This window comes from Streptomyces sp. NPDC002671 (genome assembly GCF_053592475.1).
Map to the genome: position 1 here is coordinate 1 of NZ_JBSFVU010000008.1, position 56,398 is coordinate 56,398.

General features: G+C 71.1%; 51 protein-coding genes. 21 read left to right on the plus strand and 30 right to left on the minus strand.

The window, feature by feature from the left end:
• Positions 1-220 precede the first annotated feature (220 nt).
• On the plus strand, positions 221-1,594 hold the full coding sequence (locus ACWD35_RS13900; protein ID WP_451351433.1) for a helix-turn-helix domain-containing protein: 1,374 nt from the start codon (positions 221-223) through the stop codon (positions 1,592-1,594).
• A gap of 61 nt (positions 1,595-1,655) precedes the next feature.
• Here ACWD35_RS13900 and ACWD35_RS13905 read toward each other — a convergent pair whose 3' ends face one another.
• On the minus strand, positions 1,656-2,237 hold the full coding sequence (locus ACWD35_RS13905; protein WP_451351434.1) for a TIGR03086 family metal-binding protein: 582 nt from the start codon (positions 2,235-2,237) through the stop codon (positions 1,656-1,658).
• A gap of 100 nt (positions 2,238-2,337) precedes the next feature.
• Between ACWD35_RS13905 and ACWD35_RS13910 the strand changes: the two genes are divergently transcribed.
• From ACWD35_RS13910 to ACWD35_RS13925, 4 genes are all read left to right on the plus strand, one after another.
• Positions 2,338-2,736, plus strand: a complete 399-nt coding sequence (locus ACWD35_RS13910; RefSeq protein WP_451351435.1) for a DUF4440 domain-containing protein — start codon at positions 2,338-2,340, stop codon at positions 2,734-2,736.
• 77 nt (positions 2,737-2,813) lie between these two features.
• Positions 2,814-4,073, plus strand: coding sequence for an MFS transporter (locus tag ACWD35_RS13915; protein WP_451351436.1), 1,260 nt, complete (start codon positions 2,814-2,816; stop codon positions 4,071-4,073).
• A 194-nt stretch (positions 4,074-4,267) separates the two neighbouring features.
• Positions 4,268-5,077 (plus strand): NAD-dependent epimerase/dehydratase family protein, encoded by an 810-nt coding sequence (locus ACWD35_RS13920; RefSeq protein ID WP_451351437.1) that lies wholly within the window; start codon positions 4,268-4,270, stop codon positions 5,075-5,077.
• Positions 5,078-5,160: 83 nt separating this feature from the next.
• Positions 5,161-6,327 (plus strand): TerD family protein, encoded by a 1,167-nt coding sequence (locus tag ACWD35_RS13925; RefSeq protein WP_451351728.1) that lies wholly within the window; start codon positions 5,161-5,163, stop codon positions 6,325-6,327.
• Positions 6,328-6,395: 68 nt separating this feature from the next.
• Here ACWD35_RS13925 and ACWD35_RS13930 read toward each other — a convergent pair whose 3' ends face one another.
• Positions 6,396-6,962: a TetR/AcrR family transcriptional regulator gene (locus ACWD35_RS13930; protein WP_451351438.1), complete on the minus strand. Its 567-nt coding sequence runs from the start codon at positions 6,960-6,962 to the stop codon at positions 6,396-6,398.
• A 156-nt stretch (positions 6,963-7,118) separates the two neighbouring features.
• Here ACWD35_RS13930 and ACWD35_RS13935 point away from each other — a divergent pair, with 156 nt between their 5' ends.
• Positions 7,119-8,555 (plus strand): MFS transporter, encoded by a 1,437-nt coding sequence (locus ACWD35_RS13935; RefSeq protein ID WP_451351439.1) that lies wholly within the window; start codon positions 7,119-7,121, stop codon positions 8,553-8,555.
• 83 nt (positions 8,556-8,638) lie between these two features.
• On the opposite strand, the gene ACWD35_RS13940 is transcribed toward ACWD35_RS13935, so the two are convergent.
• From ACWD35_RS13940 to ACWD35_RS13950, 3 genes are all read right to left on the minus strand, one after another.
• Positions 8,639-10,219, minus strand: coding sequence for a TROVE domain-containing protein (locus tag ACWD35_RS13940; RefSeq protein WP_451351440.1), 1,581 nt, complete (start codon positions 10,217-10,219; stop codon positions 8,639-8,641).
• Between the two features lie 499 nt (positions 10,220-10,718).
• On the minus strand, positions 10,719-12,164 hold the full coding sequence (locus ACWD35_RS13945; protein ID WP_451351441.1) for an alkaline phosphatase PhoX: 1,446 nt from the start codon (positions 12,162-12,164) through the stop codon (positions 10,719-10,721).
• Positions 12,165-12,353: 189 nt separating this feature from the next.
• On the minus strand, positions 12,354-13,790 hold the full coding sequence (locus ACWD35_RS13950) for a hypothetical protein (protein ID WP_451351442.1): 1,437 nt from the start codon (positions 13,788-13,790) through the stop codon (positions 12,354-12,356).
• 267 nt (positions 13,791-14,057) lie between these two features.
• Between ACWD35_RS13950 and ACWD35_RS13955 the strand changes: the two genes are divergently transcribed.
• On the plus strand, positions 14,058-15,884 hold the full coding sequence (locus tag ACWD35_RS13955; RefSeq protein ID WP_451351443.1) for an endonuclease/exonuclease/phosphatase family protein: 1,827 nt from the start codon (positions 14,058-14,060) through the stop codon (positions 15,882-15,884).
• A gap of 21 nt (positions 15,885-15,905) precedes the next feature.
• On the opposite strand, the gene ACWD35_RS13960 is transcribed toward ACWD35_RS13955, so the two are convergent.
• From ACWD35_RS13960 to ACWD35_RS13970, 3 genes are read right to left on the minus strand one after another with little or no spacing between them, the layout of a single operon-like run.
• On the minus strand, positions 15,906-16,118 hold the full coding sequence (locus ACWD35_RS13960) for a hypothetical protein (RefSeq protein WP_451351444.1): 213 nt from the start codon (positions 16,116-16,118) through the stop codon (positions 15,906-15,908).
• Positions 16,115-16,810 (minus strand): hypothetical protein, encoded by a 696-nt coding sequence (locus ACWD35_RS13965; RefSeq protein ID WP_451351445.1) that lies wholly within the window; start codon positions 16,808-16,810, stop codon positions 16,115-16,117. Before ACWD35_RS13965 ends, ACWD35_RS13960 begins: the two co-directional genes overlap by 4 nt.
• The gene (locus tag ACWD35_RS13970; protein WP_451351446.1) at positions 16,807-16,956 is read right to left on the minus strand and encodes a hypothetical protein; all 150 of its coding nucleotides are present in this window, start codon (positions 16,954-16,956) and stop codon (positions 16,807-16,809) included. Before ACWD35_RS13970 ends, ACWD35_RS13965 begins: the two co-directional genes overlap by 4 nt.
• A gap of 168 nt (positions 16,957-17,124) precedes the next feature.
• Between ACWD35_RS13970 and dapA the strand changes: the two genes are divergently transcribed.
• Together dapA and ACWD35_RS13980 are read left to right on the plus strand one after the other, a co-directional pair.
• Entirely contained in the window at positions 17,125-18,027 is a 903-nt protein-coding gene (gene dapA, locus ACWD35_RS13975; protein ID WP_451351447.1) for a 4-hydroxy-tetrahydrodipicolinate synthase, read from the plus strand.
• 63 nt (positions 18,028-18,090) lie between these two features.
• Complete coding sequence (locus ACWD35_RS13980; RefSeq protein WP_451351448.1) at positions 18,091-18,597, plus strand: hypothetical protein; 507 nt, start codon at positions 18,091-18,093, stop codon at positions 18,595-18,597.
• Positions 18,598-18,645: 48 nt separating this feature from the next.
• Here the strand turns inward: ACWD35_RS13980 and dapD are convergent, their stop codons facing one another.
• From dapD to ACWD35_RS14040, 12 genes are all read right to left on the minus strand, one after another.
• Entirely contained in the window at positions 18,646-19,632 is a 987-nt protein-coding gene (gene dapD, locus ACWD35_RS13985; RefSeq protein ID WP_451351449.1) for a 2,3,4,5-tetrahydropyridine-2,6-dicarboxylate N-succinyltransferase, read from the minus strand.
• Positions 19,633-19,705: 73 nt separating this feature from the next.
• Positions 19,706-20,242, minus strand: coding sequence for a TetR/AcrR family transcriptional regulator (locus ACWD35_RS13990; RefSeq protein ID WP_451351450.1), 537 nt, complete (start codon positions 20,240-20,242; stop codon positions 19,706-19,708).
• Complete coding sequence (locus ACWD35_RS13995; protein ID WP_451351451.1) at positions 20,242-20,565, minus strand: DMT family transporter; 324 nt, start codon at positions 20,563-20,565, stop codon at positions 20,242-20,244. The genes ACWD35_RS13990 and ACWD35_RS13995 overlap by 1 nt, the downstream gene beginning before the upstream one ends.
• A 59-nt stretch (positions 20,566-20,624) precedes the next feature.
• Entirely contained in the window at positions 20,625-22,658 is a 2,034-nt protein-coding gene (locus tag ACWD35_RS14000) for an NAD(+) synthase (protein ID WP_451351452.1), read from the minus strand.
• 89 nt (positions 22,659-22,747) lie between these two features.
• Complete coding sequence (locus ACWD35_RS14005; RefSeq protein WP_190018343.1) at positions 22,748-23,080, minus strand: metal-sulfur cluster assembly factor; 333 nt, start codon at positions 23,078-23,080, stop codon at positions 22,748-22,750.
• Positions 23,077-23,544 (minus strand): Fe-S cluster assembly sulfur transfer protein SufU, encoded by a 468-nt coding sequence (gene sufU / locus ACWD35_RS14010; protein WP_451351453.1) that lies wholly within the window; start codon positions 23,542-23,544, stop codon positions 23,077-23,079. Before sufU ends, ACWD35_RS14005 begins: the two co-directional genes overlap by 4 nt.
• Before the next feature lie 12 nt (positions 23,545-23,556).
• A complete protein-coding gene (locus ACWD35_RS14015) occupies positions 23,557-24,813 on the minus strand; it encodes a cysteine desulfurase (RefSeq protein ID WP_451351454.1) in 1,257 nt (418 codons plus the stop codon).
• Positions 24,810-25,574: a Fe-S cluster assembly ATPase SufC gene (sufC, locus tag ACWD35_RS14020; RefSeq protein ID WP_451351455.1), complete on the minus strand. Its 765-nt coding sequence runs from the start codon at positions 25,572-25,574 to the stop codon at positions 24,810-24,812. The genes ACWD35_RS14015 and sufC overlap by 4 nt, the downstream gene beginning before the upstream one ends.
• A 7-nt stretch (positions 25,575-25,581) precedes the next feature.
• On the minus strand, positions 25,582-25,899 hold the full coding sequence (locus ACWD35_RS14025) for a non-heme iron oxygenase ferredoxin subunit (RefSeq protein WP_451351456.1): 318 nt from the start codon (positions 25,897-25,899) through the stop codon (positions 25,582-25,584).
• A complete protein-coding gene (gene sufD, locus ACWD35_RS14030) occupies positions 25,896-27,080 on the minus strand; it encodes a Fe-S cluster assembly protein SufD (protein WP_451351457.1) in 1,185 nt (394 codons plus the stop codon). The genes ACWD35_RS14025 and sufD overlap by 4 nt, the downstream gene beginning before the upstream one ends.
• 61 nt (positions 27,081-27,141) lie before the next feature.
• Positions 27,142-28,563 (minus strand): Fe-S cluster assembly protein SufB, encoded by a 1,422-nt coding sequence (gene sufB / locus ACWD35_RS14035; RefSeq protein WP_451351458.1) that lies wholly within the window; start codon positions 28,561-28,563, stop codon positions 27,142-27,144.
• Positions 28,560-29,321, minus strand: coding sequence for a helix-turn-helix transcriptional regulator (locus ACWD35_RS14040; RefSeq protein ID WP_451351459.1), 762 nt, complete (start codon positions 29,319-29,321; stop codon positions 28,560-28,562). Before ACWD35_RS14040 ends, sufB begins: the two co-directional genes overlap by 4 nt.
• Before the next feature lie 195 nt (positions 29,322-29,516).
• Here ACWD35_RS14040 and ACWD35_RS14045 point away from each other — a divergent pair, with 195 nt between their 5' ends.
• Genes ACWD35_RS14045 through ACWD35_RS14060 form a run of 4 tightly spaced genes read left to right on the plus strand, consistent with a single transcriptional unit; the run spans position 29,517 to position 33,212 of the window.
• On the plus strand, positions 29,517-30,365 hold the full coding sequence (locus ACWD35_RS14045; protein WP_451351460.1) for an aminoglycoside N(3)-acetyltransferase: 849 nt from the start codon (positions 29,517-29,519) through the stop codon (positions 30,363-30,365).
• Between the two features lie 31 nt (positions 30,366-30,396).
• Entirely contained in the window at positions 30,397-31,374 is a 978-nt protein-coding gene (locus ACWD35_RS14050; RefSeq protein WP_451351461.1) for an ABC transporter ATP-binding protein, read from the plus strand.
• 53 nt (positions 31,375-31,427) lie between these two features.
• Positions 31,428-32,153, plus strand: coding sequence for an ABC transporter permease (locus ACWD35_RS14055; RefSeq protein ID WP_451351729.1), 726 nt, complete (start codon positions 31,428-31,430; stop codon positions 32,151-32,153).
• A gap of 48 nt (positions 32,154-32,201) precedes the next feature.
• The gene (locus tag ACWD35_RS14060) at positions 32,202-33,212 is read left to right on the plus strand and encodes a COX15/CtaA family protein (protein ID WP_451351462.1); all 1,011 of its coding nucleotides are present in this window, start codon (positions 32,202-32,204) and stop codon (positions 33,210-33,212) included.
• Between the two features lie 4 nt (positions 33,213-33,216).
• On the opposite strand, the gene ACWD35_RS14065 is transcribed toward ACWD35_RS14060, so the two are convergent.
• The 3 genes from ACWD35_RS14065 to ACWD35_RS14075 form a co-directional block, all read right to left on the minus strand.
• Complete coding sequence (locus ACWD35_RS14065) at positions 33,217-34,332, minus strand: amidohydrolase family protein (protein ID WP_451351463.1); 1,116 nt, start codon at positions 34,330-34,332, stop codon at positions 33,217-33,219.
• 87 nt (positions 34,333-34,419) lie between these two features.
• Positions 34,420-34,740: a hypothetical protein gene (locus ACWD35_RS14070; RefSeq protein WP_451351464.1), complete on the minus strand. Its 321-nt coding sequence runs from the start codon at positions 34,738-34,740 to the stop codon at positions 34,420-34,422.
• 125 nt (positions 34,741-34,865) lie between these two features.
• Positions 34,866-35,855, minus strand: a complete 990-nt coding sequence (locus tag ACWD35_RS14075; protein WP_451351730.1) for a heme o synthase — start codon at positions 35,853-35,855, stop codon at positions 34,866-34,868.
• A gap of 379 nt (positions 35,856-36,234) precedes the next feature.
• Here ACWD35_RS14075 and tkt point away from each other — a divergent pair, with 379 nt between their 5' ends.
• The 5 genes from tkt to pgl are packed head-to-tail and all read left to right on the plus strand — an operon-like array spanning position 36,235 to position 42,857.
• Complete coding sequence (gene tkt, locus ACWD35_RS14080) at positions 36,235-38,322, plus strand: transketolase (protein ID WP_451351465.1); 2,088 nt, start codon at positions 36,235-36,237, stop codon at positions 38,320-38,322.
• A 33-nt stretch (positions 38,323-38,355) separates the two neighbouring features.
• Positions 38,356-39,474: a transaldolase gene (tal, locus tag ACWD35_RS14085; RefSeq protein WP_451351466.1), complete on the plus strand. Its 1,119-nt coding sequence runs from the start codon at positions 38,356-38,358 to the stop codon at positions 39,472-39,474.
• A 1-nt stretch (position 39,475) separates the two neighbouring features.
• Positions 39,476-41,014, plus strand: coding sequence for a glucose-6-phosphate dehydrogenase (zwf, locus tag ACWD35_RS14090; protein WP_451351467.1), 1,539 nt, complete (start codon positions 39,476-39,478; stop codon positions 41,012-41,014).
• Positions 41,011-42,078 carry a glucose-6-phosphate dehydrogenase assembly protein OpcA gene (gene opcA, locus ACWD35_RS14095; RefSeq protein WP_451351468.1) on the plus strand — a complete coding sequence of 356 codons (1,068 nt, stop codon included), beginning with the start codon at positions 41,011-41,013 and terminating at the stop codon, positions 42,076-42,078. Before zwf ends, opcA begins: the two co-directional genes overlap by 4 nt.
• Positions 42,075-42,857: a 6-phosphogluconolactonase gene (gene pgl, locus ACWD35_RS14100; protein ID WP_451351469.1), complete on the plus strand. Its 783-nt coding sequence runs from the start codon at positions 42,075-42,077 to the stop codon at positions 42,855-42,857. The genes opcA and pgl overlap by 4 nt, the downstream gene beginning before the upstream one ends.
• Before the next feature lie 38 nt (positions 42,858-42,895).
• Here pgl and ACWD35_RS14105 read toward each other — a convergent pair whose 3' ends face one another.
• The 5 genes from ACWD35_RS14105 to ACWD35_RS14125 all read right to left on the minus strand — a co-directional run bounded on the left by ACWD35_RS14105 (position 42,896) and on the right by ACWD35_RS14125 (position 49,552).
• Complete coding sequence (locus tag ACWD35_RS14105) at positions 42,896-43,735, minus strand: carbohydrate ABC transporter permease (RefSeq protein ID WP_451351470.1); 840 nt, start codon at positions 43,733-43,735, stop codon at positions 42,896-42,898.
• Positions 43,736-43,745: 10 nt separating this feature from the next.
• Positions 43,746-45,101, minus strand: a complete 1,356-nt coding sequence (locus tag ACWD35_RS14110; protein WP_451351471.1) for an ABC transporter permease subunit — start codon at positions 45,099-45,101, stop codon at positions 43,746-43,748.
• An 11-nt stretch (positions 45,102-45,112) separates the two neighbouring features.
• Positions 45,113-46,438, minus strand: a complete 1,326-nt coding sequence (locus ACWD35_RS14115) for an ABC transporter substrate-binding protein (RefSeq protein ID WP_451351472.1) — start codon at positions 46,436-46,438, stop codon at positions 45,113-45,115.
• Positions 46,439-46,497: 59 nt separating this feature from the next.
• Complete coding sequence (locus tag ACWD35_RS14120; protein WP_451351473.1) at positions 46,498-48,123, minus strand: glycoside hydrolase family 13 protein; 1,626 nt, start codon at positions 48,121-48,123, stop codon at positions 46,498-46,500.
• Positions 48,124-48,280: 157 nt separating this feature from the next.
• The gene (locus ACWD35_RS14125; RefSeq protein ID WP_451351474.1) at positions 48,281-49,552 is read right to left on the minus strand and encodes an ABC transporter substrate-binding protein; all 1,272 of its coding nucleotides are present in this window, start codon (positions 49,550-49,552) and stop codon (positions 48,281-48,283) included.
• 122 nt (positions 49,553-49,674) lie between these two features.
• Between ACWD35_RS14125 and ACWD35_RS14130 the strand changes: the two genes are divergently transcribed.
• The 3 genes from ACWD35_RS14130 to ACWD35_RS14140 are packed head-to-tail and all read left to right on the plus strand — an operon-like array spanning position 49,675 to position 53,263.
• A complete protein-coding gene (locus ACWD35_RS14130) occupies positions 49,675-50,190 on the plus strand; it encodes a PadR family transcriptional regulator (protein ID WP_451351475.1) in 516 nt (171 codons plus the stop codon).
• Positions 50,187-50,978, plus strand: a complete 792-nt coding sequence (locus tag ACWD35_RS14135) for an ABC transporter ATP-binding protein (protein WP_451351476.1) — start codon at positions 50,187-50,189, stop codon at positions 50,976-50,978. Before ACWD35_RS14130 ends, ACWD35_RS14135 begins: the two co-directional genes overlap by 4 nt.
• A gap of 2 nt (positions 50,979-50,980) precedes the next feature.
• Complete coding sequence (locus tag ACWD35_RS14140) at positions 50,981-53,263, plus strand: FtsX-like permease family protein (protein ID WP_451351477.1); 2,283 nt, start codon at positions 50,981-50,983, stop codon at positions 53,261-53,263.
• A gap of 2 nt (positions 53,264-53,265) precedes the next feature.
• On the opposite strand, the gene pgi is transcribed toward ACWD35_RS14140, so the two are convergent.
• On the minus strand, positions 53,266-54,915 hold the full coding sequence (gene pgi / locus ACWD35_RS14145; protein ID WP_451351478.1) for a glucose-6-phosphate isomerase: 1,650 nt from the start codon (positions 54,913-54,915) through the stop codon (positions 53,266-53,268).
• A gap of 83 nt (positions 54,916-54,998) precedes the next feature.
• On the minus strand, positions 54,999-56,267 hold the full coding sequence (locus ACWD35_RS14150; protein WP_451351479.1) for an MFS transporter: 1,269 nt from the start codon (positions 56,265-56,267) through the stop codon (positions 54,999-55,001).
• Between the last annotated feature and the right edge of the window lie 131 nt (positions 56,268-56,398).

Below are 56,398 nucleotides of genomic sequence, written 5' to 3' on the forward strand. Positions count from 1 at the left end.
ACTCCGATGCTCAACCGCCCGGATCACCAACCTCGTCCAAGCGATACTCACTCTGCATCTGACCAGCTCAGGGTGAGGTTGGAAAAGGCTCATTGCGCCGGCGGACAGATCGACGGGACGAGCGGGCGATGTCCTCGCCCTGCACCGTGCGGCCCGCAGAGGCGGGACAGCGCAGGTACTTCGCTGGCTGGCCGGCCGTACCGGGACCGACGCCTTCCTGATGAACCCGTCAGGCGCCATGGCGAGTGCACCGGTGTCCGTGCCCGGTGACACCGCGCGCGCCCTTTCGCTGCGCGGGGCGCGCGAGATCACCAGCCGGGGGCTGAGGTCCGTGGCCATCGACCAGGACGAACTCACCTGCTTCGTCCTGGCCCTCGACGGCGCCCGAGACCTCCGCACGCCCCTTCTCACGGCCGTGGCACCCCGGCCCGCACCGTCCGACCTGCCCCGCCTGCTCGCGGACGCCGCATCCGTCCTCAGCCTGACCTGGCAGGCCGAAGAGGCGCGGCGCAGGCACCGCCGGCTCCGCGTCGCGGACGCCGGGGCCAGGGAAGCGGTCCTGCATCTGCTGATGAGCGGTCAAACGGCCGCCGCCCGGAAGATCGCGGGAGCGTTGCAGCCCGAGTTGCCCGAAGTACTACAGGTGTACGTCGTCGAAGGGCTGCCCGAGGCGCGTGACGAAGTGGCGTACCGGGTGGCCGAGGCGGCCGATGACGCATGGATCGTGCCGTGCCCCGTGTACGCCGACCACCTGCTCGTTCTCGCGCCCGTGGCCTCCGAGGCGGCCTGCACCCGCCCGGCCTGGGCCTGTCACCCCGCGGTGGCCGACTCCTGCTGGATCGGGGTGAGCGACGCCATACCCCTGCGGGACACCGCCACGGGCTACGCTCAGGCGTTCCACGCCCTGGCCGTCGCGCGGCAGCGCACCGACCGCCTGTCCGCCTTCGCCGGAGACCCGGATCTGGCGCTCACCCTCGGACCGGCCGCGACGGCGTGGGCCGAGTCCTTCCTCGCGCCCCTGCGATCCCGCCGCCCCAAGCGTCCGCAGGATCCGGACTGCACGGAACTGCTGGCCACCGCCACCTCGTGGCTCAGCTTCTCCTCCGGCGCGACAGCGCACCTGAAGATCCACCGCAACACTCTGGCCGCGCGCCTGGCCTGCGTACAGGACGTGCTGTGCCTGGACCTGACCCGGCTCGCCGACCAGTCCGCCCTGGCGCTCGCCCTGCGCACGTCCGCGGCAGGCATTCCACCGCTTCGCGACGACGACGCCGCGAGGGGAGGTGCCGTGGCTCCCACCCTGGACCAGCTCCTGCTCCTGCCCCATGTCGTGTCATGGGCACACCAGCAGTTCCATTCTCTGCAAGCATGCGCCACCGCAGCCGTGGTGACGCAGACGCTCACCACCTGGCTGCGCCTGGACGCGCGCATCGGCCCCACGGCCGACGCGCTGTCCCTCTCCGCGTCCGCTGTGCGCAAGCGCCTGGCGCGTGCCGAGGAACTGCTGCAACGCTCCCTGACCCGCTCCCCCAGCGCCGTGCACGACCTATGGCTCGCTCAGCGAGCCCTGGAGCTGGCGGAACGAGCCGTGTGACGCCCTGCGGGGTGCAGTGCCCCGCAGGGCGTCACAGCCCGGTTGTTCCCGTCGCGTCCGCTTACCCCCGCCACCCCGGATCCCGGCCACTCAGGCCGACCGCGCGGTCCAGCAGCGGGGCCTCCGTCGGGACCGGGACGACAGGACCGAAGGGGCCCTTGCCGCCGTTCGGGGCTTCGGCCGCGGCGAGGAGGAAGCCGTGGGCCGCCTGCAGGGCGGCCGGGTCGGGCTCGTAGGGCAGGCCGGTCGCGCGGGCCAGGTCCCAGCCGTGGATCACCAGCTCGTCGGCCGCGACGGCACCGGCGACCGCGCCGGGCAGGTTCACGCCGCCCGCGCGGGTGTCGCCGGTCCAGGCGTCCGGGTCGCGCCAGGCGTCGGCCAGCTCGTCCAGCGCCTTGGGCAGTTCCTCGCGCCAGCCGGGCCCCAGGTCCGGGACGCCCACGTTCGGGCTGGTGTCGGTCGTCGGCCCGAAGTTCTTGCGGGCGGCGTCGCGGAAGGCGACGGACAGTCCGTGGATGTGGGCCAGCAGGTTGCGCACGGCGTAGTCCGGACACGGCGTCGCGGCCGACAGCTGCTCGTCCGTCACCGCGTCGGCCAGCAGCGCCACGATCCGGGCCTGCGGGCCCAGGTCGACGATGGTCATCCCTCGCTCCTTATGAGTTGCCATACCAGTACGCAGGAGAGACCGGCCGGAGCGCGGAAACTCATCGGCACCGGCCCCCGGCCATGGTTACCGTGACGCCATGTCCAAGATCGAGATCGACGCGCTGACCGCCGAGTTCTTCGGCGCCTTCGACAACCGGGGCGGCAAGGCCCCCGACGTGGACCGGATACGCCGGCTGTTCCTCCCCCAGGGTGTGATCACCTGTACGGGCCCCGGGTTCGCGGTCTACACGGTCGACGAGTTCATCGAACCCCGGCGCGCGCTGCTGACCGACGGCCGGCTGACCGAGTTCTCCGAGTGGGAGACCACCGAGCGGACCGAGATCGTCGGCGGCATCGCCTCGCGGACCGGGGAGTACCGCAAGTCCGGGATCATGAACGGCGAGCCGTTCGAGGGCGGGGGCACCAAGAACCTCCAGTTCGTCCGCACCCCCGAGGGCTGGCGGATCCAGTCCCTCGCCTGGTACGACCAGCCCTGACCCCTCGGACGGCCGGTCCCGGCCTAGGGCAGCTTCCCGATCCGTAGGCACCCCCCTTAGGCCCACGATCATCAGGCATGACGACTTCCTGGACCATGACCCGCGTGCTGCGGGACCGCAACGCGGGGCTCTATCTGGCGAGCGTGGTGGTGTCCGGCTTCGGCACCTCCTCGCTCTGGCTGGCGTCGGGGGTGTGGGTCAAGGACCTCACCGGTTCCGACGGCCTGGCCGCGCTCTGCATGCTCGCCATGTGGGCACCCACCCTGGCCGGGCCGGCGCTCGGCACGATCGCCGACCGGGTGCGCCGTAAGCCGTTGCTCATCGCCACCGAGCTGAGCCTGGCCGGCCTGCTGCTCACCCTGTGCACGGTGAACTCCCCGGGCCGCCTGTGGCTGCTGTTCGCCGTGCTGTTCGTGTACGGCGTCGCCGGTGTGATCCAGTACGCGGCCTCGTCGGCCCTGGTGGCCGCCGCGGTCGGCCCCGACCTGCTCGGCGACTTCAACGGGCTGCGCATGACCGCCGACGAGGGCATGAAGCTCGTGGCCCCGCTGACGGGCGCCGCCCTGTACTCGGCGTACGGCGGGGCGAGCGTCGCCGTGCTGGACGCGATCAGCTGCGTGTGCGGGGCCGGGCTGTGCGCCCTGCTGCGCGTGCGCGAGGAGCGGCCCGTGCGGTCCGGCTCCGACTGGCGGCAGGAGACCGCCGACGGCGTCCGCCACCTGTGGGGTCACCCCGGGCTGCGGGCGCTGGTCCGGGCCGGCGGTGCGACCATGCTCTTCGGCGCCCTGAGCAGCACGATGACCTACGCCGTCGTGGACCGCCTCGGCCACTCCCCCGCCTACGTGGGCGTGCTGTACGCCGTCCAGGGCATCGGCTCGGTGACGGTCGGGCTGGTGTCCGGGCCGGCGCTGCGGCGGCTCGGCGCGCGCCGGTTCGCGGCGGCCGGGATCGCGCTGGTGGGGTTCGCGGTGGCCGCGCGGGCGGTGCCGTCGGACCCGGCGGCCCTGGTGTCCGCCGCGGCGATCGGCCTCGGCCTGCCCTGCGTCCTGATCGCCGCGCTCACCGCGGTGCAGCGCGAGACCCCGGGGCCGCTGCTCGGCAGGGCGACGGCCACCGCCAACACGCTGATGTTCACGCCGAACGTGCTCGGGCTGGCCGTCGGGGCCGGACTGGTCGAACTGGCCGGTCCCGGGCTGCTGTTGCCCTTCTACGGCCTGGGGCTGCTCGCCACGGCCGCCTCGCTGGTCCCGTCGGCCCGGCGCGCCGACCACGCCGACAGCGCCGACAGCGCTTCGCGCACCGCCGCGAGGTCCGGGTCGGACGCCAACCCGGCGTGATACAGGCGCAGTTCCGCACGGCACCACCACCACGTCGGCCACGGACAGGATGTGGCAAGGGGCACTTACGACAGGTCAAGCGGGACTTGCAACACGGGCCCGGATTCACGTACATCACGCGACACTTGACGGTGCACGACGCAACTCCCTAGCGTGTCCACGGATGTGAATTCCGTCCACAAGGAGAGCCGAGGATGCCCGCCCCCCGCACCGTTCTGCTCACCGGCGCCGCCGGCGGACTCGGCACCCTGATGCGGTCCCTGCTGCCGGAGTACGGCTACGCGCTGCGCCTGTTCGACGTGCGCCCCGTCGAGGGCGAGCCGGACGCGATCACCGCGGACCTCGGCGACACAGGGGCGCTGCGCGAGGCGGTACGGGGCGTGGACGCGATCCTGCACCTCGCGGGCATCTCCCTGGAGGCGCCGTTCGAAAAGATCCTGAAGGCGAACATCGAGGGCACGTACAACCTCTATGAGGCCGCCCGTCTGGAGGGCGTGCCGCGCATCGTCTTCGCCTCCTCCAACCACGCCGTCGGCTTCACCCCGGCCCCGCGCGCGGACGAGCCGCTGATCCCGGTCGACACCCCTCGCCGCCCGGACACCTTCTACGGCCTGTCCAAGTCCTTCAGCGAGGACCTGGCCCAGCTCTACTGGGACAAGCACGGCCTGGAGACCGTCTCCGTGCGCATCGGTTCCTGTTTCCCGGAGCCGACCAGCGTGCGCATGCTCTCGGTGTGGATGAGCCCGGCCGACGGCGCCCGTCTCTTCCACGCGGCCCTGACCGCCGAGGGGGTCGGCCATACGGTCGTCCACGGCTCCTCGGCCAACACACGCCTGTGGTGGGACCTGTCGAGTGCCCGGGCGCTCGGCTACGAGCCGCAGGACGACTCCGAGCCGTACGCCGGGAAGCTGATCGCCGAACAGGGCGAGCTGGACCCGCAGAACCCGGCCCACAGCCACCTGGGCGGGCACTTCGTGAACGACCCGCCGATCTGGCCGTACTGAGCCGGGGGCCAGGGCCCTGAGCCGTTCGGGGGCGGGTAAGGGAACGGTAAAGCGGTGTCGTTCGTTCACCCGGCATGACAGCTATGACCCCCGGCTCGAACATCGCCCTCTCCGCCGCCCGCGTGGCGGTGGATGTCGCCGCTCCGGTGCGGCTCGATGTGTCGGGCCTGCTGCTCACCGCCGACGGCAAGGTGCGCTCCGACGACGACTTCATCTTCTACAACCAGCCGACCGGACCGGGCGTGACGTACCGGTCCGGCGGTGGTGCCGCGCCCGACGCGATCACCGTCGACACCGGCGCCGTCCCGCCGGACATCGAGAAGATCGTCGTCACCGCGAGCCCCGACGCGGCCGGGCAGACCTTCCAGGGCATCGAGCCGACGGCCACGATCCGTGACGCGGACGGCGGCTCGGTGCTGGCCACGTTCACCCCGCCGCAGCTCGGCACGGAGACGGCGCTGGTGGTCGTGGAGATCTACCGCAGGGGCGGCGCCTGGAAGGCCCGCGCGGTCGGCCAGGGGTACGCCAACGGGCTCGCCGGCATCGCGACCGACTTCGGAGTGACGGTCGAGGAGCCGGCCCCTGCCGCCTCGGCGCCCGCCGACGCGGCCCCCGCCGCCCCGGCGCAGCAGCCGGTGACCCCGCCGCCGCCCGCCGCGGCGCCGGGCGCGGGGAAGGTCAACCTCGACAAGGGGCGGGTCAGCCTCCAGAAGAACCAGACCGTGTCCCTCGTCAAGGGCGGCCGTCCGCTGCTCTCCCAGGTGCAGATGGGCCTCGGCTGGGAGCCGGCGTTCCATGCCGCGGACATCGACCTGGACGCCTCCGTCATGGCCTACGGCCCGCAGCGCAACCACATCGACAGCTGCTACTTCGGCAAGCTGACGATCCTGGGCGGCGCGGTCAAGCACTCCGGTGACAACCTCACCGGCGAGGGCGCGGGAGACGACGAGGTGATCACGGTCGACCTCGGCCGGCTTCCGCAGGAGGTCACCGGGCTGGTCTTCACCGTCAACTCCTTCTCCGGGCAGAAGTTCACGGACGTCACCAAGGCCTACTGCCGCCTGCTGGACGCGAACACCGGCGAGGAACTGGTCCGCTTCGACCTCACCCACGCCGAGCCGGAGACGGGCGTGATGATGGCCAAGCTGACCCGGCAGTTCTCCGGGGAGTGGGACATGACGGCGCTGGGCGAGTTCGTGAAGGCGCGGACGGTGCGGAACATGGTGGAACCGGGGGCGCGAGCCCTGTAGCAGCCGACGAACACCGCTGCGGGCCGTCGTACGCACGACCGCCCGCAGCCGCGTACCCGCCCGCGGTCCTACGGCCGCAGCCCCTCCGTCAGCAGGGTCAGATACCGGCGGATGTGCCTGCCCTGCCCGTCCGCCAGTTCCGACGCCGAGGCCACGCCGTGCGCCAGCCGCAGGACCTCGACCGGTTCGAGGTCGTCCCGCAGCACGCCCTCCGCCTGCGCCGCCTCCACCAGCCGCGCCGCCGCGCCCTTCACGGCCGTACCGCAAGCGGTCAGCGCCACCGAGCTGCCGTCCGTGACCGCGGCCCCCAGCAGGGTCTTCAGCCCCCGCAACTGGATCGTGGCGACCCCCAGCTCGTACAGCCACTCCGTCAGCGCCTCACCGGGCGGCAGCTCCTCAGCCAGCTCGTCGGCCCGTGCCGCGATCTCCTCGATCCGGTCCACGTACGCGGCCTCCAGCAGCGCCTGCCGGGTCGGGAAGTGCCGGTAGAGCGTGCCCGAGCCGACGCCCGCCCGCTTGGCGATGTCGTCGAGTGACGCGTTCTCCCCATGCTCGGCGAAGGCCTCGAACGCAACCTTCAGCAACCGCTCGTAGTTGCGCCGAGCGTCCGCGCGCATGGGCCTGACCTGCGTCATCCAGTAACTCCTTGCAAAGCGGGGACTGCCTCCGTATCTTATCCGACATTAAACGGAGACAGTCCCCGGTTACGTCGTCATCACGTTCCGCCGGGCAGCTCACCCCTGCCCGCGGCATGCCGTCGCGCCCGGGGACACCCAGACCGGGAGACCCTCATGTCCACCCCGTCCGCACCGTCCACCCTCACCGAGGCGCCCTCCGCGCCCGCGCCTCCCGCGAGGCTCGGCACCACCCTCCTCGTCATCGTCACCGCCTACCTGATGGTCGGTGTCGACTCCACCGTCGTCAACGTGGCACTGCCCGACATCCGGCAGGGCCTGCACTTCAGCCGCACCGGCCTGTCCTGGGTCCTGAACGCCTACACCCTCGCCTTCGGCGGCCTGCTGCTGCTCGGCGGGCGGATCGGCGACGTCGTCGGCCGCCGCCGCGCCCTCGCCGCCGGCGCCCTGCTGTTCGCCCTGTCCTCCCTGCTCGGCGGCATCGCCACCGAGGGCGGCTGGCTGCTCGCGGCCCGCACGCTCCAGGGCCTCGGCGCCGCTCTGATCGCCCCGAGCACCCTCGCCCTGATCACCACCAACTTCCCGGAGGGCCCCCGCCGGCACCACGCCCTGAGCGTCTACTCCTCCATGGCGGGCATCGGCAGCTCGCTCGGCCTGGTCCTCGGCGGCATGCTCACCTCCTGGGCGTCCTGGCGCTGGGCCCTGCTCATCAACGTGCCCATAGGCCTCGCCCTGGTCCTCGCCCTGCCCCGCTTCGTCACCGAGACCCCGCGCCACAGGGGCCGGTTCGACCTGCCGGGCGCCCTGGTCGGCACGGCCGGGACCACCTCCCTGGTGTTCGCGTTCATCCGGGTCTCGGAGGACGGCTGGAGCGACGCCCGGGCGCTGCTCGGCTTCACCGCCGCCGCCGTGCTCCTCGCCGGATTCACGCTGATCGAGGCCAGGGCCGCCCAACCCGTCATGCCGCTGCGGCTGTTCGCCGACCGCAACCGGGCCGGCGGCTACGCGAGCATCCTGCTGCTGCCCGCCGGCATGTTCGGCGCCTTCTACTTCCTCAGCCTGATCGGCCAGCAGGCCCTCCACTACAGCCCGTTGCGCGCGGGCCTCGCCTTCCTGCCGATGACCCTGGTGATGTTCACGACCGTACGGCTGGTGCCCCGGCTGCTGGCCCGGTTCGGCGCCAAGCCGGTGCTGCTGACCGGGATGACGCTGGTCACCGCCGCCACCGGATGGCTGTGGCAGCTGCGGCCCGGCGAGGGGTACGCGGACGGGCTGCTCGGCCCGCTGCTGCTGATGGGTCTCGGCACGGGTCTGAGCTTCATGCCACTCAACGCGACGATCCTGTCCGCCGTCGAGCCGCGGGAGGCGGGCGCGGCCTCCGGTCTGCTCCAGACCCTCCAGTGGCTGGGCGGCACGGTCGGACTGTCCGTCCTGGTCACGGTGTACGGCACGGCGACCCGGCACGCCGGCGGGACACCGGACGCCGTCCTCGTCCACGGGTCGGCCCGCGCGTTCGGCGCAGGTGCGCTGATCTCGCTGGCCGCGCTGCTGGTCGTCGCCACGGTGCTCACCGGCAGGCGCAGGGCCGGCTAGAACGGCGCACGGCAAGGGGTGTGGCCCGCACCCCCCGTAGAAGTGCGGGCCACATCAGGGCCGTCCGGACGGACGGCCCTGGTTCAGGCCTCCCACGGCCAGTCGGCGTCGCTCGCGCGCTCCAGCAGCGGCACCATCCGGAAGGCGGAGTCCGAAAGCCCACCGAATGTATGCCTGTTCCTCGTGCCCGACGGGCCGTGGCCCGCCCGGTAGCCCTCCAGGTTCCACGTGTAGACGGGGACGTCGGCCGGGATCTGGGCGGTCGGGTCGCCGTGCTGGTGCGGGGCGTACTGCTCGTCGGTGACGATCAGCACCCGGTCGTGCTTCCTGTAGTGCCGGCGCACGGCCTCGGTGGTGTCGGTGCCACCGAGGTTGCCGAAGCGGTCCAGGATCTTCAGCACCGACTCGCCCTTGCGGAACTCCACCTTGGCGCTGGTCGAACCGAACTCCACCAGGTCGGCGTCCGCCGCCCGCAGCGCGAGCGCGCTGCCGAAGATCGCCGCCGCGTCGGCCCGGGTGAGCTGGGAGCGCTCCGAGGCCGGCGACCAGAACATGGAGCCCGAACGGTCGACCAGCACCAGCGTCCGGCCCGGCAGCGCGGGCACGTTGGCCAGCGAGTGGCCGAGCGCCTGCTCCAGCGGGTAGGACCAGCGCAGCGAGGGTGCGTGCCGGTAGGCGGCCAGGTAGCGGAAGGGGAACTGCCGCGAACGTGCCACCTGCTGCGGGTCGCTGATCTTCGCCGCGACCCGGGCGGCGACCTCGTCCGAGACGCCGGCCTCGTCGAAGTTCCGCAGGTTGCGGACCAGCGCCATCGCGCCCATGGACGGGATGACGACCTCCCACGCCGCCTTGTCCATCGGACCCTGGAGCCAGCCGGCCAGCGCCTCCCAGGTGATCCCGGCCGCCGCCAGCCGCTCGAAGCCGTCGGGCGCGGCGACGACCGCCCGCCGCCGCTCGACGGGCAGCGCCATCAGCTCGCGGTGCAGACCGAGCACCGGGAGCGAGGCGGGCGGCACGGCGGTGTCCGGGTTGTGCCGCCGGTCGAGCGCGTACCGGAACAGGTCGCCCTGCCACGGCTTGTCAGCGTCCGGCGCCGCGTGCACCAGGTTCAGGATGTCGCCGAAGCGGTAGCCCCTGGACGCGGTGTCGTACTTGAGCAGCGACCGGACGTGGTACAGCCGTCGTACGGCGTCGGCGACACCGCGCTTGACGGGCTTGGGGATCGCCCGGCCGTAGGCCGACGTCCAGTACGCGAGCAACTCGCCGGGCTCGTCCGGGCGCTGGAGCACAGAGTCCACGACCTGCCGGTTGGACGGGCCCTCGGTGGCACCTGCCGCCAGCCGGGCGTGCACGTACTCGGCGGCACCCACGATCGAGGCCGTCCGCATGTTCCCCTCACCGCGCAGCCAGCCGAGCAGACCGGCCGGCCAGGACGGGTCGCTGACGGCGAGATCACGGACGAGCCGGGTGAAGCGGCCGTCGCGCTCCTCGGCGTTCTCGTAGAAGGTGCCCGTGACGAAGTGGGACACCGCCAGCAGAAACAGCTCCGAGCGCGGATCGCGCTCCTGTCCCCGGCCGCCCTCATAGGTCCGCAGGATGCGGCCGGTCGACGTCACCGCCGACTTCGGCTGCGCCTTGGCGGCACGCGTGTTGAATCGCGCCATGATGAATTCCCCCGAATTCATGTTGTTTTCGGAGGGAGGCGCGGCAAATGGAGGGTGTCCGAGATCGGGAGTCGGCGACGGACTTGTTCAGATGCTCTGTCCATTGAGCTACACCGACCCGAAGTCGATGACGGGAGTCGAACCCGCAACCTTCCGATCCCATGAAGTAACCGCTGCCTGCGCACCGGACACCCACCATGCGCCACGCCTCCCGAGATCAAGTCGGCGAGGGCTGTTGTTGCATTCCAGGAAAGGGAAGTAGCCGTTGCCATCGCACCGGGAGGTGCGTGAAGTTTTCGGTGTCCAGAGATCGAGGCGGCGGAACCGACGTTTGGTGCTCTGCCGACTGAGCTACACCGGCCCGAAGAACCGGTGGCGGGACTCGAACCCGCGACCTCCCCATTAGAAGTGGAAGTAGGTCCTGCCTTCGCACCTGGACGTGCATCACTTTAGGGGGATGGCCTCGGGTCGAGCGAGCGAATTAATCGCCCGGCGGAGTTCAGTCGCGCTGCTGCCGCTTCCACGGCCCGGTGACGGCCAGCATGATGCCCGGTTCCTGGATGTTGGCGAACAGGGTCGAGCCGTCGGGCGAGAAGGTGACGCCGGTGAACTCGCTGTACTCGGGCGCCTCTTCGGTGCCGAGGTTGAGTTCGTTGCGGGCGATCGGGTAGGTACGGCCGCTGTCGGTGGTGCCGAACAGGTGCTGGACGCCCTCGCCGTCCTCGGCGATGACCAGGCCGCCGTACGGGGAGACGGTGATGTTGTCGGGGCCGTCGAAGGCGCCGTCGGCGGAGGGGTCCGGGTTCACGCCGAGCAGGACCTTCAGGGTCAGGGTGCGGCGCGAGGGGTCGTAGAACCAGACCTGGCCGTCGTGCTGGACGGGGCTCTCCGCGCGGGCGTAGGAGGAGACGATGTAGGCGCCGCCGTCGCCCCACCACATGCCCTCCAGCTTGCGGGCGCGGGTGACCTCGCCGGCGGCGAACTGCTTGCGCACGGAGACGGTCCTGGCGTCACGGTCGGGGACGTCCACCCAGTCCACTCCGTACACCGTGCCGATCTTCGTGGCCCGGGAGAGGTCGTCGACGAGGTTGCCGCCGGAGTCGAAGCACAGGAAGGCCTGGAGCACGCCGGCGTCGTCGGCGAGGCTGCGCAACTGGCCGCAGCCGTGGCGGAAGCCCTGCGGCGGGGTCCAGCGGTAGAGCAGCCCGTTGGGGTTGGCGGCGTCCTCGGTGAGGTAGAGGTGGCCGCGCCTGGGGTCGACCACGACGGCCTCGTGGGCGTAGCGGCCCAGGGCCTTGACCGGCCCCGGGTCGCGGTTGGCCCGGCGGTCCTCGGGGTCGACCTCGAAGACGTAGCCGTGGTCCTTGGTCATGCCGTTCTGGCCGGCTCTGTCCTCGGTCTCCTCACAGGTCAGCCAGGTGCCCCACGGGGTGTTGCCGCCCGCGCAGTTGGTGGAGGTGCCGGCGATGCCGACCCACTCGGCGACATGGTCGCGGCGGACCTCGACCACCGTGCAGCCGCCGGAGGCGGCGGGGTCGTAGACGAGGCCCTCGGTGAGCGGCACCGGGTACTTCCAGTTGGCGCGCGGGCCCTTCAGCTCGTGGTTGTTGACGAGGAGGGTGGCGCCGCGGGGGCCCTCGAAGGTGGAGGTGCCGTCGTGGTTGGACGGGGTGAACTCGCCCGACTCCAGCGTGGTCCGGCCGCTGTAGGTGATGATCCGGTACTTGAAGCCGGCCGGGAGGGCGAGGATGCCGTCCGGGTCGGGGATCAGCGGGCCATAGCCGACGCCGTGCTGCTCGTACTCCGACTCACCCTCCGTGGCCCGGATGTCGGTGGACGCCAGGGCGCCCGGGGCCGTGGCGAGGGCACCGACGCTGCCCGCCAGCGCGACGCCGGCTCCGGTGACGGCGGACTTCCTGGCGAAGTCCCTGCGGGTGAGCGACATGGAGTCTCCTGTGACGGTGGGCGTGCCGTGGAGGGGGCGGCGGTCCTCGTTCGACACACCAGGCTCTCGCCCACCCTTGAACAGGAGCTGAACACCGGTCTACTTCCGGACCTCCGGTTCCATGAATCCGTATGTCCCGCCCCATGGGCGGCAAAAGGACCCCTTGCCGCCCAAGCTCGCCCGTACCGCTCAACCGCCTTGCTGCGAGCGCGCCTTGAAGGCGGCCTTCCGGGCCTCCTTCGCCACCTTCTTGTCCGGGTGCAGCCGCCCCATCGCCTCCAGCACATCCGCGGTGGCCGGGTGCTCGACCCGCCAGGCGGCGGCGAAGAACCCGCTGTGCTGCGCGGCCAGGCCCTCCACCAGCGCGCGCAGCTCCACGGAGTTGCCCTCGGCGGCCAGTTGCGCGGCGAGCGTGTCGATGGTCAGCCAGAACACCAGCTGCTCCGACGGCGCGGGCACATCGGCGGCGCCCCGCTCGCTCAGCCACACCCGGGCGAGTCCGCCCAGCTCGGGGTCGTCCAGCACCTCGCGGAGCGCGGGCTCGGCCTCCGCGCCGACCAGGGACAGCGCCTGCTGGCAGCGCAGCCTGCGCAGCGGCGCCCCCTCGTCCGAGCCGCGAGCAGCCGCGAGCAACTCCCGTGCCGCGGCCAGCGGTTCGCGGTGCTCCAGCCACTGCTCGGTCTCGGCCTGCGCGGCCGACTGCCCGAAGCGCGCCGTGCCGTCGAGCAGCGCGTCCGCGCCCTGGCCGGCGAGTTCACCCACGGCAGGCGCCTCGAACCCGGCGTCCAGCAGCCGGGCCCGCAGCCCGTAGAGGCCGAGCGGGGTCAGCCGGACCATGCCGTAGCGGGAGACGTCGGTGTCGTCGACCGGCGCGGCAGGCTCCTCGGCAGCGTCCCCCATGTCCGCCATCAGCGCCTCGTCCACCGGCTGGTACTCCACGAGCCCGACCGGCTCCAGCATCCGGAACTGGTCGTCCAGACGCATCATCGCGTCGGAGACCTGCTCCAGGACGTCGTTGCTGGGCTCGCCCATGTCGCCGGGGATGATCATCGAGGCGGCGAGGGCGGGCAGCGGCACCGCACTCTCGCCGGGGCCGTCCTCACTGACGGTCAGCAGATAGAGGTTGCCGAGGACGCCGTCGAGGAACTCCGCCTCGGCCTCCGGGTCCCAGTCGAGTGACGAGAAATCGACCTCGCCGCCCTCGTCCAGGGCGTCGACCAGACCGTCGAGGTCGGGCACGGCCGCGTCCGCGACGACGGTCTCCAGGGCGGCGAGCCAGATGCCGAGCACGTCGTGCGGGGAGCCGCCGGTGAGCAGCGCCAGGTCGGCGGCGGTCCCCACGGCTCCGGTCTCCTCGTCGACGACGTCGACCAGGCCGGTGTCCACGGCGACCCGCCAGGCCTCGCCGGCAGCAGCCGCGGCGTCGTCGCCGCTCAGTCCGAGCACCTCGGCGGCGGCCGGGAGCTGCTCCTCCACCAGTTCGCCGCCGGCGTCCACGCGGGTCTCGGGCCCGGCCCAGCGGGCGAGGCGGGCGGCCCGGGAGAGGACGGGCGTGGACAGCGCGGCACGCGCCAGCTCCGCTTCGGGGTGCAGCCGTACGGGCGGCAGGGGGGAGCTGTCTGACATCGGCTGGTTCTCCTCGGACCGTGAACGGACTCAGCCGCTCAGCCTAGACGGGTTTCCACCCATGCCGCCCGGTTCATCTCCTCGCAAGATCCCGTCCATGGCCGAAACCTTGACAACTCCCGGGCACAGGCAGGAGATTGACGCGCGTAGAAGTTGGGGGGACAACTGTTCACTCGGCTCTACGCGTGTCACGGAGGGCTACGAGCCCCACACGCTTGTGTTCCACCCTCGTCCCGGCGCCCCACATTCGTCCCCGGAGGGATTCCCTTGCCGAGCAGGTCTTCCGCGCGCCTCGCCGCGCTCACCGTCGCCGCCGTCTGTTCCGCCGCGTCGACCATCGTCCTCACCGCGCCCGCCCACGCCGACTCGGTGCGCATCCACGACATCCAGGGCGCGACCCGAATATCGCCGCTGGCGGGCCAGAAGGTCGCGGACGTGCCCGGCATCGTCACGGCCACCCGCGGCTACGGCTCCTCCAAGGGCTTCTGGCTCCAGGACCCGACACCGGACGACAACCCGGCGACCAGCGAGGGCGTGTTCGTCTTCACCGGCTCGGCGCCGAAGGTCGCGGTCGGCGACTCCGTGAAGGTCAGCGGCACGGTCTCCGAGTACGTCCCGGGCGGCACCACGTCCGGCAACCAGTCCCTGACGGAGATCAGCAAGCCGGTCGTCACCACCGTCTCCACCGGCAACGAGGTCCCGGCGCCGGTCGTGATCGACGAGGACTCGGTGCCCGACGAGTACGCCCCGGAGGGCGACACCGCGGCCGGCGGCTCGATCAACGGCCTGGCCCTGGACCCGTCGGCGTACGCCCTGGACTACTACGAGTCCCTGGAGGGCATGAACGTCCAGGTCGAGGACACGCGCGTGGTCACCGCCACCAACCCGTACAGCGAGCTGTGGGTCACGGTGAAGCCGTGGGAGCACCGCAACGTCCGGGGCGGCACGGTCTACGGCTCCTACGAGTCCCAGAACACCGGCCGCCTCCAGATCGAGTCGCTGGGCTCGACCGCCGACTTCCCGAAGGCGAACGTCGGCGACACCCTGGAGGGCGCCACCACCGGCCCGCTGGACTTCAACCAGTTCGGCGGCTACACCCTGGTCGCGAGCAAGCTCGGCACGCTGGAGAGCGGCGGCCTGGAGCGCGAGACGACCCGCAAGCAGTCGGGGCGCGAGCTGGCGGTGGCGACGTACAACGTCGAGAACCTCGACCCGTCGGACAACACGTTCGACCAGCACGCCGCCGCGATCGTGAACAACCTGCAGTCGCCGGACATCGTGTCCCTGGAGGAGATCCAGGACAACAACGGCGTCACGGACGACGGCACGGTCGACGCGAGCGTGACGGTGAACAAGCTGATCGACGCGATCGTCGCGGCGGGCGGCCCGAAGTACGACTGGCGCTCCATCAACCCGGTCAACGACCAGGACGGCGGCCAGCCCGGCGGCAACATCCGCCAGGTGCTCCTCTTCAACCCGGAGCGGGTGTCCTTCGTGGACCGCGCGGGCGGCGACTCCACCACCGCCGTCGGTGTCACCAAGGTCAACGGCAAGGCGCAGCTGACGGCCTCCCCGGGCCGGATCGACCCGGGCAACGCGGCCTGGAACAGCAGCCGCAAGCCGCTGGCCGGCGAGTTCGTCTTCCACGGCAAGACGGTCTTCGTGATCGCCAACCACCTCAACTCCAAGGGCGGCGACCAGGGGCTGGCCTCCCAGTACCAGCCGCCGGTGCGCAGCTCGGAGATCCAGCGCCACGCCCAGGCGACCGAGGTGAACGCCTTCGTCAAGGACATCCTGGCCGTCCAGAAGAACGCGAACGTCATCGCGCTCGGTGACATGAACGACTTCGAGTTCTCCGAGACCGCGCAGATCCTGGAGGGCGACGGCGAACTGTGGTCGGCGATCAAGTCGCTGCCCAGGAGCGAGCGTTACACCTACGACTACCAGGGCAACCAGCAGGTCCTGGACCAGATCCTGATCAGCCCGGCGATCCGGCGCGGCTGCGACTTCGAGTACGACAGCGTGCACGTCAACTCGGAGTTCAACGACCAGATCAGCGACCACGACCCGCAGGTGCTGCGCTTCCGCCCGTAGCGCCAGAAGGACCGGGGCCGGTCAGTGGTGACGGTGGCGCAGCACGCCGCGCACGGCCTGGGCCGCGCTCATGCGCACCTGTACGGCCATGGCCCCGGTCTTGTCCAGCAGGTCGGCGGCGCGGGTGCGCGCCCGCCCCGCCAGGTCCGCCTCGCCCGCCAACCGGCCCAGGGTGTGGCCGAGTCGGGCCCTGGTGTGCCCGGTCCGCCGGGGCGGCTCGTCGTGGTGCCTCACGATGATCCGCCTCCGGCGCCGTGGTCGCCGAGCCGGGCGATCTGGGTCTGGAACCAGTCGAGCCTGGCCTGCAACAGGGCGGCTTCGGCGACGAGTTCGGATACGCCCGGCGCCGGTTCGGCGGACGAGCCCCCCGCACCGGCCCCCGCACCGGCCCCGGCCCCCGCCACCACCCGCAGTCCTTCCCCGGCCAGCCGGGCGAATCCGGCGAGCGAGACGGACGTACGCCCGCGTCCGCAGCCCGCGCAGACGGGGGCCAGGGCCCGCCAGCCGGGCCTGCCCCAGCCCGCGTCCGCGAGCGCGACGGCGGTGGCGCCGCAGACGCACGGGCCGACCGTCGCCGTGCGCACCCGCTGCCGGGCATAGCGGAAGCCGCGCTCGAAGCGGATATAGGCGCCGAGCACGGAGACTTCGAGCAGGACCGCCGCCCGGTTCTCCGCGGTGCACAGCAGCGCCTCGGCCGCCGCGCGGTCGTGCACGCAGTGGAAGCCGCAGTCGCACAGGCGCGCGGGCGGCCGGTGCCTGCGGCCGTAGACGCAGGAGGCGTCGTCGAGCACGGCGTACGGCAGCGCGCCGCCGAGCGACACACCGGTGAACCCGGCCCGGGTGCCGTCCTGGGACAGCATCGGGTGGGCGATCTTGTAGCCGGTCGGCGGCTCCGTCGGGCGTTCCGCCGGGAGCCGCAGTCTCATCGGGCGGCCGGGACCTCTTCGCGGGCCGGCTCGGCCGGTTCGGCCGGTTCGGTGCGGACGATGTCTTCGGGGAGTTCCGTCTCGTCCTTCTGGACGAGCGGCTTCTCCTCGGCGATACCGGTGGCCAGTGCCTTGCCGAGCTTCATGGTGCCTCCCATGACCTGACGTCGGTGACCCTTGGGCCATAGTGACCCATGAAGGGCCGAGTTGGACATAGGCCCTCCGGCCACCCGCCGAACGTCGCAGAAATGCTTAAGAACACCTCTAAGAAGAATTAAGTAGAGCTTCACTGTGACGCTGCCGAGACTACTGTCATGACGACCACTCGCAAGCCCTCTCCGCCCTTCGGCCGCACCCTCTGCGCGATGATCACGCCGTTCACCGAGTCCGGCGCGCTCGACCTGGACGGCGCCCGGCGCCTGGCCCGGCATCTGGTGGGCGAGGGCTGCGACGGCCTGGTCCTGAACGGCACCACGGGCGAGTCGCCCACCACCACGGACGCGGAGAAGGCGGAGCTGATCGCGGCCGTGCGGGAGGCGGTCGGCGACGGGGCCTCGGTGGTCGCGGGCGTGGGCACGTCCGACACCGGGCACACCGTGGAGCTGGCCCGCGCCGCCGCGAAGGCGGGCGCCGACGGCGTGCTGGTGGTGACGCCGTACTACAGCAAGCCGCCGCAGGAGGCGGTCGAGGCGCACTTCCTCCAGGTCGCGGACGCGAGCGAGCTGCCGGTGATGCTCTACGACATCCCGGGCCGCACCGGCACCCGGATCGAGCCGGAGACGATGATCCGTCTCGCCGCGCACCCGCGGATCGTGGCGGTCAAGGACTGCTCCTACGATTTCCTCGGCACCCAGAAGGTGCTCGCGCGCACGGAGTTGGCGTACTACGCGGGCTGCGACGAGCACGTCCTCGCGCTGTACGCGGTCGGCGCGGCCGGCTGTGTCAGCACGGTCGCCAACGCCGTACCGGCCCATGTCGCGGCGATCCTCGACGCGTTCGACGCGGGTGACACCGCCCGCGCGACCGAACTCCAGCTCCGGGCCACGCCGTTCATCGAGGCCATGATGGGCGCGGGCCTGCCCGGCACGGTCACCGCCAAGGCTGTCCTCCCCCGCCTCGGCCTCCCCGCGGGCCCCGTACGCGCCCCTCTGCTGCAGGCCGGCCAGAAGGCCATCGACGGACTGATGGCGGCGTACGAGGATTGCGTACGGGCGTGATCACCTAGCCGCTGCGCCGAAAAATCCGCGGGCCCCGCGAGCCCGCTGCCGTACGGTGTCCCCGTGAGCCGCCCCCTGCTGTTCCTGGACATCGACGGCCCGCTCAACCCGTACGCGGCGAAGGCGCAGCGGCGCCCCGAGGGCTATACGACGATCCGCGCGGGCACGGGCCCCTTCGGCCGTCCCTGGCGGGTCTGGCTGAACCCGGCCCACGGCCCGGCGCTGCTGAACCTCGGCTACGAGCTGTGCTGGGCGTCGACCTGGATGGCCGAGGCCAACATCTGGATCGGCCCGGTCCTCGGCCTGCCCGAGCTGCCGTACGTCGACTTCGGCGGCGCTCTGTTCGCCGAGCGGCCGGACGCGGTCCACTGGAAGACGGAGGCGATCGTCGCCCACGCCGGAGGCCGCCCGTTCGCCTGGGTGGACGACGAACAGAGCCCGGCCGACGCCCATTACGTGACGACCCACCATCCCGCACCCGCCCTGCTGCACCACGTCAACCCGCGGGTGGGCCTGCGCGGGGACGACTTCACGGCCTTGGCGGAGTTCGCGGCGGCCCTGAAGACATGAACGAGCGCCCTCCCGGCACACGGAAGGGCGCCCGGTGTCGTTCCGTGGTCAGTTGTGGCTGTGCAGGATGTCGTTCAGGCCGCCCCACACCGCGTTGTTCGGGCGGGCCTCGACCGTGCCGGTGACCGAGTTGCGGCGGAAGAGGATGTTGGAGGCGCCGCTGAGTTCGCGGGCCTTGACGACCTGGCCGTCGGGCATGGTCACGCGCGTGCCGGCGGTGATGTACAGGCCGGCCTCGACCACGCACTCGTCGCCGAGAGCGATGCCGACGCCCGCCTCGGCGCCGATCAGGCAGCGCTCGCCGATGGAGATGACGACGTTGCCGCCGCCGGACAGCGTGCCCATGGTGGAGGCGCCGCCGCCGATGTCCGAGCCGTTGCCGACGACGACACCGGCGGAGATGCGGCCCTCGACCATGGAGGTGCCGAGGGTGCCGGCGTTGAAGTTGACGAAGCCCTCGTGCATGACCGTGGTGCCCGCGGCGAGGTGCGCGCCGAGGCGGACCCGGTCGGCGTCGGCGATGCGGACGCCCTTGGGGGCGACGTAGTCCGTCATGCGCGGGAACTTGTCGATCGAGGTGACCTGGAGGTGCAGGCCCTCGGCGCGGGCGGCGAGGCGCACCTTCTCGATGTCGTCCACGGCGACCGGGCCGAGCGAGGTCCAGGCGACGTTGGCGAGCAGGCCGAAGATGCCGTCCAGGCTCTGGCCGTGCGGCTTGACCAGGCGGTGGGAGAGCAGGTGCAGGCGCAGGTAGGCGTCGTGGGTGTCGATCGGCTTGTCGTCGAGCGAGGCGATGACCGTACGGACCGCGACGACCTCGACACCCCGGCGGGCGTCCGGGCCGAGGGCCGCGGTCGCGCCGCTGCCGAGCAGCTCCGCGGCCCGCTCGGCGGTGAGCCGCTCGGTGCCGGAGGGGCCCGGCTCCTCCACCAGCTCGGGGGCGGGGAACCAGGTGTCGAGAACGGTGCCGTCGGAGGCGAGGGTGGCGAGGCCGGCGGCGACGGCGCCGGTCGAACGGGAAGCAGTGTCGGTCATGCGGAAAACCTAACGTGGCGGGGGTCGCCGGAGCGAACCCGTCCGGGAGGCGTCTCAGGTGCCGGGCGCGGGTTCAGGGGATCACCCGAGCCAGCACGGCGCGCGCGTACTCCTCGTCGTACGAACCGCCGGTCAGCAGCACCTGCAGACAGATCCCGTCCAGCACCGCGAGCAGCGCGCGTGCCGTGACCGGGTCGACCCGGGCGGCCAGGCGGGCGGCGGTGTCCTCGGTCCACTGGGCGGCCACCGGGCGCAGCGCGGGGCGGCGCAGGGCCGCGAGGTACAGCTCGTACTCCAGCTCGGCACCGGGCCGGTCGCCGCCCAGCCAGTCGCCGAGGACCCGGGCGAGCCCGGCCGCGAGGTCGCTGTCCGGGTCGTCCAGGACCCCGCTCGCGTCGAGCACGCCCCCGAAGCCCTCGCTGGCCTGGCAGAGGGCGGCCACCAGCAGGTCGTCCAGGGTGGCGAAGTGGTACGTCGTGGAGCCGAGCGGGACGTCCGCCTCGGCCGCGACCGTGCGGTGGCTCAGTCCTGCGATGCCCTTCTCGCTCACGACCCGGATCGCCGCGTCGATGATCCGCCGGCGCCGGTCGGGGTCGTAGCGGCGGGGCATCAGTGCGTCGCCCCGCCCATGTTGAGGACCACCACGCCCCCGACGATCAGCAGGATCCCGGCGACCTTCGTCAGGGACAACCCCTCGCCGAACAGCAGCAGGCCGAGGACGGCGATGACCGCGGTGCCGACCCCGGACCAGATCGCGTACGCCGTGCCGATCTGCACGGTCTTCAGGCACTGGGCGAGCAGCGAGAAGGAGACGAGGTAGCCCATGGCCGTCAGCAGCGAGGGCCCGAGCTTGCTGAAGCCCTCGCTGTACTTCATCGCCGTCGTCGCGGCGACCTCGGCGGCTATGGCGCCGGCGAGCAAGAGGTATCCCATGCGTACGAGCGTACACAGCATATGCGTACGCCCGTACACATGAACGGGTCGGACGCGGTTCAGTCCTTCGGGACGCGGTCGAGGTCGCGCAGCCAGGCCCGTGCGTTGCCGTCGGACGGCGCGCGCCAGTCACCGCGCGGCGAGAGCGAGCCGCCCGCCGAGACCTTCGGCCCGTTCGGCATGGCCGACCGCTTGAACTGCGCGAACCCGAAGAAGCGGCGGCAGAAGACCTCCAGCCAGTGCCGGATCACCGGCAGGTCGTAGGCCACCCGCTCGGCCTCCGGGAAACCGGGCGGCCAGGCGCCCGCCTCCCGGTCGTGCCAGGCGTGCCAGGCCAGGAAGGCGATCTTGGACGGCCGGAAGCCGTGCCGCAGCACCTGGTAGAGGGTGAAGTCGTGCAGCGCGTACGGGCCGATCTTGGACTCGGTGGACTGCAGCTCCTCGCCGGGCACCAGCTCCGGGCTGATCTCCGTGTCGAGGATCGCGGCCAGGATCTTGCCGGTCTCGTCGTCGAACTGGCCGCTGCTGATGACCCAGCGAATCAGGTGCTGGATCAGCGTCTTCGGCACGCCGGAGTTGACGTTGTAGTGGCTCATCTGGTCGCCGACGCCGTACGTGGACCAGCCGAGCGCCAGCTCGGACAGGTCGCCGGTGCCGAGCACGATGCCGCCGCGCTGGTTGGCCAGCCGGAACAGGTAGTCGGTGCGCAGGCCGGCCTGCACGTTCTCGAAGGTGACGTCGTACACCGGCTCGCCGGAGGCGAACGGGTGCCCCATCTCCTTCAGCATGAGCCGCGCGGTCGGCGTGATGTCCAGCTCGGCCGCGGTGACGCCGAGGGCGCGCATCAGCTTGTGCGCGTTGTCCTTGGTGTGGTCGCTGGTGGCGAAGCCGGGCAGGGTGAAGGCCAGGATGTCGCTGCGCGGGCGGCCGGCGCGGTCCATCGCGCGGGCGGCGACGATCAGCGCGTGCGTGGAGTCGAGGCCGCCGGACACGCCGATGACGACCTTCGGGCCGCCGATCGCCGCGAGCCGCTGCTGGAGGCCTTCGACCTGGATGTTGTACGCCTCGTAGCAGTCCAGGGCGAGCCGCTCGGGGTCGGCGGGCACGAACGGGAAGCGCTCGAGGCGGCGCCGCAGCCCGAGGTCGCCGGCCGGCGGGTCGAGCGTGAACGGCACGGTCCGGAAGTCACCGGTGCGCGCGGCGTGGGTGCGGCGGTTGTCGTCGAACGTGCCCACCCGCTGCCGCTCCTGGCGCAGCAGGTCGAGGTCGACGTCGGCCACCGCGTAGCCGTCCTCCAGCGGGAACCGGTCGGTCTCGGCGAGCAGGACGCCGTTCTCGTAGATCATGGTCTGGCCGTCCCACGACAGGTCCGTGGTCGACTCGCCAAGTCCGGCCGCCGCGTAGACGTAGGCGGCGATGCAGCGCGTGGAGGCCGAGCGGCACAGCAGCCTGCGGTCTTCGGCGCGGCCGACCGTGATGGGGCTGCCGGAGAGGTTGACGAGCAGGGTCGCGCCGGCCAGGGCCGCCTCCGCGCTCGGGGGCACCGGGACCCACATATCCTCGCAGATCTCCGCGTGCAGCACGAGGCCGGGGACGTCCTCGGCGCCGAAGAGCAGGTCCACGCCGAACGGCGCGGTCTCGCCGGCCACCCGGATGGTGCCGCCGCGCTCGTCCTCGCCCGAGGCGATCTGCCGCCGCTCGTAGAACTCCCGGTAGTTCGGCGGGTACGACTTCGGTACGACGCCGAGGATCCGGCCGCGGTGCACGATCACCGCGCAGTTGTAGACGCGGTGGCGGTGGCGCAGCGGGGCCCCGACGACCAGCACCGGCAGCAGCCCGGCCGATCCGGCGACCACGTCGGCGAGCGCCTCCTCGACCTGGTCGAGCAGCGCGTCCTGCAGCAGCAGGTCCTCGATCGAGTAACCGGTCAGGCCCAGTTCGGGGAAGACCGCGACGGCGACCCCGTCCGCGTCGCACCGGCGGGTCAGGCGCAGGACCGCCTCGGCGTTGGTGTGCGGGTCGGCGATGGCGGTGTGGCCGTTACAGGCGGCGACGCGCGCGAAGCCGTGCTGATAGATCGACCAGAAGTTCAAGGGGACGGCTCCAAGAGATCGAAGAGAGAAACGGCGGCACCCGTCGGGTGCCGCCGTCGCATGCGCATCGCAGGTGTCGATCGCGGGTGTCAGACGTTGAAGCCGAGCGCCCGGAGCTGCTCGCGGCCGTCGTCCGTGATCTTGTCGGGGCCCCACGGGGGCATCCAGACCCAGTTGATGCGAAGTTCGTTGACCAGGCCGTCCGTGGCGGACTTGGCCTGGTCCTCGATGACGTCCGTCAGCGGGCAGGCCGCCGAGGTCAGGGTCATGTCGACGGTCGCGATGTTGGCGTCGTCGACGTGGATGCCGTAGATCAGGCCCAGGTTGACGACGTCGATGCCCAGCTCGGGGTCGACGACGTCCATCAGGGCCTCGCGCAGCTCCTCCTCGGAGGCGGGCTTCATCTCAGCGGTGTCGGTCATGCCGTCTTCCTTTCGGCGTCGGCGCCACCCAGCGTCTGGGCCGTCGCGTCCTTCCACGCCATCCAGCTCAGGAGGGCGCACTTGACCCGGGCCGGGTACTTGGAGACACCGGCGAACGCGACCGCGTCCTCCAGGATCTCCTCCATCGCGTCGTCGGGCTCGATCCTGCCCTTGGACTGCATCAGCTCCAGGAAGGTCTCCTGGATCTTCTGCGCCTCGGCCAGCTCCTTGCCGACCAGCAGGTCGTTGAGGACCGACGCGCTCGCCTGGCTGATGGAGCAGCCCTGGCCCTCGTACGAGACGTCCGTGAGCGTCGTGCCGTCGTACTTCACTCGGAGGGTGATCTCGTCGCCGCACGTCGGGTTCACATGGTGCACCTCGGCGTCGCCATCCCTCAGACCACGCCCGTGCGGGTTCTTGTAGTGGTCCAGGATGACTTCCTGGTACATAGAGTCCAGCTTCACCTGTCAGGCCCCTCAGCCGAAGAAGTTCCGTACGTGCTCCAGCCCCGCGACCAGAGCATCTATCTCGGCCGGCGTGGAGTACAGATAGAACGACGCTCGCGTGGTCGCCGGAATTCCGTAGCGGAGGCAGACGGGGCGCGCGCAGTGGTGGCCGACGCGGACCGCGATGCCCTGCTCGTCGAGGACCTGGCCCACGTCGTGCGGGTGGATGTCGCCCAGCGTGAAGGAGATCGCCGCGCCCCGGTCCTCGGCCGTGGCCGGGCCGATGATGCGCAGGTCGGGGACCTCCGCCAGCCGCTTGACGGCGTACTCCGTCAGCGCGTGCTCATGGGCGAGGATCTTCTCCATGCCGATCGAGTTCAGGTAGTCGATCGCCGCGCCCAGGCCGACGGCCTGCGCGATCGGGGGCGTGCCCGCCTCGAACTTGTGCGGCGCGGGGGCGTACGTCGAGGAGTGCATGGACACCGTCTCGATCATCTCGCCGCCGCCGAGGAACGGAGGCAGGTCCTCCAGGAGCTCCTGGCGGCCCCACAGGACGCCGATGCCCGTCGGGCCGCACATCTTGTGACCGGTGAAGGCCACGAAGTCGGCCTGGAGGGCCTGCACGTCGACCGGCATGTGCGGAGCGGCCTGCGAGGCGTCGATGCACACCAGCGCACCGACCTCCTGCGCGCGGCGCACGATCGTGTCGACCGGGTTGACCGTGCCCAGGATGTTCGACACCAGCACGAAGGAGACGATCTTCGTCTTCTCCGTGATGATCTCGTCGATGTTGGACAGGTCCAGGCGGCCGTCGTCCGTCAGGCCGAACCACTTCAGCTTCGCGCCCGTGCGCTGCGCGAGCAGCTGCCACGGCACGATGTTGGAGTGGTGCTCCATCTCCGTGATGACGATCTCGGTCTCGTGGTCCACCCGGTAGGGCTCGTCGGCCCAGCCCAGCATGTTCGCCACGAGGTTCAGCGACTCGGAGGCGTTCTTGGTGAAGATCACCTCGTCGCGGCTCGGCGCGTTGATGAACTCGGCGACCTTGTCGCGCGAACCCTCGTACAGCGCCGTGGCCTCCTCGGCGAGCACATGCACACCGCGGTGGACGTTGGCGTTGTAGCGCTCGTAGTACTCGCTCAGGGCGTCCAGTACCTGGCGCGGCTTCTGGGAAGTCGCGGCGTTGTCCAGGTACACGAGCTTCTTGCCGTCGTGGACCAGTCGGTCCAGGACGGGGAAGTCCTTGCGGATCGCCTCTGTGTCGAGGAGGCCCGGCAGCTGTGTCACGCGGATGCGCCGCCCTTCGTGTATGCCTCGTAGCCCTCGTCCTCCAGCTTGTCGGCGAGCTCGGCACCGCCGGACTCGACGATGCGACCGCCGGAGAAGACGTGGACGTAGTCGGGCTTGATGTAGCGCAGGATGCGCGTGTAGTGCGTGATCAGCAGGGTGCCGACCTCGCCGGTCTCGCGGACGCGGTTGACGCCCTCGGAGACGATGCGGAGCGCGTCGACGTCCAGGCCGGAGTCGGTCTCGTCCAGGATCGCGACCTTCGGCTTGAGCAGCTCCAGCTGGAGGATCTCGTGGCGCTTCTTCTCACCGCCGGAGAAGCCCTCGTTGACGTTGCGCTCGGCGAAGGACGGGTCCATGGAGAGGCGCTCCATGGCCTCCTTGACCTCCTTCACCCAGGTGCGCAGCTTGGGGGCCTCGCCGCGGACGGCGGTGGCGGAGGTGCGCAGGAAGTTGGAGACCGAGACGCCGGGGACCTCGACCGGGTACTGCATCGCCAGGAACAGGCCCGCGCGGGCGCGCTCGTCGACGGACATCTCCAGGACGTCCTCGCCGTCGAGCAGCACGGTGCCCTCGGTGATCGTGTACTTCGGGTGACCCGCGAGGGAGTAGGCGAGGGTCGACTTGCCGGAGCCGTTGGGGCCCATGATGGCGTGCGTCTCGCCCTGCTTCACGGTGAGGTCGACGCCCTTGAGGATCTCCTTCGTGGCGTTGTCGGCCTCGACGGTGACGTGCAGGTCTCGGATTTCAAGCGTTGCCATGGGTGCCTCAGGACTCCTGGGTGAGGGAGACGAGAACGTCGTCCCCTTCGATCTTTACGGGGTATACGGGGACAGGGCGCGTCGCGGGGAGCCCGGACGGCTTACCGGTGCGGAGGTCGAAGCTGGAGCCGTGCAGCCAGCACTCGATCTGGCAGTCCTCCACTTCGCCCTCGGAGAGGGAGACGTTCGCGTGGGAGCAGATGTCGTAGATCGCGAACACCTCGCCCTCGGTCTTCACGACCGAGACCGGCGTGCCGTCGAGTTCCACCCGGTGCGGGGTGTCCTCCTCCAGCTCGCTCAGCCCACAGGCGCGTACGAAGGTCATGCGACGGACGCCTCCAGCTCCTCCTCGATCTTGGCGAGGAGGCGCTCCTCGATGTCGGCGACACCGATCTGCTGGACCAGCTCGGCGAAGAAGCCGCGGACCACGAGGCGGCGGGCCTCGTGCTCCGGGATGCCGCGGGCCATCAGGTAGAAGAGCTGCTCGTCGTCGAAGCGGCCGGTGGCGGAGGCGTGGCCGGCGCCGACGATCTCGCCGGTCTCGATCTCCAGGTTCGGCACCGAGTCGACGCGCGCGCCGTCCGTGAGGACCAGGTTGCGGTTCATCTCGTAGGTGTCCGTGCCCTCGGCCTTGGCCTCGATGAGCACGTCGCCGATCCACACCGCGTGCGCGTCGTCGCCCTGGAGCGCGCCCTTGTAGACGACGTTCGACTTGCAGTGCGGGGTGTTGTGGTCGACCAGGAGGCGGTGCTCCTGGTGCTGGCCGGCGTCGGTGAAGTACAGGCCGAGCAGCTCGGCCTCGCCGCCGGTGCCCGCGTAGGTGACGCGCGGGTGCAGGCGGACCACGTCACCGCCGAAGGTGACGACGACCGACTTGAAGGAGGCGTCGCGGCCGACCAGCGCGTTGTGCTGGGCGACGTGGACGGCCTTGTCGTCCCAGTCCTGGACGGAGACGACGGTCAGCTTGGCGCCGTCGCCCAGGAGGTAGTCGACGTTGGCGGCGAGCACCGCGTCACCGGTGTGGTCGATGACCACGACGGCCTCGGCGAAGGCGCCCAGCTCGATCACCTGGTGGGCATAGGCGACCCCGCCCTCGCCGTGCGCGGTGATACGGATCGGCTCGGTGAGCACCATCTCCTTGGGGACGGTGACCACGCCGGCCTTCTCGAACGCCGAGTACGCCTGGGCGGCGACGCGGTCCACCGGGGTGCCCGCCTTGCCGAGCCGCGCGTCGTCGCGGCCGACGGTCTCGACGGTGACGCCCTCGGGGGCCTCGACGGCGACCTTCACGCCCCCGCCGTTCACCACGGCGGTGCCGTCGTGCAGACCGCGCAGGCGCTCCAGCGGGGTGAACCGCCACTCCTCCTCGCGGCCGTGCGGGACCGGGAAGTCCGCTACGTCGAAGGACGGGGGCGCGCTCATGCGCGTGGCGACGGTCGACTCGGCGGCCACCGCGATCTGGCCGGCGGTGGTGGATCCCACCGGGATATTCTGAGCCTCAGCCATGGCTGTCGTCTTGCTCGCTTTCCGTTACGTATGTGGCTTGACGGGGACTGCGGACCGGTGGTTAACCGACCGCGCCCTCCATCTGCAGCTCGATCAGCCGGTTCAGCTCCAGCGCGTACTCCATGGGCAGCTCCTTGGCGATCGGCTCGACGAAGCCGCGCACGATCATCGCCATCGCCTCGAACTCGCTCAGACCACGGCTCATCAGGTAGAAGAGCTGGTCCTCGGAGACCTTGGAGACGGTCGCCTCGTGGCCCATGGACACGTCGTCCTCGCGCACGTCGACGTACGGGTACGTGTCCGACCGGGAGATGGTGTCGACGAGCAGCGCGTCGCACAGCACGTTGGACTTCGAGCCGTGGGCACCCTCGCCGATCTCGACCAGACCGCGGTAGGACGTACGGCCGCCACCGCGCGCCACGGACTTCGACACGATGTTGGACGAGGTGTTCGGCGCCATGTGAACCATCTTGGAACCGGCGTCCTGGTGCTGGCCCTCGCCCGCGAAGGCGATGGAGAGGGTCTCGCCCTTGGCGTGCTCGCCCATCAGGTAGACGGCCGGGTACTTCATCGTCACCTTGGAGCCGATGTTGCCGTCGATCCACTCCATGGTCGCGCCCTCGTAGGCCACGGCGCGCTTGGTGACCAGGTTGTAGACGTTGTTCGACCAGTTCTGGATGGTCGTGTAGCGGCAGCGGGCGTTCTTCTTGACGATGATCTCGACGACGGCGGAGTGCAGCGAGTCCGACTTGTAGATCGGGGCGGTGCAGCCCTCGACGTAGTGCACGTAGGCACCCTCGTCGACGATGATCAGGGTCCGCTCGAACTGGCCCATGTTCTCCGTGTTGATGCGGAAGTAGGCCTGGAGCGGGATCTCCACGTGGACGCCCGGCGGGACGTAGATGAAGGAGCCGCCGGACCACACGGCGGTGTTCAGCGACGCGAACTTGTTGTCACCGGCGGGGATGACGGTGCCGAAGTACTCCTTGAAGAGCTCCGGGTGCTCCTTCAGCGCGGTGTCGGTGTCCAGGAAGATGACGCCCTGCTCCTCCAGGTCCTCGCGGATCTGGTGGTAGACGACCTCCGACTCGTACTGGGCGGCGACACCGGCGACCAGGCGCTGCTTCTCGGCCTCCGGGATGCCCAGCTTGTCGTAGGTGTTCTTGATGTCCTCGGGCAGGTCCTCCCAGGACTCCGCCTGCTTCTCCGTGGAGCGCACGAAGTACTTGATGTTGTCGAAGTCGATACCCGACAGGTCAGAGCCCCAGTTCGGCATGGGCTTCTTCTCGAAGAGCTTCAGACCCTTGAGGCGCAGCTTCGTCATCCACTCCGGCTCGGACTTCTTGCCCGAGATGTCGCGGACGACGTCCTCGTTCAGGCCGCGCTTCGCCGCGGCGCCGGCCTCGTCGGAGTCGGCCCAGCCGTATTCGTAGTTGCCCAGACCCTCGAGTTCGGGGTGGGCAGTCTCCGTGGGGAGAGTCATGCGGGGTTCCTCCCGGCCGTGCTTGCAGAAGCGTGGTGGCTCTGGTGATCGGTCTTCGAAATCTTGGGGATGAACGTCGTGCAGACGCCGTCACCGTGGGCGATGGTCGCCAGCCGCTGGACGTGGGTCCCGAGCAGTTCGGCGAAGATCTCCGTCTCGGCCTCGCACAGCTGCGGGAACTGTTCCGCGGCGTGCACGACCGGGCAGTGGTGCTGGCAGAGCTGCTCGCCCTGCTGCGGGAGGGGGGCGCTCCGCGCCGTAGCAGCGTACCCGTCGGCGCTCAAGGCCTTGGCCAGAGCCTCGGCGCGCCCGTCCGGGCCGGCGGCCTCGATCGCCTCACGGTAGGCGCGCGCCTGGGAGGCGATCCGGGCGCGGGCGAAGGCGGCGACCGCCTCGGGGCCGCCTTCCTTTTCGGCGATCCAGCGCAGCGCGTCCGCGGCGAGCTTGTCGTAGGACTGGTCGAAGGCGTCCCGGCCGCAGTCGGTGAGCGCGAAGACCTTCGCGGGGCGGCCACGCGTGCGCGTGCCGTAGACCCGCTGCTCACGCGCCTCCACGACGTCGTCCGCGACGAGCGCGTCCAGGTGGCGCCGCACGGCGGCCTGGGTCAGCCCCAGCCGGCCGGCCAGCTCGGCGACCGTCGAAGGGCCGTGGTCCAGGATGGACCGCGCGACCCGGTTGCGCGTCGAATGCTCACCGGTCGCGAGCTCCTCCTGGGGGGTCCCCACCGGGGTCTCCCGAGCCTCGCCGACGTTTTTCACAACGCCATTGTTGCGTAATTCCTCGGAGACTGACAAGCCGCTTCCGGATCACCGGACGGTGCCCTGCATCACTAAGGCATACCTAATCCGACCTGCGGAAACGATCTTCTGATCGATCATTCACCGCTCGCTCAAGGGCCCCTGACCAGTAAAATCAGTGGCGCCGGACACCCCCCTCGGGAAGACTCGCGAACCATGTCGACACCCCCTCCGGCCGGCCCGCTCGTCACCCGCGACTCCGTGTCGGCGCAGCTACGCCTGCTGGGTGTCGAGACCGGCGAGATCCTCCTGGTGCACTCCTCGCTCCGCTCGCTCGGCTGGGTCAACGGCGGCGCCGTCGCCGTCGTCCAGGGACTCCTCGACGCCCTCGGCCCCTCCGGCACGCTCGTCGTCCCCACCCAGTCCGGCGACCTGTCCGACCCGGCCCTGTGGGGAAACCCGCCGGTGCCCGAGGAGTGGTGGGACAGGATCCGCGTCAGCATGCCCCCGTACGACCCCCGGCTCACGCCCTCGCGCGGGGTCGGTGTGATCCCGGAGACCGTGCGGACCTGGCCCGGCGCCCTGCGCAGCGCGCATCCGCAGGCCTCCTTCGCCGCGCTCGGACCGCAGGCGCGGGAGACCACCGACGGCCACGCCCCCGACTGCCGGCTCGGCGAGCGCAGTCCGCTGGCCCGCCTGGAGCGGCTGGGCGCCCGGGTCCTGCTGCTCGGCGCGGGCTACGACGCCTGCACCAGCTTCCACCTCGCCGAGTACCGGATACCCGCCCCGCTGGTCGAGGTCGGCCGCCCGGCGCCGGGGGGTGGCTGGGAGACGGTGATCGAGGTGTCCATCGACTCCGACCGGTTCGACGAGCTGGGCCACGACTTCGAGCGGGACCGCCCGGTCGTACGCGGCAGGGTCGGCGCGGCGGACGCCCGGCTCTTCCCGGTCGCGGACGCCGTCGCGTACGCCGAGCGCTGGCTGCCGGTGCACCGGCCCCTGGAGGACTTCCCCTACCCTCCCCCACTCTCGAATCCGCTCGAGCGGGGGGACCCCCACGCCTGATCACCCCGTGCGCTCCCTAGACTCTGGACCCATGCGAAGTGAGCCCGCCCGCCCGTCTCCCGACCACCACCCCTCAAGGAGACGCTTCGCGTCGCACCCGCTTGTCGAGGCCCAAGCCCTGGTGAAGCGGTACGGAACCAAGACCGCGGTGGACGGCCTCGACCTGGTGGCCCAGGCGGGTGTGACCGCCGTCCTCGGCCCCAACGGGGCAGGGAAGACGACCACGGTCGAGACCTGCGAGGGGTACCGGAAGCCGGATTCCGGCGCGGTGCGCGTCCTGGGCCTCGACCCGGTCCGGCAGGCCGCCGAGCTGCGGCCCCGCATCGGCGTGATGCTCCAGTCCGGGGGCGTCTACTCCGGCGCCCGGGCCGACGAGATGCTGCGGCACATCGCCAAGCTGCACGCGAACCCGCTGGACGTGGACGCGCTCATGGAACGCCTCGGGCTCGGCTCCTGCGGCCGTACCTCCTACCGGCGCCTGTCCGGCGGCCAGCAGCAGCGGCTGGCCCTCGCCATGGCCGTGGTCGGACGCCCGGAGCTGGTCTTCCTGGACGAGCCCACCGCGGGCCTGGACCCGCAGGCCCGCCGGGCCACCTGGGACCTGGTGCGCGACCTGCGCGCCGACGGCGTCTCGGTGATCCTCACCACCCACTACATGGAAGAGGCCGAACAGCTCTCCGACGACGTCGCGATCATCGACGGCGGCCGGGTCATCGCCCAGGGCTCCCCCGAGGAACTGTGCCAGGGCGGCGCCGAGAACACCCTGCGCTTCACCGGCCGCCCCGGCCTCGACGTGGGCTCCCTGCTCAAGGCGCTCCCGGCCGACTGCACGGCCGCCGAGCTGACCCCGGGCACATACCGCATCGTCGGCAAGGTCGACCCGCAGCTGCTGGCCACCGTGACCTCGTGGTGCGCCCAGAACGGGGTGATGCCGGACCGGATCTCGGTGGAACGGCACACGCTGGAGGACGTTTTTCTGGAGCTCACCGGCAAGGAGCTGCGCTCGTGACGACCGCGACGGGTACGTACACCCCCAAGCCCGGGGCCGCCCCTCTCGCCCGCATGATCGCGGCGCAGGCGGCCCTGGAGACGAAGATGCTGCTGCGCAACGGCGAGCAGCTGCTGCTGACGGTCGTCATCCCGACCCTGCTGCTGGTGCTCTTCAGCTCTGTCGACGTGGTCGACACCGGCAAGGGCAAGGCGGTGGACTTCCTCGCCCCGGGCATCCTGGCCCTCGCGGTGATGTCGACCGCGTTCACCGGGCAGGCCATCGCGACCGGCTTCGAGCGCCGCTACGGCGTGCTCAAGCGGCTCGCCTCCTCCCCGCTGCCGCGCTGGGCCCTGATGACCGCGAAGACGGCGTCCGTCCTGGTCACCGAGGTCCTCCAGGTGATCCTGGTGACGGTCATCGCCTTCGCGCTGGGCTGGTCCCCGCACGGCGGTGCGGCCGGTGTGGCCGCCGTCGTGCTCCTGCTGATCCTCGGTACGGCCGCCTTCTCCGGCCTCGGCCTGCTGATGGCGGGCACGCTCAAGGCGGAGGCGACGCTGGCCGCCGCCAACCTGGTCTTCCTGCTGCTGCTCGTCGGCGGCGGGGTCATCGTCCCGCTGGAGAAGTTCGGTTCGGCCGGGCAGCACGTCCTCGGCCTGCTGCCCATCTCGGCGCTCTCCGACGGCCTGCGGGACGTGCTCCGGCACGGCGCCGGGATGCCGTGGGGCGACCTGGGGATTCTCGCCGTGTGGGCGGTGCTGGGGCTCGCCGCGGCCGGCAGGTTCTTCCGCTGGGAGTGACCCGCACAGGGTGCCCCTCGTGAACGCGTGCACAAGCGGCGGCCTACGATGGTGCGCGTGCCAAAGCTGAACCGTGCCGACGCCGCAGCGGCGCTGCGCAACCCGCTCGCCTTCATCGCCGAACGCTGGACCCCGGAGCCCCGGACGGTCCAGCGGGCGGCCCTCGCCGCGCTCGTCATGGCGGTGGTCATCGTCGTCACCGGCGGCGCCGTCCGACTGACCGGCTCGGGCCTGGGCTGCCCGACCTGGCCGACGTGCACCGACGACTCGCTGACCACGACCAGCGCCATGGGCTTCCACGGCGCCATCGAGTTCGGCAACCGCATGCTGACGTACGTGCTGTGCGCCGCCGTCGGCTGGGCGATCATCGCCGCGCGCTCCGAGAAGCCGTACCGGCGCAGCCTGACCCGGCTGGGCTGGGCCCAGTTCTGGGTCGTCATGGGCAACGCGGTGCTCGGCGGGATCGTCGTCCTGGTCGGCCTCAACCCGTACACGGTCGCCGCTCACTTCCTGCTCTCCACGGCGCTCATCGCCGTCGCCACGGTGATGTGGCAGCGCAGCCGCGAGGGCGACGCGGAGCCGCGTCCGCTGGTCGGCAGGGCCGTGCAGCAGCTGGTGTGGTTCCTGGTGGCCGCGTCCACGCTGCTCATCGCCGTCGGCACGGTGGTGACCGGCGCCGGCCCGCACGCGGGCGACTCCAGCGAGGTGGACCGGATCCACATCAGCTGGGAGACCGTCTCCAAGCTGCACGCGGTGCTGGCCTGGATCGTGGTCACGCTGACCTTCGCGCTGTGGTTCGTGCTGAAGGCGGTGGACGCGCCGAAGGGTCCGCTGGACCGGACTCGGGAGCTGTTCCTGATCCTGCTCGGGCAGGGCGTCATCGGCTACACCCAGTACTTCACGCATCTTCCCGAGGCACTGGTGGGCCTGCACATGTTCGGTTCCACGGTGATGTGGATCTGGGTGCTGCGCGTACTGCTGTCGCTGCGGGAGCGCCCGGAGGTCATGGCGGACGTGCCCGGCCCGGCCACCGAGGTGACCGTCGGCACGCGCGCGTAGCGGCTTACCGGGCGGCTGCCAGCCCGTACACCCGCCGCGCGTTCTCCGCCGCGACCATCCGCGCCACCCGCTGCGCGTCCCCCAGGGACCATGCGCCCTCGGCGACCCAGGTGCCCAGGACGCGGCCCAGGGCCTCGCGGAACAGGCGGGCGCCTACCACGTGCAGTTCGGGCAGGCCGTGGGCGCCGCTGGAGAAGAGGATCTTGCCGAAGGGGGCCAGTTCCAGGATCTCGGCGAGGACCGTGGCCGCGCGGGCGCCGGTGCGCACGAGGGCCGCACCGGAGTCGGCGTACACGTGCGGGAAGACCCCGGCCAGGTGAGCGGCGTGGCGGTGGTACGGGTAGCCGTGCAGCAGGACGAGGTCGGTTCCCAGACCCGCCGTGGCCCGGACGAAGTCCGCCAGCAGCACCGGGTCCGTGCGGTCGATGCGCGAGCCCGGCTCGCCGAGCCCGGTGTGCAGCTGGAGCGGCCGGCCCGAGGCGACCGCGATCCACAGCAGGTGCCGTAGCAGCACCGGGTCGCTCAGCTCGCCGCCCACCCGCCGCCCGGCCAGCCAGCGGCCCGCCGCGCCCCGCACCTCCCCCGGCCCCGGCGGCTCGGGCGCGAGGGCCAGGCCGTGCCGCAGGCCCGCGACAGAGGTGAAGGCGACCGCGTGTACCGCGGCCCCGTGCACCGATTCCGCGAGGTTGGCGAGGAAGGACTCCACGGTGCCGGAGGTATCGGCGACCTGCTCCGCGAGCAGTTCCAGCCGGACGATCTCACGGGCTTCGGCATCGCCCGTGGAGGCCAGCTCGGCGGGGCCGGTGAGGTCGCCGGGCAGTCCCGTGTCGACGAGGTAGGTGGTGATGCCGCTGCCGCGCAGCAGTCTGCGGCCCGACTCAAGGACGCCGAGTTCGCGGCGCCGGGCGAGATAGCGGGCGGGCGGGCAGTGGGGTTCCAGGCCCAGGAGGGGCGGACACCAGCGGCGTACGGCAAAGCCGGTCTGGGTGTCGAAGAGCGTGGTGCCGGGCGCGGGCGGCCCCTCGGTCCGGGCGAGCTGGGCCTCGAAGGTGCCCAGACCCAGCTCCGTGCGCAGTACGCCGTGGCAGTACTGGTCCACGAGGGACGGCGTTTCGATCATTCCGGCTCCCCGTAGGACGCGGTCTTACACGTCCTAACGGGTGAACGGGGTTCGAGGTCGCGGTCGGCCGCCCTCGGGGTCGGCTGTTCAGCCGCCGATCTGCATGCCCGCCATGCGCTTCCACTCGTACGGGCCCGTCTTGACCTTCGCCGCGAACTCGCCGTCGAAGGACTCGTGGACCGTGATGCCGGCCTTCTGGACCGCCTGCTCGGCGATCTCGACGCTGGGGGCCACCAGGTTGCCCCACTCGCCGTCCTCGCCGACCAGGGCGATGCGGGCGCCGCGTTCGCCGATGTAGGCCACCTGGCCCTCGGCGCCGCCGTGCGTCTTGGAGAAGGCGGTGATCTGGCGGGCGAGCCTCGCCGCCTTGCGCTCCGCCTTGGGGTCAACCTGCTGCGTGTCTGCCATGAGCAGGATGCTACTCACGCGTAGATCAGCTGACGAGAGCAGGCCTCTGTGACATAGATCAGCGCCGCTGTGACAGAGAAGTCAGCGGCGCTGTGACGCAGGCGTCAGCGTCTGTGCGACGTCAGTCAGCGAAGGAACGGGTCCACCGCGACCGCGACGAAGAGGATCGACACGTAGGTGATCGACCAGTGGAAGAGCCGCATCTCCTTCAGCTTCGCGCCGCTCACCTCGGCCTTCGCCCGGTTCTGCAGCCCGTGCGCCTCCCACAGCCAGAAGCCGCCGGCCGCGAGGGCGACCGTCGTGTAGAACCAGCCGGTGTAGCCGAGCGGGGTGAGCAGCAGGGAGACGGCGACCATGACCCAGCTGTAGATGACGATCTGCCGGGCGACGACCTTGTTGGAGGCGATGACCGGGAGCATCGGCACGCCCACGCGCGCGTAGTCCTCCTTGACCTTCATGGACAGCGGCCAGTAGTGCGGCGGCGTCCAGAAGAACATGACGAGGAAGAGGATGACCGGCGCCCACGACATGGAGTTCGTGACGGAGGACCAGCCGATCAGCACGGGCAGGCAGCCGGCGATGCCGCCCCACACGATGTTCTGCGAGGTGCGCCGCTTGAGGATCATCGTGTAGACGACGACGTAGAAGAGGAGCGCGCCGAGCGACAGCCAGGCGCTCAGCCAGTTGACGGTGAGCCCGAACAGCAGCGTCGAGACGACCGCGAGGGTGATGCCGAAGACCAGGCACTCGAGCGGGCTGACCATGCCGGTCACCAGCGGACGCTGCGAGGTGCGGTCCATCAGGGCGTCGATGTCCCGGTCGATGTACATGTTCAGCGCGTTGGCGCCGCCCGCGGAGAGGTAGCCGCCGACGCAGGTGAGCAGGACCAGCTTGAGGTCGGGCACACCCTGCTGCGCCAAGAACATCACCGGAACGGTGGTGATGAGCAGCAGCTCGATGATCCGCGGCTTGGTCAGCGCCACGAACGCCTTGACACGGGCCCCGAACGACCGGTGAACCGGGCTCTGGCTCGCACCACCGAGCTCCCCCATTGCCTTAACGGCATGGGCGGTGCCCCCACCCGTTGGACGGGATTCGACGGCCGTCACGCACACCCCTGACAGAGACATCCCAGCAAGCCTGGCCGTGTGAAGTCCCGGCAAAAGGCTCGCGCGTACCACGCCACTTTAGACGTTGCCCATACCCCGGCCTTCGCGGGGGTGGGGTCGTGTTGGCGGGGGTCGCATTCGAGGGGTCCTAGGGCTCGATTGAGCGGTCAGATGAGCGGCTCCGTATTCATGTGCCAAATGCGCTGTCGGCCAGTCGGGAGGCGGATCGCGTGGACTCCCGGCAGTCTGGAATGAGCCGAAAAAACGCACGTCCTTACGAGGGTAGGCTCGACCCGGCCGGTGGGCAGCAGTGCACCGGCGGCCGGGGTCGGGCGCGTGCCCAGACGACCGGCGACCGACATGTGGAGAGGAGCCCTGAGCCAGGGTGAGCACCAAGCCGACCACCACAGACCTTGAGTGGACCGACCTGGACCAGCAGGCCGTGGACACCGCCCGGGTCCTGGCCGCCGACGCCGTACAGAAGGTCGGCAACGGCCATCCCGGTACGGCGATGAGCCTGGCCCCTGCCGCCTACACCCTCTTCCAGAAGGTGATGCGGCACGACCCGGCCGACCCGGAGTGGGTCGGGCGCGACCGCTTCGTGCTGTCCGCCGGCCACTCGTCCCTGACCCTCTACACGCAGCTCTACCTGGCCGGTTTCGGCCTGGAGCTGGACGATCTGAAGGCGTTCCGGACCTGGGGTTCGAAGACCCCGGGCCACCCGGAGTACGGACACACCAAGGGTGTGGAGACGACCACCGGCCCGCTGGGCCAGGGTGTCGCCAACGCGGTGGGCATGGCGATGGCCGCCCGTTACGAGCGCGGCCTGTTCGACCCGGAGGCCCCGCAGGGCGAGTCGCCCTTCGACCACTTCATCTACTGCATCGCCGGTGACGGCTGCCTCCAGGAGGGCATCGCCGCCGAGGCGTCCTCGCTGGCCGGCCACCAGAAGCTCGGCAACCTGATCCTGCTGTGGGACGACAACCACATCTCGATCGAGGGCGACACCGAGACGGCGGTCTCCGAGGACACCGCTCTGCGGTACGAGGCCTACGGCTGGCACGTGCAGCGCGTGGAGGCCAAGGAGAACGGCGACCTGGACCCGCAGGCGATCTACGCCGCGGTCCAGGAGGCCAAGGCCGTCACCGACCGGCCGTCCTTCATCGCGATGCGCTCGATCATCGCCTGGCCGGCCCCCAGCGCGCAGAACACCGAGGCCGCGCACGGCTCGGCGCTCGGCGACGAGGAGGTCGCGGCCACCAAGCGCGTCCTCGGCTTCGACCCGGAGAAGACCTTCGAGGTCTCCGACGAGGTGATCGCCCACACCCGGCAGGCGCTGGAGCGCGGTGCTCAGGCGAAGGCCGAGTGGGAGAAGTCCCTCCAGCTGTGGCGGGACGACAACGCCGAGCGCGCGGCCGAGTTCGACCGGATCAGCAAGGGCGAGCTGCCCGCGGGCTGGGAGGACCAGCTCCCGGTCTTCGAGCCGGGCAAGGGCATCGCGACGCGTGCCGCGTCCGGCAAGGTCCTCCAGGCGCTCGGCGCGATCGTGCCCGAGCTGTGGGGCGGCTCCGCCGACCTCGCCGGGTCGAACAACACGACCATCGACAAGGACAGCTCGTTCCTGCCGGCGGACAACCCGCTGCCCGAGGCCAACCCCTACGGCCGCACGATCCACTTCGGCATCCGCGAGCACGCCATGGGCGCCGAGATGAACGGCATCGCCCTGCACGGCAACACCCGCGTCTACGGCGGCACCTTCCTGGTGTTCTCCGACTACATGCGCAACGCCGTGCGCCTGTCGGCCCTGATGCACCTGCCGGTGACGTTCGTGTGGACGCACGACTCCATCGGTCTCGGCGAGGACGGCCCGACCCACCAGCCGGTCGAGCACCTGGCCTCGCTGCGCGCGATCCCGGGCCTGAACATCGTCCGCCCGGCGGACGCCAACGAGACCGCCATCGCCTGGCGCGAGATCCTGCGCCGCTACACCAAGGAGTTCGGCAAGGGCGCTCCGCACGGCCTGGCGCTGACCCGGCAGGGTGTGCCGGCCTACGAGCCGAACGACGACGCCGCGCGCGGCGGTTACGTCCTGTTCGAGGCCGAGGGTGGCGAGCCGCAGGTGATCCTGATCGCCACCGGTTCCGAGGTGCACGTGGCCGTCGAGGCGCGCGAGCAGCTCCAGGCCGACGGCGTTCCCACGCGCGTGGTGTCCATGCCGTCCGTGGAATGGTTCGAGGAGCAGGACCAGGCGTACCGGGACTCGGTGCTGCCGCCGTCCGTGAAGGCCCGTGTGTCGGTCGAGGCCGGTATCGGTCTGACCTGGCACAAGTACGTCGGGGACGCCGGCCGCATCGTCTCCCTGGAGCACTTCGGTGCGTCCGCCGACGGCAAGGTCCTCTTCAAGGAGTTCGGCTTCACCGCCGAGAACGTGGCCGCCAAGGCCCGGGAATCCCTGGCCGACGCCCAGCGCTGACGCTCATATACGACACGTAGGAGATGTAATTCCATGACAGACGCACTCAAGCGCCTCTCCGAAGAAGGCGTCGCGATCTGGCTGGACGACCTGTCGCGCAAGCGGATCACGTCCGGCAACCTCGCCGAGCTGATCGACCAGCAGCACGTCGTGGGCGTCACCACCAACCCGACGATCTTCCAGAAGGCGATCAGCAGCGGCGACGGCTATGAGCAGCAGCTCGCCGACCTGGCCGCCCGCAAGGTCACCGTCGACGAGGCCATCCGCATGATCACCACGGCGGACGTCCGCGACGCCGCCGACATCCTGCGTCCCGTCTTCGACGCCACCGAGGGCCAGGACGGCCGGGTCTCCATCGAGGTCGACCCGCGTCTCGCCCACAACACGGCGGCCACCATCGCCGAGGCCAAGCAGCTGGCCTGGCTGGTGGACCGTCCCAACACCCTGATCAAGATCCCGGCCACCAAGGCGGGTCTGCCGGCGATCACCGAGGTCATCGGCCTCGGCATCAGCGTCAACGTCACGCTGATCTTCTCGCTGGAGCGCTACCGCGCGGTCATGGACGCCTACCTCGCCGGTCTGGAGAAGGCGAAGGAGCGCGGCCTGGACCTGTCGCTCATCCGTTCCGTGGCGTCCTTCTTCGTGTCCCGCGTGGACAGCGAGATCGACAAGCGGCTGGGCGCCCTGGGCACCGACGAGGCCAAGGCGCTGCGCGGCAAGGCCGCCGTCGCCAACGCGCGCCTCGCCTACCAGGCGTACGAGGAGGTCTTCTCGACCGACCGCTGGAGCGCGCTGGAGAACGCGGGCGCGAACAAGCAGCGTCCGCTGTGGGCGTCGACCGGCGTGAAGGACCCGTCGTACTCCGACACGATGTACGTCACCGACCTGGTCGCGCCGAACACGGTCAACACCATGCCGGAGGCCACCCTGGTGGCCACCGAGGACCACGGCGAGATCACCGGTGACACCGTCACCAGCACCTACGAGCAGGCCCGCGCCGACATCGACGCGGTCGAGAAGCTCGGGATCTCGTACGACGACGTGGTCCAGGTGCTGGAGGACGAGGGCGTCGAGAAGTTCGAGGCGTCCTGGAACGACCTGCTGAAGTCGACCGAGGCGGTTCTCAAGCGCCTCGCCCCCTCGGAGGGCTGAATTGTCACCCCTCGTCGGTTCCGGAGCGAACCCGCTTCGTGACCCCGCCGACCGACGGCTCCCGCGTATCGCGGGGCCGTCGGGCCTGGTGATCTTCGGCGTCACGGGCGACCTGTCCCGCAAGAAGCTGATGCCCGCGGTGTACGACCTCGCGAACCGTGGTCTGCTGCCGCCGGGCTTCTCCCTGGTGGGCTTCGCCCGCCGTGAGTGGGAGCACGAGGACTTCGCCGCCGAGGTCCACGACGCCGTCAAGGCGCACGCCCGTACGCCGTTCCGGGAGGAGGTCTGGCAGCAGCTCATCCAGGGGATGCGCTTCGTCCAGGGCACCTTCGACGACGACGAGGCGTTCGAGCGGCTGCGCGCCACCATAGAGGAGCTGGACAAGGCACAGGGCACGGGCGGCAACTTCGCCTTCTACCTGTCGGTGCCGCCGCGCTCCTTCCCGGTGGTCATCCAGCAGCTGAAGAAGCACGGCCTGGCCGACCAGGAGGGCGGTTCCTGGCGGCGCGCGGTCATCGAGAAGCCGTTCGGCCACGACCTGAAGTCGGCCGAGGAGCTGAACAAGGTCGTGCACGAGGTGTTCACCCCGGACCAGGTGTTCCGGATCGACCACTACCTCGGCAAGGAGACCGTCCAGAACATCCTGGCGCTGCGCTTCGCCAACACGATGTTCGAGCCGATCTGGAACCGGTCCTTCGTGGACCACGTGCAGATCACGATGGCCGAGGACATCGGCATCGGCGGCCGGGCGGGCTACTACGACGGCATCGGTGCCGCCCGTGACGTCATCCAGAACCACCTGCTCCAGCTGCTCGCGCTGACCGCGATGGAGGAGCCCGCCTCCTTCGGCGCGGACGCGCTCGCGGCGGAGAAGACCAAGGTGCTCGGCGCGGTCCGGCTGCCCAGGGACCTGGGCCAGAGCACCGTGCGCGGGCAGTACGCGGGCGGCTGGCAGGGCGGCGAGAAGGTCATCGGCTACCTCGAAGAGGAGGGCATCGACCCGAAGTCGAAGACCGACACGTACGCCGCGATCAAGCTGGAGATCGACAACCGCCGCTGGGCGGGCGTCCCCTTCTATCTGCGCACCGGCAAGCGGCTCGGCCGTCGCGTGACCGAGATCGCGGTCGTCTTCCAGCGGGCCCCGCACTCCCCCTTCGACCACACGGCGACGGAGGAGCTGGGCCAGAACGCGATCGTGATCCGCGTCCAGCCGGACGAGGGCATCACGGTCCGCTTCGGCTCCAAGGTGCCCGGCACCTCGATGGAGATCCGGGACGTCTCCATGGACTTCGCCTACGGCGAGTCCTTCACGGAGTCCAGCCCGGAGGCGTACGAGCGGCTCATCCTGGACGTGCTGCTCGGCGACGCCAACCTCTTCCCGCGCACCGAGGAGGTCGAGCTGTCCTGGGAGATCCTCGACCCGATCGAGGAGTACTGGGACAAGCACGGCAGGCCCGCGCAGTACCAGTCGGGCACCTGGGGCCCCGCCGAGGCGGACGAGATGCTCGCACGAGACGGACGGAGCTGGCGCCGGCCATGAAGATAGACCTGACCGACACCACCGCCGGCGAGATCAACAAGGCGCTCGTGCAGGGCCGGCGTGCCATCGGCACCCCCGCCGTCGGCATGGTCCTGACCCTCGTCATCGTCACCGACGAGGAGAACGCCTACGACTCCCTGAAGGCCGCCAACGACGCCTCGCGCGAGCACCCCTCGCGCACGCTGGTGGTCATCAAGCGGGTCTCCCGCAGCCCGCGCAACCGCACCTCCTCGCGGCTGGACGCCGAGGTGCGGGTGGGCGCGGACGCGGGCACCGGCGAGACGGTCGTGCTCCGGCTGTACGGCGAGGTCTCCGACCACGCCGACTCCGTGGTGCTGCCGCTGCTGCTGCCGGACGCCCCGGTGGTCGTCTGGTGGCCGGTGAACGCGCCGCTCGACCCGGCGAAGGACCCGCTGGGCGCGCTCGCCCAGCGCCGGGTGACCGACTCCTACGCCGCCGAGCAGCCGGTGCGGGAGCTGGCCGCCCGCGCCGCGGCCTACACGCCCGGCGACACCGACCTGTCCTGGACCCGGATCACGCCGTGGCGCTCGATGCTGGCGGCGGCCCTGGACCAGGTCACCTGCGAGGTGACGGCCGTCGAGGTGGAGGGCGAGGAGTTCAACCCGAGCTGCGAGCTGCTGGCGATGTGGCTGGCGGACCGGCTGGAGGTCCCCGTCCGGCGCTCCCTGTCGGCCGGCCCCGGTCTGACGGCGGTCCGCATGGACACCGACGGCGGCCCGATCGCCCTGGCACGGGCCGACGGCTCGCTGGCCACCCTGTCCATCGAGGGCCAGCCGGCCCGTGCGGTGGCGCTGAAGCGGCGGGACACCGCCGAGCTGATCGCGGAGGAGCTGCGCCGGCTGGACCCGGACGACACCTACGCGTCGGCGCTGCGCTTCGGCGTGGAGCGGCTGAACACGGTGCCGGAGCCCGGTGCGCCGCAGGCCGTCTCCGCTGAGCCGGTCGCCGTGCCGGTGCCGGAGGAGGAGGCCGTGAAGGCGCCGGCGAAGAGGGCGGCGGCCAGGAAGGCCACGGCCCAGACCAAGAAGGCGGCGGCCAAGTGAGCACTCCGCAGCTGGTCGTGCACCACGACAAGGATCTGATGGCACAGGCCGCCGCGGCCCGGCTCATCACGAAGATCGTGGACGCTCAGGCCTCCCGGGGCCACGCGTCCGTGGTCCTCACCGGTGGCCGCAACGGCAACGGCCTGCTCGCCGCGCTGGCGGCGGCTCCGGCCCGGGACGCCATCGACTGGAGCCGCCTGGATCTGTGGTGGGGCGACGAGCGCTACCTCCCCGAGGGCGACCCGGAGCGCAATGTCACGCAGGCCCGCGAGGCCCTGCTGGACGCGGTGCCGCTGGACCCGGAGCGCGTGCACGCCATGCCCGCCTCCGACGGCCCGTACGGCGCCGACGTGGAAGCCGCGGCGGAGGCGTACGCGGCCGAGCTGGCGAAGGCGACCGGGCCGGAGAACCACGGCTCGGTGCCCACCTTCGACGTGCTGATGCTGGGCGTCGGCCCGGACACCCACGTGGCCTCGCTCTTCCCGGAGCTGCCGGCCGTACGGGAGACCGAGCGCACGGTGGTCGGCGTGCACGGCGCGCCCAAGCCCCCGCCGACCCGGATCACCCTCACCCTGCCCGCGATCCGCGCGGCCCGCGAGGTCTGGCTCCTCGCGGCCGGTGCGGACAAGGCGGAGGCGGCGGCCATCGCCCTGTCGGGCGCGGGCGAGATCCAGGCCCCGGCGGCGGGCGCGTACGGCCGGCAGCGCACCCTGTGGCTGCTGGACGCGGCTGCGGCCTCACAGCTGCCCCGGGCGCTGTATCCGCCGGCTTCGCCGTGAGCACAGGGGTGGCGGGGGTTCACAGACCCCCGCCACCCCTATTTCACGGACCCCGCCATGACCCCCTGTACGAAGTGCCGCTGGAACGCGAAGAACACCGCCACCGGCACGATCAGGGACAGGAACGCGCCCGGGGCCAGGACGTCGATGTTGCTGCCGAACTGGCGGATCTGGGACTGGAGTTCCACGGTCAGCGGCTGGGAGGAGCTGTCGGCGAAGAGCAGGGCGACCAGCATGTCGTTCCAGACCCAGAGGAACTGGAAGATGGCGAGCGAGGCGATCGCCGGGCGCCCCACCGGCAGGACCAGCCGCGTGAAGATGCGCCACTCGCTGCCGCCGTCCATCCGCGCCGCCTCCAGCATCTCCTTCGGCAGCTCCGCGAAGTAGTTCCGCAGCAGGAACACCGCGAAGGGAAGGCCGTAGGCGACGTGGAAGAGGACGACGCCCGGGATGGTGCCGAACAGGCCCAGCTGGCCGAAGAGTTTGGCCACCGGCAGCAGGCCGATCTGCACCGGCACCACCAACAGGGCCACCACCAGCAGGAAGAGGGGCTCCCGCAACGGGAAGTCCAGCCAGGCGAAGGCGTATCCGGCGAGTGCCGCGATGACCACGACGAGCGTCGTGGCCGGTACCGAGATCAGGACCGTGTTCCAGAAGGCCTGGGTCATCCCCGCGTTCTTCAGCAGCGCCGAGTAGTTGTCGAAGGACAGCTGTCCGGGGCTCGACAGGGCCGTCCACCAGCCGCCCTTCGCCGTGTCCTGGGCCGAACGCAGGGAGGACAGGAACAGGCCCGCGAGCGGCGTCAGCCAGACCAGGCCGATCACCACCAGGAAGGCCTGCACCAGGCCGTTGCCCAGGCTCCGCCTGATCGCGTTCATCGCTGACTCCTCATCGCTGACTCCTTCGGAAACGGCGGACGTTGAAGACCATCGCGGGGATCACCAGGAGCAGCAGGAGCACACCGAGGGCGCTGCCGAGGCCCTGGTTGTTGCCGCCGCCGAAGGAGACGAGCCACATCTGGGTCGCGAGGACGGTGGCGTCCTCCTGCACCGGTCCGGGCGCGATGATGTAGACGAGGTCGAAGACCTTCATCACGTTGATCACGAGGGTGACGAAGACGACCGTCAGGACAGGGGCGAGCAGCGGGACCGTGATCCGGCGGAAGATCTGCCACTCGTTGGCCCCGTCCATCCGGGCCGCCTCCAGCGCGTCCCGGGGCAGGGTGGACAGGCCGGCGCCGATCAGCACCATCGCGAAGCCCGTCCAGATCCACAGGTACGCGCCGATGACCGCCGGTGTGACGAGGGCCGGGCCGAGCCAGGAGACGCCCTGGTACGGCGGGGCGAAGTTCGACTCCGGCAGTCTCACCGTGTACGAGCCCGTGTGCAGCCCCGGGAAGCGGAAGGAGCCGTCGGCTGCGGTGGTCGCGCTCGCGACCGTCTTCCCGTCGCGCACCGCCTCCACCTTCATACCGGGCAGACCGCTCTCCTCCGGGTCGGCCCTGCCCTGCCTGCCTCCCCCGCCGGGGGTGAAGTCCAGGTAGACGACACCGCGCAGTTCGCCGGGCGCGGCCTTCCTCGTGGCCGCCGGGTACGCGGGCGAGGCCCCCTCGGGCAGATCCTTGGGCAGCACGCCGACCATCGGGAGCAGCACCGAGTCGCCCGGCGAGGCGGTCGTACGGTACGAACCGTCCCGGTCCTGGGTGAGCAGTCCCGCGCGGCCCCGGGCCGTCGGATACGCCGATGTCTCCTTGAAGGCGTCGTGGACGGAGACGACGGCCGCGTTGAGCACGCCCTTGTCCGGGTCCTCGTCGTAGGCGAGCCGGAAGATGATGCCGGCGGCCAGGAAGGACACGGCCATCGGCATGAACAGCAGCAGCTTGAAGGCGGTGGCCCAGCGGACCTTCTCCACCAGGACGGCCAGGATCAGGCCCAGGCCGGTCAGCAGGGCGGGGGCCACGACCACCCAGATGGTGGTGTTGCGGATGGCCTTCAGCGTCGCCGGGTCGCGGAACATCTCGGCGTAGTTGTCGCCGCCGACGAACCGGGTGCCGGAGGCGTCGAAGAAGCTGCGGCCGACGGAGAACAGCACCGGGTAGACGACGAGCGCGCCGAGCAGGAGCAGGGCTGGGAACACGAAGAGCAGGGCGACCAGCCGGGCGCGCCGCCGGCCGCGGCGCCCGCGCGCCGGGCCGGCGGCGGCCCGCGGGCCCGCCTGTTGTTTCACGAGCGTGGTGGCGGTCATGTCCGGTCCGATCAGCTCTGGTAGGCCTTGGCCGCCGCGGACTCCAGCTTCGCCGCGGTGCCCTTCGGGTCGAACGGGTCGCGCAGGAAGTCCTGGAGCAGCTTCCACTCGCCCGCGCCCTTGGTGCCGCCGAAGGCCGCCGGCGCCTGGTCGGACATGTCGAAGCGGACCGAATCCCCGGCGCCGATCAGGGACTTGGCGGTGGCGCGGGTGACGTCGTCGCCGTACGAGGCGAGGTCGAGCTTCTTGTTCGGGGACAGGTAGCCGCCCGCCTTCGCCCATACGGCCGCCGCCTCGGGGGTGGCCAGGTACTCCAGGAGCTTCATGCCGGCCTTGGCGTTCTTGGCGTCCTTCAGGACGACGGCCGCGTCACCGCCGCTGACGACGGGTGCCGTGCCGCCGTCGACCGCGGGGAAGGGGAAGAAGTTCGCGTCCTTGCCGATGGTCTTCCCGAACTGGTCGTGGGCGACGCCGGCGACGAAGTCGCCCTCGTAGACCATGCCTGCCTCGGGCTTCGGCCCGAACACCTTCTCCACCGAGCCCGGGAAGTCGGTGTTGAGGGCCTCCTTCCGGCCGCCCGCGATCAGCTGCTTGTCCTTGAACAGCTTGCCGAGCGTGGTGAGCGCCCTGACGACGGAGGGGTCGGTCCACTTCAGCTTGTGGGCGGCGAGGGCATCGTACTTCTCGGGTCCGGCCTGGGAGAGGTAGATGTTCTCGAACCAGTCGGTCAGCGTCCAGCCGTCCTGCCCGGCCACGGAGAAGGCGGCGAGCCCGGAGTCGGAGACGGTGTGCCCGGCCTTCAGCAGCTCGTCGTACGTCTTCGGGGGCTGGACCCCGGCCTGGGTGAGCGCGTCGGGGCTGTACCAGACGGTCGACTTGTGGGCGGCCTTGAAGTAGAGGCCGTAGAGGGTGCCGTCGACGCTGCCGTACGTCTTCCACACGGGCGCGTAGTCGGCGGTGATCGTCTGCTGGGCGGTCGGCGACAGCGGCTTGAGCCAGCCCTGCTTCGCGAACTGCTGGAGCACGCCGACCTGCGGGACCATCACGACGTCGGGCGCGTTGCCGCCCTCGATCTTGCTGCCGACGACGGTGGAGACGTTGTCACCGGTGGACACGAACTGGGTCTTGGCCCCGGTCTTCGCGGTGAAGGCGTCCAGCACCTTCTGGAAGTTCTTCTGCTCGCTGCCCGACCAGACACCGGCCACGGTGACGGTCTGGCCGCCCAGCGGCTTGTCTCCGCCGCCCGCGGAGACGTTGTCCCCGCCGCAGGCGGTGGCGCCGAGCGCGAGGGCGAGAGCGGTGCAGCTCGTGAGCAGGGTCGTACGTCGTCGCATCATCGTCGACGGACCTTTCATTCGGAGGGAGTTGACTCGGTCGGAGGGAGTTGGCGGAGGGATCAGAGGTCGGTGAGCCACCAGGCCGCCGTGGAACCGGACAGGACTCCGGGCGGGACGGGGCCGCTGGAGAGCAGCGGGGTGCCGGAGACCGGCGCGGGCGCGGCGGCCGTACCGAAGTTGACGGCGCAGACCAGGCCGTCGCCGCGGGTGAAGGCCAGAACGCCCGGCGGGGTGTCCAGCCAGCGCAGCGTTCCCTCGCCCAGCTGAGGGAGTGAGCCGCGCAGGTGGAGGCCGTCGCGGTACAGGTGCCAGAAGGAGCGGGTGTCGGCGAGGGCGCGTTCGGTGGCGTACTCGGCGAAGTACGACGGCTGCGGCAGCCAGGGCTTGGCGCCCTCCGCGCCGGAGGTGAAGCCGAACGGCGAGGCCTGCCCGGACCACGGCAGCGGCACCCGGCAGCCGTCACGGATGCGGGCGCGGCTGCCGGTGCGGCGGAAGATCGGGTCGGTGAGGACGTCGTCGGGCAGGTCGACGACCTCGGGCAGGCCCAGTTCCTCGCCCTGGTAGATGTACGCGGCTCCGGGCAGCGCCAGCATCAGCAGCGCGGCGGCCCGGGCGCGGGCGGCGCCGACGCGGCTGCCCTCGACGGCGGGTTCGCCGTAGCGGGTGACGGTGCGGACCTGGTCGTGGTTGTTGAGGACCCAGGTGACCGTGGAACCGGTTCCGGCGATGTCCTGCATGGCCTCGGAGATGACCTTGCGGAAGGCGTCGGCGTCCCAGGAGGCGCCCAGCAGATCGAAGAAGAAGGCCTGGTGCAGTTCGTCCGGTCGGACGTAGCGGGCGTGTTCGCGGGCGGTGGGGACGGAGACCTCACCGACGAGGAGGCGTTCGCGGCCGTCGCGGTCGGCGTACTCCTCGCATATGGAGCGCCAGCGCCGCCACACCTCGTGCACCTCGGGCTGGTTCCAGGCGAGCGGGTTGACCGAGTCGCGGGTGCGGGCGTCGGCCTCGGGGTCGTCGGAGTCGGGCAGTTCGGGGTGCTTGAACAGCCCGGCGGCGACGTCGATGCGGAAGCCGTCCACGCCCCGGTCCAGCCAGAAGCGCAGGACGCGGTCGAACTCGGCGGGGATCTGGGGGTTGCGCCAGTTCCAGTCCGGCTGCTCGGGCGTGAACATGTGCAGGTACCACTGACCGGGGCGGCCGTCGGACTCCGTCACCCGGGTCCAGGCCGGGCCGCCGAACATGGCGTGCCAGTTGTTGGGCGGCTCGCTGCCGCCCCGGCCGCGGCCGTCGGCGAAGTGGAAGCGGGCGCGGGCCGGGCTGCCGGGTGCACTGTCCAGCGCCTCGCGGAACCAGGGGTGCTCGCCGGAGCAGTGGTTGGGGACGATGTCGAGGAGCACCTTGATACCGAGCCGGCGGGCGCTGGCCATCAGCAGGTCGAACTCGGCGAGATCGCCGAAGAGCGGGTCGACGTCGCAGTAGTCGGCCACGTCGTAGCCGTGGTCGTGCTGCGGCGAGGGGTAGAACGGGCTCAGCCAGATGCCGTCGACGCCGAGCTTCTTCAGATACGGCAGTCCGGCCCGGACGCCGGCCAGATCGCCGATGCCGTCGCCGGTGCTGTCCAGAAAGCTGCGGACGTAGACCTGGTAGATCACCGCGTCACGCCACCAGTGGTACTTACTCAGCATGCATGCATGTTAAGTAGGCGTATCGCGCGGGTGTCAACGAAGGGACCACAGATTACCGGTGAGTTGGGGGTGCGAATGCGGACTTAACGGGCATCATGCGCCGAGAATGAGATCCGCGCGTTACTTAACAAGTAACTATCGGTGGACTAGAGGCGGACTAGCGACGGGCGATCGCGTCGAGCTCGCGCGCGAGCCGGCGCACGGCCTGTCCGGGCGTCTCCCGCCCGGTGAGCGCGTCCTGCACCACCGCCTGCACCACCAGGCTGACCTGGTCGTAGTGCGCGCTCTTGGGGCGCGGCCGGGCGGTGAGTACGGCGGTGCGCAGGGTCGGCAGATAGGGGAACTGCCGGACGAGTGCGGGGTCTTCGTACAGCGCGGCGCGCACGGGCGGCAGCGCGCCCCGGGTGAGCACCTGGCGCTGGACGCGCTCGCTGGCGAGGTAGGCGATCAGTCGCACGGCCGAATCGGGATGCCGGGCATGGGTGTTGACCGCGAGATTGGAGCCGCCGAGGACGCTGGTCCCCGGCCCGTCGGGCCCGGGCAGCGGTACGGCGCCGATCTTTCCGGCGACCTTGGAGCCCTTGGCGGAGGCCACGGCGTAGGCGTAGGGCCAGTTGCGCAGGAAGAGCAGCCTGCCGTCCTGGAAGGCCTGCTTGGACTCCTCCTCCTTGTAGGCCAGCGCCTGCTTCGGGATCCAGCCCTCACGGATGCCGCGGGCGAGGAAGCCGATGCCCTCGCGGGCGGCGGCCGAGTCGACCGTGACCCGTGTGCCCTCGCCGCCGAGGATGGTGCCGCCCGCCGAGTACACGGCCTCGGCCGCGTTGACGGTGAGGCCCTCGTACGGCAGGAACTGGCCCGCATAGCCGCCGAGTCCGTGCCGGGGCGCGATGGTCTTCGCGTCGCGCTCCAGCTCTGCCCAGGTGTGCGGCGGGGGCACATTTTCCTCGGCCAGGATGTCCTTGCGATACAGCAGAAGTCCGGCATTCGTGACATACGGGACCGCATACAGCCGTCCGTCGTACGTCGCCGTGTTCACGACCGGCGGCAGGAAACTCCGCAGCGGGAACCGGTCGCGCGCCAGCGGGCGGATCCAGCCGGCCGCGGCGAACTCCGAGGTCCAGTTGACGTCGATGTTCAGGACGTCGAAGCGGCCCCGGTCCCCGCCGCGCAGATCGGTGGTCATCTGCGCGTGTGTCTCGTCGGCGGAGTCCGGCAGCTCGACGAGCGTGACCTTTTCACCGGGGTGGGTGCGGTTCCAGCCCTGGAGCAGGGGGCCGAGATAGCCGGTGAGGTCGCCGGCGGTGGCCAGGGTGAGCGGGCCACGACCGCTGCCGCCGCCCTCCTCGGCATGGGCACCGGAGGCGACGTACCCGGTCATGATCACGGCGAGAACGAGGAGGCCCCTACCGGCGGCACGCATCCACCGCATAGGTTCCTCCCTGTACACCGGCACCGGGGGCACCCTCGCCCCGGGTCAGAGGCATGTATACCTGTTAGGTATGGGCGATACTAGGGCCTGGAGCATATTGAGCGGACAGGAGGACAGCACGAGTGCGCCTGCCTCTCCTGGCACTCCTCGCACGCGGCCCGGCCCACGGCTACGAGCTGAAGCAGGACCTTGAGCAACTGCTGGGCTCCGCGTACCCTCAGCCCAACGTCGGTCAGATCTACGTCACCCTCGGCCGCCTGGAGAAGACGGGACTGATCGAGGGCGAGGACGTCGAGCAGTCCAGCCGGCCCAACAAGAAGGTCTACCACCTCACCGACGCCGGGCGGGAGGCGCTGCACGCCTGGTTCGAGGAGACCGAGGACGAACCGCGGGTGCGGGACGAGTTCTTCATGAAGCTCGCGCTCGCCCCGCAGACCGGTCTCGCCGAGCAGATCGCCCTCATCAACAGGCAGCGGCGCCAGTACCTCAACACCATGCGCAACCTGTCGAAACTGGCCGCGGCCGAGAACCGGGACAACCGAATCGCCCATCTGCTGATAGAGGGCGCGATGCTGCACCTGCAGGCCGACCTCGACTGGCTGGAGCGGTGCCAGGAGGAACTGGAGGAGCTGGAGTGAGTGACGGCCACCCTCCTGTGCAGGGCCGTCCCGCTGTGCTGCGGGCTGAGGACACGCCGGTGCTGCGGGCCGAGAGCCTGGTCAAGACCCACCACGGCGAGGGCGCGCCCGCCCATGCCGTGCGCGGGGTCGACCTCGCCGTGGCACGCGGCGAGTTCGTGGCGATCACCGGGCCCTCCGGGGCCGGGAAGTCGACGCTGCTGCACCTGCTCGGCGGCCTGCAGCGCCCGGACGAAGGCAGCATCTGGCTCGACGGCCGGTGCACGGACTCCTTCAGCGAGGCCCGCTGGGCGGTGGAGCGCAGGAAGGCCATCGGGATCGTCTTCCAGTTCTTCAACCTCGTGTCGAACCTGTCCGTCGCCGACAACGTCGAGCTGCCCGCCCTGCTGGCCGGCGTCCCGCCGAAGAAGGCCCGCGCCGAGCGCGAGGCGCTCCTGGCCGAGCTGGGCCTCGACGGCAAGGAGCGCAGCATGCCCGGCGAGCTGTCCGGCGGCGAACAGCAGCGGGTCGCCCTCGCCCGGGCCCTGGTCAACCATCCGCCGCTGCTGCTCGCGGACGAGCCCGCCGGCAGCCTGGACAGCAAGGGCACCCGCGAGGTCATGCGCCTGCTGTCCCGCTTCCACGGGCGCGGCCAGACCATCGTGCTGGTGACGCACGACGCCCGGCTGGCGAGCGCCGCCGACCGGGTGATCAGCTTCTTCGACGGCCGCATAGCCGACGATGCCGCCCTGGACGGCGCGCCGCCGCGCCGGGCCGGCATCTCCGGTGTGCTCGAACTCAGGGAGTGACGGTGCGGGCCACTCTGCGCTGGGCGCACTCCGACCTGCGCACGCACCGTGGCGAGGCGCTGTTCCTCGTGCTGGCCACCGCCGGCATCGTCGCCTCGCTGCTGCTGGCGACGGCCCTGTTCGGCTACGCCACCAACCCCTGGCAGCGCACCTTCACCGAGACCCGCGGGGCGCACGTGTGGATCCACACGGCCGCGTCCGCGGACGCCCGAAGGCTCGCCCGCCTCGACGGCGTCGAGTCCGTCGCCGGCCCCTACCCCACCGAGACCACCACCGTCGCCGCACGCGGCACCCGCGCCGCGGTGGAGCTGCGCGGCACCCCGGAACCGCCCTCCGTGGGCCGGCCGCTGCTCACCGCCGGGCACTGGTTGGCCGCGGCCGAGCCGGACGGCGTGATCCTGGAGAGCAGCCTGGCCCGGGCCCTGCTGGCGGAGCCCGGGGACACCCTCACCCTGCCCGGCACCGCCCGCACGCTGACCGTCGAGGGAATCGCGGACAGCGCTGAACCCCCCTACAGCCCGGGCGAGCGGCCGGGTCTGGTCTGGGCGCTGCCGTCCGTTGTGCGGTCGCCCGGCGGCCAGGTGATCGGACTGCGGCTCGGCGACCCGGGCGAAACGGACTACGCGGTGCAGCGCGCCGTCACCGTGCTGGGCGCGGGCGCGATCGGCGAGGTCTCCACCTGGCAGCAGGCGCGTGCCGAGGCGCAGGGCGACGACCGGCTGCTGGGCCAGGTGCTCGGCCTGTTCGGTCTGGGCGCCCTGATCGCTGCCGGGCTCGCCGTGCACGGGGCGATCGTCACCCGTATCCGCGGCCATCTGCGCGACCTCTCCGTACTGAAGGCGATCGGCTTCACACCGGGCGGGGTGGTGCGGATCTTCCTGCTGCAGCACCTCGCGTACGCCCTTCTCGGCACCGTGGCGTCCGCGGCGCTCACCGAGGCGCTGGGCAGCCGGATACCCGGTCGGCTGGGCGATGCCGTGCGGGTGTGGCAGGGGCTGCCGGGGCACACCGTGGCGCTCTTCGTGGTTCCCGTGGGCGCGGTGCTGTTCATCGGCCTGACCACGGGTCTCGCGGCCTGGCGGGCGGGACGGGTGCCTCCGGTGCCGGTGCCGCGGCCGTCCGCGCCGGCGGGTGGGCGGCTGACGGGTCCGGCCCGGCAGGCACTCGGGCTGCGGCTCCCGGCCGCACTGGTCCTCGGCTGTCACAAGGCGTTCGCGGGGCGCGGCCGGTCGCTGGCCACCGTGGCCCGGCTGACGCTGCCGCTGCTGCTGATCGTGGTGGCGCTCAGCGCGTGGACCACCATCGACCGCTTCCACAGCGGCCCGGAGCACGTGGGCCTGCCGACAGCTCTCACGGTCCGCTCGGACGGCGCCCTGGCCGCATCGGAGGTACGGGCTCTGCTGACGGGCGACTCCCGGGTCGCCGCCGCCTACCCGGGGGTCGAGGTGGCCGCGCTGGTCCCCGGGCAGACCGGGACCATCGCCCTGCGCGGCGTCGGCACCCGCGCCGAGCCCTACCCCTACGCCCTCGCCGAGGGCCGGTCCGCCCGCGGACCGGACGAGGCGGTGGCCGGTCAGGGGCTGCTGGACCTGCTGCACGCGCAGGTCGGCGACTGGGTGCGGATGACGGTGGGCGACCGGCCGCAGATCCTGCACATCGTGGGCCGCAGCATCGAACCGCGGAACGCCGGCCGGGTGGTGACGACCTCCCTGGACACCCTCCGCGAGAACGACCCGGGGCTGTCCGCGGCCTCCTACGAGCTGCGCCTGCGCCCCGGCGCCGACCCGCACCGCGTGGCAGCCGCGCTCACCGCGGCCGGCCGGGGCCACCTGGACGTGCACGCCATGGCGAACCCCGCCGACGGGCTGTCCCCGCTGCGCGCGGTCGTCGCCGGGCTGGTCGCCGTCCTCGCCCTCATCGGGCTCGTCGAACTGCTCACCGCGATCGGCGGCAGTGTGCGGGAGAGCGAGCGGGACGTGCTGGCGCTCCTGGCGATCGGCATGGCCCCGCGCCAGATCACCGCGATCATCGTCACGGCGACGAGCTGTACGGCACTGGCCGCAGCGCTCGCCGGTACGGCCCTGGGGCTACCGCTCGCCCACCGGCTGATCGACGCCCAGGGCAGCTCCAGCGGCATCGGCGCGGGGATCGCACAGGGCCCGTCGCCAGTGCTGCTCCTGTCGCTGGACCTGGCTGTGGTACTGGGTGCCGCCCTGCTGGCCGCGGTGCCTGCGTCCCGAGCGGCGAGACGCAGGCTGGCGGACAGCCTGAGCGCGGTGGCGTGAGGTCAGCGCCCGCGCAGTGACCGGTACGTGGCGACCAGTGCCTCGGTCGACGCGTCCAGGCCCGGTACCTCCGCACCCTCGGTCAAGGCCGGTTCGAGGCGCTTGGCGAGGACCTTGCCCAGCTCGACGCCCCACTGGTCGAAGGAGTCGATGTTCCACACGGCGCCCTGGACGAACACCTTGTGCTCGTAGAGGGCGACGAGCTGGCCGAGGACGGACGGGGTCAGGTCCTTCGCCAGGATGGTGGTGGTCGGCCGGTTGCCCTGGAAGGTTTTGTGCGGGACCAGTTCCTCGGCGACGCCCTCCGCGCGGACCTCGTCGGCGGTCTTGCCGAAGGCGAGGGCCTGGGTCTGGGCGAAGAAGTTGGCCATCAACAGGTCGTGCTGAGCATTGAGTTCACCGCTCAGCTCCGCCACCGGCCGGGCGAAGCCGATGAAGTCCGCCGGGATCAGCTTCGTGCCCTGGTGGATCAACTGGTAGTAGGCGTGCTGCCCGTTGGTGCCCGGCGTGCCCCACACGACGGGCCCGGTCTGCCAGTCGACCTGCTTGCCGTCCCGCGCCACCGACTTGCCGTTGGACTCCATGTCCAGCTGCTGCAGGTAGGCGGTGAACCTGGACAGGTAGTGGCTGTAGGGCAGCACGGCGTGCGACTGGGCGTCGTGGAAGTTGTCGTACCAGATGCCCAACAGGCCGAGCAGCAGCGGGGCGTTGGCCTCGGCGGGTGCGGTGCGGAAGTGGTCGTCGACCAGGTGGAAGCCGTCGAGCATCTCGCGGAAGCGGTCCGGGCCGATGGCGATCATCAACGACAGGCCGATCGCGGAGTCGTACGAGTACCGGCCGCCGACCCAGTCCCAGAACTCGAACATGTTGGCCGTGTCGATGCCGAACTCGGCGACCTTCTCCGCGTTGGTCGACAGGGCGACGAAGTGTTTCGCGACCGCGGCCTGGTCGCCGAGGGCGTCCAGCAGCCACTTCCGCGCGGAGGTGGCGTTGGTGATCGTCTCGATGGTGGTGAAGGTCTTGGAGGCGATGACGAACAGCGTCTCGGCCGGGTCCAGGTCTCGGGTGGCCTCGTGCAGGTCGGCGCCGTCCACGTTGGAGACGAAGCGGACAGTGAGGTCGCGGTCGGTGTAGCTGCGCAGCACCTCGTAGGCCATCGCGGGGCCGAGGTCGGAGCCGCCGATGCCGATGTTGACGACGTTCTTGATGCGCTTGCCGGTGTGGCCGGTCCAGGCGCCGGAGCGGACGCGGTCGGCGAAGCCGGCCATCTTGTCGAGGACGGCGTGCACGGCCGGGACGACGTTCTCGCCGTCGACCTCGATCACCGCGTCGCGCGGGGCGCGCAGCGCGGTGTGCAGCACGGCCCGGTTCTCGGTCGTGTTGATCTTCTCGCCGCGGAACATGGCGTCCCGCAGGCCGAAGACGTCGGTGGCGGCGGCCAGCTCGCGCAACAGCCGCAGTGTCTCGTCGGTGACCAGGTGCTTGGAGTAGTCGATGTACAGATCGCCGACCCGCAGGGTGTACCCGGCGCCGCGCTCCGGGTCGGTGGCGAACAGGTCGCGCAGATGGGTGTCGGCCAGCTCCTCGCGATGCTTGGCGAGGGCGGTCCATTCGGGCGTCTGGTTGAGCCTGGTACGGCTGTCTGCGTTCATTTCCGACTTCAGCCTTCTTTCCTGCCTGTCCGTGCTGCGTGGTGCTGCGCACCTTGCCCCACTGCCGGTCCCAACCTAGTTGATCAGGGCGCGACCTGACGCCTTGTCGCGCCGTCGTGCGCCGCGGCGACAGGTACGTCCGGCCTGCCCGCCGGTATCAACGAGGTGACGGCAAGGGCGAAGAGCACGGCCGCGAGCAGGGCCGGCCCGTTCAGGCCGTACGCGCGGGCGGCGGCGCCGCCGAGGAGGGCGCCGAGCGGGGCGCCGGAGGTCGAGGCCGTGCGGAAGGCGGAGGCGATCCGGCCCACCATCGCCTCGGGGCTGCGCTGCTGCATCAGCGTGACCTGGTTGACGTTCCACACCATGTTCATCGCGCCCAGCAGCAGCATCCCGGCGACGAGCGCGGGCAGCCAGCGGACCGAGCCGATGAGCAGCAGGGACGCCGTCTGGACGCTACCGGCGACCAGCAGGGCCCGCACCCGGCCGGTGCGGCGGGCGATGCGCTGCGCGAGGAAGCCGCCCGAGATGCTGCCGAGGGAGTAGGCCGTCATGGCTGCCGCGTATCCGGCATTGCCCGCGTGGAGCCAGCGCGTGACGTGCAGCGCCATAGTCGCGATCAGGGCGCCCATGCCGATGTTGCACAGCAGTGTGGCCACGCAGGTCGCGCACAGGGCCCGGTCGCCGCACAGGGCGCGCAGGCCCTCGGCGATCTCCGTGCGCAGGGTGCTGCCCGCCTGGCGCGGTGCCCGCTCGGGCGGTCGTATCCGCAGGGAGGCCACCAGGGCGGCAGCGGCGAGGAACGTGCTCGCGTCGGCCGCGAACGGTACGAAGGCGCCGGCCGCCAGCAGCAGCGGCACGAGCGGCGCGCCGAGCAGTCCGCCGGCGAGCTGCTGACCGGTCATCAGCCGGGAGTTGGCGCCGCCCAGGCTCTCGCGGTCCACCAGGGAGGGCAGCAGGGCCGTGGCGGCGTTGTCGAAGAGCGTCTGGAGCGTGGTGAGCGCGAAGGCGAGCACGAGCAGCAGCGGGATCGAGGCGTGGCCGAGTCCCACGGCGAGCGCGAAACCGGCGACGAGCAGCCCACGTACGGTGTCCACGGCCCACATCGCCCGCCGCTGGTCGACCCGGTCGGCGACGGCCCCGCCGAGCAGCCCGAACAGCAGCCAGGGCACGTAGCCGCAGGCGGTCACGGAGGCGATGACGAAGGGGTCGTCGCTGAGGCGCACGGCGAGCAGCGGCAGCGCGGACGTCCGTAAGGCATCCCCGAACCGGGAGATCACGGCGGCCGTCCACAGCCGTCCGAATCCCCCGCGCCACGCGGGCGCGCCCGCGTCCGCACCGTCCGCTGCCGTCACAACTCCCCCTCGGAATGATCGGAATGCACCGATGCACACACCGTAGAGGGCACCACTGACAACCGGTCGGCCGCGAGCGGCCGGATACGGCTCCGGCCAGGCGCCCGCGGGCACCCGGCCGGTTCTGAAGT

Coding starts and splice junctions, on each gene's coding strand:
- ACWD35_RS13900 (WP_451351433.1), top strand. CDS start 221: ATGAACCCGTCAGGCGCCATGGCGAGTGCACCGGTGTCCGTGCCCGGT.
- ACWD35_RS13905 (WP_451351434.1), bottom strand. CDS start 2,237: ATGACCATCGTCGACCTGGGCCCGCAGGCCCGGATCGTGGCGCTGCTG.
- ACWD35_RS13910 (WP_451351435.1), top strand. CDS start 2,338: ATGTCCAAGATCGAGATCGACGCGCTGACCGCCGAGTTCTTCGGCGCC.
- ACWD35_RS13915 (WP_451351436.1), top strand. CDS start 2,814: ATGACGACTTCCTGGACCATGACCCGCGTGCTGCGGGACCGCAACGCG.
- ACWD35_RS13920 (WP_451351437.1), top strand. CDS start 4,268: ATGCCCGCCCCCCGCACCGTTCTGCTCACCGGCGCCGCCGGCGGACTC.
- ACWD35_RS13925 (WP_451351728.1), top strand. CDS start 5,161: ATGACCCCCGGCTCGAACATCGCCCTCTCCGCCGCCCGCGTGGCGGTG.
- ACWD35_RS13930 (WP_451351438.1), bottom strand. CDS start 6,962: ATGACGCAGGTCAGGCCCATGCGCGCGGACGCTCGGCGCAACTACGAG.
- ACWD35_RS13935 (WP_451351439.1), top strand. CDS start 7,119: ATGTCCACCCCGTCCGCACCGTCCACCCTCACCGAGGCGCCCTCCGCG.
- ACWD35_RS13940 (WP_451351440.1), bottom strand. CDS start 10,219: ATGGCGCGATTCAACACGCGTGCCGCCAAGGCGCAGCCGAAGTCGGCG.
- ACWD35_RS13945 (WP_451351441.1), bottom strand. CDS start 12,164: ATGTCGCTCACCCGCAGGGACTTCGCCAGGAAGTCCGCCGTCACCGGA.
- ACWD35_RS13950 (WP_451351442.1), bottom strand. CDS start 13,790: ATGTCAGACAGCTCCCCCCTGCCGCCCGTACGGCTGCACCCCGAAGCG.
- ACWD35_RS13965 (WP_451351445.1), bottom strand. CDS start 16,810: ATGAGACTGCGGCTCCCGGCGGAACGCCCGACGGAGCCGCCGACCGGC.
- ACWD35_RS13970 (WP_451351446.1), bottom strand. CDS start 16,956: ATGAAGCTCGGCAAGGCACTGGCCACCGGTATCGCCGAGGAGAAGCCG.
- dapA (WP_451351447.1), top strand. CDS start 17,125: ATGACGACCACTCGCAAGCCCTCTCCGCCCTTCGGCCGCACCCTCTGC.
- dapD (WP_451351449.1), bottom strand. CDS start 19,632: ATGACCGACACTGCTTCCCGTTCGACCGGCGCCGTCGCCGCCGGCCTC.
- ACWD35_RS13990 (WP_451351450.1), bottom strand. CDS start 20,242: ATGCCCCGCCGCTACGACCCCGACCGGCGCCGGCGGATCATCGACGCG.
- ACWD35_RS13995 (WP_451351451.1), bottom strand. CDS start 20,565: ATGGGATACCTCTTGCTCGCCGGCGCCATAGCCGCCGAGGTCGCCGCG.
- ACWD35_RS14005 (WP_190018343.1), bottom strand. CDS start 23,080: ATGACCGACACCGCTGAGATGAAGCCCGCCTCCGAGGAGGAGCTGCGC.
- sufC (WP_451351455.1), bottom strand. CDS start 25,574: ATGGCAACGCTTGAAATCCGAGACCTGCACGTCACCGTCGAGGCCGAC.
- ACWD35_RS14025 (WP_451351456.1), bottom strand. CDS start 25,899: ATGACCTTCGTACGCGCCTGTGGGCTGAGCGAGCTGGAGGAGGACACC.
- sufD (WP_451351457.1), bottom strand. CDS start 27,080: ATGGCTGAGGCTCAGAATATCCCGGTGGGATCCACCACCGCCGGCCAG.
- sufB (WP_451351458.1), bottom strand. CDS start 28,563: ATGACTCTCCCCACGGAGACTGCCCACCCCGAACTCGAGGGTCTGGGC.
- ACWD35_RS14045 (WP_451351460.1), top strand. CDS start 29,517: ATGTCGACACCCCCTCCGGCCGGCCCGCTCGTCACCCGCGACTCCGTG.
- ACWD35_RS14050 (WP_451351461.1), top strand. CDS start 30,397: ATGCGAAGTGAGCCCGCCCGCCCGTCTCCCGACCACCACCCCTCAAGG.
- ACWD35_RS14055 (WP_451351729.1), top strand. CDS start 31,428: ATGATCGCGGCGCAGGCGGCCCTGGAGACGAAGATGCTGCTGCGCAAC.
- ACWD35_RS14060 (WP_451351462.1), top strand. CDS start 32,202: ATGGTGCGCGTGCCAAAGCTGAACCGTGCCGACGCCGCAGCGGCGCTG.
- ACWD35_RS14065 (WP_451351463.1), bottom strand. CDS start 34,332: ATGATCGAAACGCCGTCCCTCGTGGACCAGTACTGCCACGGCGTACTG.
- ACWD35_RS14070 (WP_451351464.1), bottom strand. CDS start 34,740: ATGGCAGACACGCAGCAGGTTGACCCCAAGGCGGAGCGCAAGGCGGCG.
- tal (WP_451351466.1), top strand. CDS start 38,356: ATGACAGACGCACTCAAGCGCCTCTCCGAAGAAGGCGTCGCGATCTGG.
- opcA (WP_451351468.1), top strand. CDS start 41,011: ATGAAGATAGACCTGACCGACACCACCGCCGGCGAGATCAACAAGGCG.
- ACWD35_RS14105 (WP_451351470.1), bottom strand. CDS start 43,735: ATGAACGCGATCAGGCGGAGCCTGGGCAACGGCCTGGTGCAGGCCTTC.
- ACWD35_RS14110 (WP_451351471.1), bottom strand. CDS start 45,101: ATGACCGCCACCACGCTCGTGAAACAACAGGCGGGCCCGCGGGCCGCC.
- ACWD35_RS14115 (WP_451351472.1), bottom strand. CDS start 46,438: ATGATGCGACGACGTACGACCCTGCTCACGAGCTGCACCGCTCTCGCC.
- ACWD35_RS14120 (WP_451351473.1), bottom strand. CDS start 48,123: ATGCTGAGTAAGTACCACTGGTGGCGTGACGCGGTGATCTACCAGGTC.
- ACWD35_RS14125 (WP_451351474.1), bottom strand. CDS start 49,552: ATGCGGTGGATGCGTGCCGCCGGTAGGGGCCTCCTCGTTCTCGCCGTG.
- pgi (WP_451351478.1), bottom strand. CDS start 54,915: ATGAACGCAGACAGCCGTACCAGGCTCAACCAGACGCCCGAATGGACC.